This window comes from Streptomyces sp. cg36 (assembly GCF_041080675.1).
In the GTDB taxonomy this organism is placed as follows: domain Bacteria; phylum Actinomycetota; class Actinomycetes; order Streptomycetales; family Streptomycetaceae; genus Streptomyces.
Genome location: NZ_CP163520.1, coordinates 8,329,129 through 8,386,799, shown reverse-complemented (window position 1 = coordinate 8,386,799; position 57,671 = coordinate 8,329,129). Strand labels below are relative to the sequence as shown.

The window sequence follows — 57,671 nt, the reverse complement described above, 5'->3', positions numbered from 1 at the left end:
GCGGGCCGCGGTCCTGATCCCGATGCCGGGCATCGAGATCAGGACCTGGGAAAGAGGGTGGGCCTCCAGGAGTTCCTCGATCCGGGCCGCGAGGAGTTTGCGCTGTTCAAGCACCGACTGGAGCGAACTGGCGAGGCTAGGGACGATCAGCGCGGCAGCGTCGGTGCCCGGGACGACGACGGTTTGTTCGTCGAGTGCAGTGAAGATGTCCTCGACCAGCCGCTCCGCCATCCGCGGCGCTTTGGGACGTATCAGGGTCACGAGGCGACGGCGTCCGGCTTTACGGATCTGGGCCGGGGAGCCGAACTGGTCCAGCAGCCTGAGCACGGCCGGGTGCTGGATCCGCGGTCCCAGGACCCGTTCCAGGGACGGGTGGATCTGTGTGAGGAGGCCGCGGAGCCGGTTCGCGATCCGGGTGGACTCGCCCGCGAGATCGTCGTCGAACCCAACAATCATCGCGAGCTCGGCAACGGTCTCGTCCGCGAGATCGATCGTCCTCAGGGTGTGGGGCATCGCTCTGGCGGCATCCGCGATGATGAACGCGTCACGAGCGTCCGTTTTCGCCTCACCGGGGTAGAGATCGGCGATCCGTCGCATCGTGAGTCCGGGCAGATAGGCGACCTGGCAGCCCGCGTCCCGGGCGACGGCCAGCGGCAGGGCCCCGATGGAAGCCGGCTGGTCGACGACCACCAGTACCGTTCCGTGCTTGGCCTTCAGTTTGTCGAACAGCTCCTGCAGCTTTGGCTCGCTGTTGGGAAGCGGCTTGTCGAACACCTTCTTCCCCGCCTGGTTCACGGCGGCGGCGTGGTGATCGCCCTTGCCGACGTCCAGGCCCAGATAGACGTCGATGCCAGTCTCGTCCGACATGCCCTTCGCTCCCGTGCTCGCACTCTTCCCCGGCCTCACCTGCGGCATCAGCGTGCCGGCATCCACGTTACGAAGAGACTGCCCGAAGGCGCTCGTGCCTCTAATCAGCGGTCTGCCAATGCCTTCGGCACCGGCGACACCACCTTTTCGATCATCTCGACTGGGGGCTCGAGTCATACCGGGGCCGAAGGCCGGGAGCCTCATTGCGAGGCCACGAAGACGGTAACGGGGCTCCGCAGCCCGGCCCTCGGCCGGTCCCGCGGCGGACTGACCAGCAAGATTCACCTGGCCTGCGACGGTTCGGGCCATCCACTCGCGTTCGTCCTGACCAGCGGGAACATCAACGACTGCACTCAGTTCACCGCCGTGATGGACGCGATACGAGTGCCCCGGGTCGGGCCGGGGCGACCGCGCATCAGGCCCGACCACGTCATCGGCGACAAGGGCTACAGCTCGAAGGCCATCCGTACCTGGCTGCGGCGCCACGGCGTCACGCACACGATCCCCGAACGGTCGGACCAGGTCCGCAACCGGACCCGGCGAGGCAGCCGGGGAGGCCGACCGCCGGCCTTCGACAAGCAGGTCTACAAGCGCCGCAACGTGGTGGAACGGTGCTTCAACCGGCTCAAGCAGTGGCGCGGCATCGCGACCAGGTACGACAAGACCGCCCAGTCCTACCAAGCAGCCGTCACCCTCGCGTCGCTCCTGATGTGGGCGTGACACTTTGACGACAACTCCTAGGGCCATCGCTCTACGGCGAGTCTGAGCGATCCCCGTCGGCCATGGGCCGACGGGGATCGTGGTGCGAGCGACTGGCGCCAAGCCCGCAGGAACGTCTGATTGCGGTGCCGGTGGGCTCAGCCGGCTACCGCGAGGGAGCGCATGGGGTCACCGATGCGGCGCCAGTCCATGCCGCGCCATTCCCAGACCGCCATGGTCGGCTTGTCCAGCTGGTACACGCGGTCCGCGCGTGCTCCGAACCCCGCGCCGGCCTCGCCGATCCGTGCCCAGGCGCCTTCGTGGTAGCGCCACAGGCCGCCGTCGGTCTCGTTCGTGGCGTACAGATCAGCGGGACCCGCGTGAAGAGACCCGGCGGGCCCGCCGACATTGCTCCATACGCCGGGCTCGCCGCTCCAGCGGAACACCGCGTCGCGCTCGGGGTTGAGGCCGTACAGGTGTCGCCCGCTCACCGCGAAGTCGGCTCCGGCGCCGCCGGCGTACGTCCATAGGTCGCCTTGTCCCGAGTACGCGAAGATCCTGCCGTCGACGGGGTCCGTCGCGAAGAGGCCCGCGCCTCCTGCGTACAGCGCCGCGGCTGGTCCCCCGATCTTCGTCCACGTACCGAGGCCGCGGTTCCATCGGTGGACCGCACTGTGGTCCGCGGCCAGGCGGAACAATTGGGTGCCACTCGTGGCGAAGGCGGCCGCGCGTTCGCTGACGCTCGTCCAATCGCCGGGGATGCCGGAGTAGGTCCGGAGTGCACCGGTCTGGGGGTCCGTGGCGAAGACTCCGGCCGCGCCGGCGTACAGCTTCTCGGCAGGGCCGCCTATACGTACCCAGGCCGTACCCCTCCCGCTCCACTGCATGACGGCCCGGCCGTCGCGGGCAATGGCATAGACGCCGCTGCCCATCGGTGCGGGGGGCTCAGCGGGAACTCGTGTCGTTGGGGGTGCTGGGGCCGCGTGGGAACGACCTTGTGCCGGTCGGGGCGAGGAAGCGGGGTGGGCGGGAGACGACGGCGGGGAAGGGCGGAGTGCCGGTGTGCTCTCGCGCTCGCCCGGGTGGGACGGCGTGGGCGGGCCTGCTGCGTCACCCTCGTGAGGTCCTTCGGTGGGCGCTTGCGGCAGTGGACCGGGGACTCGCGGTCCTGCTTCCGCGCGGAGCGCCGGCCCCACATCCAGGCTCGTCGCCGCAGCCCCGAAGACCACGAGGGCGCACACGAGCAGAAGGACACGGCGCCTCCAGCCCATGGACAACCACGCGTGTTTCAAGGCACCTTGCCGTGTGGTGGCCGGCAGCAGGCGACCGCCGGGCCAGCTGCGCGGGCGCCGCGTGACGTACCCGGAGGCGAGCGCCACTTCTCGCGCCCGGATCTCGCTGCTGCCACTTCGCCGGGCCAGTTCGGCGCGCCGGCGGGGCAGGTAGGTGTGTGCGACGGCTACTTCGGTTTCGGGCCGACCCCGCGGTGTTCTGCCCCCGGTGTGCCGGACCGGCATAAATCTCGGGCGCACCACGATCTCGCCGCGTGACGCACCCTCCACCGCAGCATCGGCCCGTGGCCCTCGCTGCCCATGCTCCTGCGTCGCCCTCCGCACGTGGGGGAATTCGCATGCGTTCTGGGTATCAGACCGCGCCTGGGACTGTCCTTCCGGGCCTTGCCCCACCGCATCCGGTCGCTCCCTGTTCGGTGTTGCCTCCCCAGGAGTGCGTGCCGCCGGGCCCGCAGCGGCGCGCACAAGCGCGTCGTTCAACTCGCTCTGCAATCTGGCCGTCACGCCCAGGAGCGTGCGCACCATTTCTTCCGCCTCGGCCAGTTGGGCCTCGTGGCCCCGGAAGAACTCCCCTTTGGCTCTGGGTGGTTCACTCGGCGAAGGACCCTGACCAAAGGCTTCCGCCACGCTCCCCCGTCCTGCCTCCGCCTCGCAGGCGGCGTCATGCAGACGTTTGGCGCGGGAGAGGACTTCCGCACGACCCCTGGCATCGCGCAGTCGGCCGCGCACCACCCTTTCCAACAGCTCCCAGGGAATGGTCTTCGCGCCCGCCCGGTAGTCGCTCCAGCTCGATTTGCCAGCGCCGTAGCACCTTGCCAACTCCCGGACCGTGCGGCCCTTCGTCAGCTCCCGCAAGAAGACTGCCAGTGCGTTGGCCTCAATCGATTCCCCTCTTGGCTCCCCTTGCAACCGCCCTGCCCTGCCCATCGGTCGCCCCCTCCGCATCTGCGGGTACACCGCCGGTGACCCGCTACGATCACGTCGATTTCCCAGCAGACCAGTCGACGGGCATGGGCTTCCACCGATTGTCAGACAAATCGCGGATGCGTCAGAGCGGCACACCAAGAGGCATGCCGCTCAGTGCGTCGGCTGCCGCGCCGAAGCCCCCAACCGTCAGCGGGTGTCAGCCGCAGTGGGTGTGCCAGCGGTTGACGTCCTGGTCGTGGATCACACCGCCCCAGTCGATGCACGTTCCGCGACCGTCCACGTACACCGGACCGGCGTACAGGGTGTAGCGGCCGGAATCCACTTGCTGAACACCATTGTCGCGCCCGATCCATGCGGTCATCGCCATCGGCGGTCCCGACCGGTCACGCACGACGACCACACAGTTCTCCCCGGAATCGGCGTTCCAGGTCAAATATGTCGTGCCGAGGTCGCCGACCGGCGCGGAGTCCACCAGCACATGCCCTTGGCCGCACAGTCCGTATCCAGCGGCTCGGGCCGACGGCGCGGTGGCGAGGAGCAGCCCCGCCACGGCCGTCGCGGTGGCAGCCACAGCGGCGGTGCTCGGGGTCCTGCGCGGCTGCCGGGCTACCGGGCGGAAGAACCGTGAGCGCGGCATCAGCCGCAGTGTCCGTTCTTCGAGATGTATCCGTACAGGTACCTGCCTCCCCAACTCACGCAACTCCCCTTCGCATAGACAAAAACGGGCCCGGCGAAGCTCGCATAGTCTCCCGCGTCCTCGCGTCGCGAGGAGAAGTCATCAGCGTTTTCGAGCCATGCCGTCGTCCAAGCGGGAGAGCCGGGATACTGGCGTACTGTCACCACGCAGTTGTATCCCGAGGCGGAGTAGGTCAGATATACCGTCGCACCGGATTCCAGCCTCACCTCGTCGATGACTTCGTACCCGCTCCCACAGGCACCGTTGTACTCTCCGCCAGCGGGCTGGGCTGCCACCGCGGGCCGGCCGCTTCGAGAAGTCGCAGCGGCGGCTTCGGGTGCGGCCGCCAGCATGCCCGCCACGGAGGGCAGGGCCAGAGCCACCGCCATGAACCTCCTGCCGTGCTTCACAACAACTTCCTTCCGTGAGGTCGGTTGTACCGTTGCTGGATCACACACGGACGCGCGTACGCTCCAAGCGCGCCCTGTCGGCCATGCACCACGGGACGCGGCTGCGCTACCCGCAGTGCCGGTTGAACTGATATGAACCTGTGTCCGCAGGATCCACGTAGCCGCCCCAATTGAGGCACGTCGCCCGCCCGTTCACGTAGACCGGGCCCGCGTAGTGGTGGTAGAGGTTCTTGTCCTCTTCCTCATATCCATCAGCCGTGCGCTGGATCCACGCAGTCATGGTGTAGAGGTAGCCACCCTCGTTCTCACCGTATTTCTGGGTGACGACACAGTTGTAGCCGGTGGAACCGTTCCAGGTCAGAAAGGTGCGCCCATACCCACTGATGTCAAGTGAATCGACGACACGATATCCGGAGCCGCAGGCGCCATTGTACGGATCGTCGGCCTGTCTCGCCTCGGCTGCGGCCGGAATCGCCAGCACACTCACCATCGACACGAGTGCTGTGACACCTGCCTTGATGCTGATCTGCCTGGTCCTCATTGCGGGAATCCCCTGACTTGTCGTAGGAACGGGTACCCGTAGGGGTGGCGGCGGACGGAATCCGCCGCCACCCCTACGGAAAATAGCGTGGGGGGGCGAAGCGATGCGGCAGCTCAATCGCAGTGGTACGGCCCCTTGTGGAAGCGTGCGGCTCGCGAAGACGTGTCGTTGTTGTCGTCTCCGACGAACCCGTCCCAGATGATGCAGGCACCAGCCGCACTCACCGTGACCGGGCCCGCGTACTGTGAGAAGTACCCCTCGTCCCAGACCGGACGCCCTTCCCCGTCCGACCGTCGGATGCCGATGAAGACCCACTTGGTCGGATCGGCAGGAGCCACTTGCAGCACCGCACAGTTCTCACCGGTATTGGCGTTGTAGGTGAGATACCCGGTTCCGACGTACGCACCGTCCGCAGGTCGGTACATGCTGACGTGGTCTATCTCCCGGAAACCGGATCCGCATCCCCCGTCGTACGATGCGACTCCTGCCGCGGCCGGGCCGGCGGAGAAGAACATCCCTCCCCCGACAACCGCACCCGAGACGACCAGGGTTGTCAGTCGGCGCCGCATGCGGCGAGGGCGGTTTCGGGTTTTCTGCTTTCCGTGGTGAGGCGGATTCCCTACATGCAACGAAAGTGCGTTTCCCACGGGCCCTCCAGACTCGAGTTGAAGCGGCATACGCCTCAACATCGCCACAGCTGGTTTGTCCGTCAAGCAATTCCCCTCGAAGCCCCAGGTCAGCTGCGGACAATGGAACATTGTCCACGGACAACCGGTCACGCCACTCGCAAGGGCAGTCCATTTCAGTCATGCGAGGTGGTCCTACCGACTGCGAAATGGCGGGAAACCGGGCCTGGATGAACCTCACAGCTCGGGACAACGCTCCATCTGGCGGTACTTGGGCTGCGGCAGTCGTGCCTGCGCCCGTCGGTGAGCGGTGAACGGGCGGTAGTGGGCCGACTGGTTCGGCCTCGCGCCAGGGGTGCCGTGGCGCCGGGCCTCCCGGCCGATTGTTGGCGGGCTGCGGTTCAGCTCGTCGGCGATTGCCCGTACCGACTTCCTCCCCCGCCGTAGGTCGGCCGTGCACACCCGCTCCTCCTCGGACAGGAACCGGGCAGATATCGAGCGTGAGCCGTTCCGTTCCTCAGCCCGCAGATGGGGGTCAAACTCACGGAGGTCCCCGACGATCGGCTGGATAGCGGCCCGAACTGCCTTCCGGCCTGCCGTCGTGGGCTGCGCGCGTGCACCGCGCCTGCTGATCCACTCCTGGCCAGTCCGACGGTTGATGCTGACAATGCGGCTGGCCTCTCTGAGACTCAGACCTTTGCGTATCACTTCGAAGATCTGTTGCTTGACCTCGGTGGGTACCCTCTTACCGTTCGGGCGCCCCCGGCTGTGCCTATGTCTTTCATCGCCCATTTTGGGCGTTGGGCGATGCGACGTTCATTAAAACCCGCGAAGCCCGGCGGGGCTTCTCTCGAATTCAAGCAACGGTCGAACTCTGGCAATCCGAGCCCATCGCGATGGGCCCTCGCAAGAGCGCCCTCTTCGATGCCGATCTTCTCTTCGTCGACAACACGAAGGAGAGCAACCCTCATGGACTCCTCATCAACGTCCGGCGGTACATCACTGGCCCACGAGTGCCCCGTTGCATCAATCTCCCAGGAACATTCAAAACTGCGCAGCATGGCATCAACCAGGCTGCACCGGATCAAGGCCGAGGTACAGAGGCGTGGGGGCACCGTGCCGCTCGTCGACATGCTCAGGAAGCAGTGCTGCGTACCGGCTGCCTGGACGCGGGTCACCTCCGTCTCCGGCAGCAGCAACCTCTCGCCGGGGGTTACTGGCCGAACGCCTGCTGCCGGTCATCTACGCGTACGGCACGAACACCGGGATCAAGGCCGTGGCGTCCGGCGGCCACGGCCACAGCCACACCGAGGACGAACTGCGCTACGTCCGCCGCCGCTGCCTCTCCACGGAGTCGGGCGCGCGCCATCGCCGTACAGCCGGCCCTACGGTGAGGTGAACCTCAATACGGGCGCCCGCCGGGACCTCGCCGCGGCGTCCGTACCGGCCCCGGGGCCCCGCCCACCAGGCGGCGCGATCCACCGCGGAGGACGCGTGAACCTGCGCCTGTCCAGCACGAGCGGCCCCGTCGGCCCATCATGGACCATCCGGTTCCGCGAGCCGTGACTGCCTCGCTTCACCGGGGCTCGGGCCTGTTACGCCTGCACGCCCTCTGGCTGCGCCTCCGCGCCCCCGCGAGGGGAGTTGTGGATTCCGCTGGGCAGGTGCCTATTGATAGTAGGCAATGAACGGCGTCCGGGCTGGGGCTCGGTGGCACGAAGCGGTGTCTCCGTGCACAGTGTCCTGCCTTCATCGCGCACTGTGCGAGGTCCGTGAGACCGCCGCTACTCGCCAAGCCCTCCTCTCCTTATCCGCTTCCTGCGCCCAAACCGCTTCGACGTGAGACGTAACACCGCAGGCCGGTAACCGGTTCGCCGCAGGGTGCCGGACCCACCGTGCAGGTCCGGCATCCGCTGCGGCTCGGAGGCGATCGTCCATATCGGTCCGGCATGCGGGGTACGGCTTTGCGTGCTGCGTCAGAGCAGAAGCCCGGCGGTTGAGCACAGCCCGTTCTCTGTCGAACCTCCAGGTTGAGAGATGTGGTGTCAATGGCAGCAGTCGTGCCGATCGCAGTGATCGGCATTGGGTGTCGATTCGCCGGAGGGATCGATTCAGCGGAGGCCTTGTGGCGGGTCCTGACAGAAGGCCGCAGTGTGGTGAACGAGGTCCCGGCGCATCGATGGGACGTGGGAGCGGTGTTCGATCCCGAGCCAGGCATCGCCGGGAAGACGTCGTCGCGGTGGGGCGGATTTCTCGATGACGTGAGTGGCTTCGAGCCGGACTTCTTCGGGCTGACCGACCGGGAGGCGGAGCTGATCGACCCGCAGTTCCGGTTGCTGCTGGAAACCTCGTGCGAGGCCCTGGAGCACGCCGGATACGCCCCGCACAGCGTGCGGGGATCGTCGACTGCGGTGGTGGTGGGCTGTTCGTATGAGGACTACATGGACATGATGGACTTCGACCGGGGGCTGCGGAGCCCGGATGCGGCCCACGGCATCATCGGGACCACCCGCTTCACCTCCTCCAGCCGGATCTCCTACCTGCTCGACCTCCGTGGCCCGGCCATCACGCTGGACACGGCCTGTTCGTCGTCCCTGGTGGCGGTGCACCTGGCGGCTCAGGCGCTGCACACCGGCGAGGTCGACCTGGCTCTGGCCGGTGGGGTGATGCTCTCCCTGCAGGCGAAGAACACTCTGGTGTTCTCCGCGCTGGGGGTGCTGTCCCCGACGGGACGGTGCCATGCGTTCGACGCGGACGCCGATGGTTACGTGCGCGGCGAGGGCGGCGCGATGATCGCTCTCAAACGGCTGCCCGACGCGCTGGCCGCGGGTGACCGGGTGCTGGCGGTGCTGCCCGGCACCGGGATCAACAACAACGGCCGCTCCGACACCATGCTGAGCCCATCGGTCGAAGGCCAGCGGGCGCTGCAGGAGCGGGTGCTGGCCCGTGCTGGGGTCGACCCGTCTCAGGTAGCGCTCATCGAGACCCACGGTCCGGGCACGGTGGTGGGCGACCCGATCGAGTACACCGCACTGCGGGACGTCTATGGTGCCGGTGCGGTGCCCTGCGCCCTGGGGTCGGTCAAGACCAACATCGGGCACTGCGAGACCGCGTCGGGGATCGCCGGGCTGATCAAGGCGGTGCTCGCGGTTCGCCACGGACAGATCCCGGCGAACCTGCACTTCACCCGGTGGAACCCGGAGATCGATCCCAGCGGCTGCCGCCTGTTCGTCCCCACGGCAACGGCCCCGTGGCCGCAGGTGGACGGGCCGCGTCTGGCCGCCGTCTCCTCCTACGGGATGTCGGGGACCAATGCCCACGTCCTGGTCGGGCAGGCACCCGACCCGGCCCGAGCTGCCTGCGAGCCCTGCGGGCAGGAGCAGGCGAGCCGGCTGTATCCGGTGTCGGCGGGTTCCGAGCAGGCGCTGGCCGAGACGGCCGGACGGATCGCGGACTGGCTGGAGGGCGATGGCGCCGGCATCTCGCTCGCCGACATCGGCCACACGCTGGCGCACCGGCGCGAACAGCGCACCGCGCGGGCGGTGCTGGCCGCACGGGACCGCACGGAGCTGACACGGCGGCTGCGCCGGCTGGCCTCCGGGAAACCGGATCGCGATGTCTGGACCGGGACGGCGGGGCGGCACCGGCAGGGTCCTGTGTGGCTGTTCTCCGGGCAAGGATCGCAGTGGGCCGGGATGGGCCGTGCCTTACTGGCGGCGGAGCCCGCGTTCGCCGCGGCGGTGGACGCACTGGAGCCGCTGGTGCGGGCCGAGTCCGGATTCTCGGTCCGTGCGGCGATCCAGTCCGACGAGGTGGTGACGGGGTTCGCCCGGGTGCAGCCGGCGCTGTTCACCATGCAGGTCGCCCTCGCCGCGGCATGGCGTGCGCGGGGGATGCAACCGGCAGCGGTGATCGGCCACTCCATGGGCGAGGTGGCCGCCACGGTGGTCGCCGGGGGCTTGTCGCTCGCCGACGGGGTGGCGGTCATCTGCCGCCGGTCCCGGCTGTCCGCACAGCTGGCCAGTGGCGGTGCCATGGCCCAGGTCGCCTTGCCCCATGCTCAGGTTGAGGCCGACCTGGCCGCTGCCCACACCGATGTCGCCATCGCGGCCTGGAGCTCTCCCGCAGCCACGATCGTCTCGGGGAACAGCGACCGCGTCCATGCACTCGTATCGGCATGGACATCGCGTGGCATCGCAGCTGCGGTCATCGCGGTCGACGTGGCCTCACACAGCCCTGCGGTCGACCCGGTCCTGCCCGAACTCCAAGCCTGTCTGGCGGATCTCAAACCCCGTACCAGCACGGACGACGTCACCTTCTACAGCACGGTCCTCACCGACCCTCGCGCGGTGCCGGCCTTCGATGCCCGGTACTGGCGGGACAACCTCCGCCACCCCGTGCGGTTCAGCGGCGCCTGCGGTGCCGCGCTGGCCGACGGACACCGCATCTTCGTCGAGGTCGCCCCGCACCCACTACTGCTCCGGGCAGTGGCTGACACCGCCGCGCACGCCGGGCGCGAGATCGTCACGCTGCCCACCATGACCCGGGGCGGCGACGACCCGTCCGGGCTGCTGTCCCAGACCGCCATCGCCCACTGCGCCGGCGTACCGCTGGACTGGCCGGAACACATCGACGGCGACCTCGCCGAGGTGCCGCTCCCGGTCTGGGCCCGGCGGCACCTGTGGATGCCCGAGAGCATGCGGTCCCGGCCCGAGGAGCACGCATACGGGCATCCTCTGCTGGGCGTACACGTGCGGCTCCCGGATGACGGCCGGGGCGAACAGCATCTGTGGCAGGCAGACATCGGGACCGACCGCCACCCCTGGCTGGCCGATCACCGTGTCTTCGGCACCCCGGCCCTGCCCGGCGCCTGCTACGCCGAGATGGCTCTGGCCGCGGCCGGCGAGCTGTTCGGCACGGAAGCCTCCACCGACGTCGGCGACCTCGCCTTCCATGCCCTGCTGAGCCTCGGCGCACATACCTCGGTGACCACCCGGGCCACCTTCCGGGCCCCGGACCACGCCGCCGTCGAGATCACCTGCGCCGACGGCGAGCAGCCCCTCTTGTTGGCCACCGCCACGGTGCGCCGTCTGCCGCGGAACTCTCCGGTCCCCGAGCCTGCCGACCTGCCCGGTCCGCTGGCCACGGAGCAGGCGGCATCCAGCGTCGCCCCGGTCTACGCGGTCGGGCTGCGCAAAGGCATCCTGCACGGCCCCGGCTTCGCCGCTCTGACCGCTGTCCACGCCGTCGAGCCGGGCGAGCGAACCGTCACCGCCCAGATCATGCTGCCCGCCGAGCACCGTTCCTCGCCCCTTGCCTTCACGGTGCATCCGGTACTGCTGGATGTCTGCCTGCAGACCATGGGCGCCCACCGCGACATCCTCACCGCCGAGGCCACCTTCCTGCCTCTGGGCATGGGCGCCGTCCGCCGCTTCGGCGACCCCCGGCAGGCCCGCTGGTGCCAAGCTCGCCTCCACACCGTGGACCAGCACGGCGCACAGGCCGACGTCGATCTGCTGGCCGAGGACGGCACCGTCCTGGTCCGCATCACCGAGGCCCGGATCGGCAGTTCCACCGCCCACACGGACGAGAACGGCCACGACGCCGCGATCAGCGGCCGGACACTGGCGGTTGCCTGGGAGCCGTCCCCCTGCCCGGAGCGGACCAGCACCGACGGGACGTGGCTGGTCTGCGTCGAGGAGCACGGGGACCAGCTAGGTCCCAAGCTCGCCGACGTCCTGTCCTCGGCCGGCGGGCGGGCCGACGTCTCTGCCGCCGCCCTGCACGACAGCGACGCACTCCTTCACGCGATCACCGAGCATCTCGCTTCCGGAGGCGACCGCGTCGTCCTGCTGTGCCCCGCCCCGCCCGAGCACCAGACCCTCCAAGGCGTCGAAAACGCCCGCTTGCGAGTGCGGCGCCTGGCCCGCGCGGTGGGTGCCCTGGCCGACATGCCGCTGGGGAGCGAGTTCCGGCTGTACGTGATCACCCGCGGCGCCCAGCCCGCCCCCGGCACCACCGGCATCAACCTGGAGCAATCCGCACTGCGGGGCCTGTGCCGGGTCATCGGTGGCGAGCACCCCGAACTGCGCACCACCCAGGTCGACCTCGACCCCGGTATCCGCCCGCTCACCGACACCGCGAAGGAGCTGGCCGCCGAACTCATCGGTGGAGACAGCGAAGACGAGACCGCCTGGCGCAACGGCGTCCGCCACATCGCCCGCCTGCGCCAAGCCCCGCTCAGGGACGACGAACGCCACACCACGGTGGCCTCATTCGGCCGCGACGGCCTGGCACCCTCACCTCGTCACCGCGGCGATCTCGACTCGGTCGAGCTGGTCACCCGCCCCCGACGCCCACCTGGGAGCTGCGAAGTCGAGATCGGCGTGCACGCCGCGGGCCTGAACTTCAAGGACGTCCTCAACGCGCTGGGCACGCTGCCCGGCGACGACACCGCCGCCATCCCGCTGGGGCTCGACTGCGCGGGCGAAGTCACGGCCGTCGGAGCGTCGGTGACCGGGCTGCGGGTCGGTGACCGGGTCGCCGCCTTCGGCCCGGGTGCCCTGGGTACCTTCGTCACGCTGCCCGCGGACACCGTGTTCCGCATCCCCCCGGGCATGAGTTTCCCGGAGGCCGCGACCCTGCCCGCGGTGTATCTGACCGCCTGGTACGCGCTGCACCACCTGGCCCGCGTACAGCCGGGCGAGCATGTCCTGATCCACTCCGCGACCGGCGGTCTGGGCCAGGCCGCGATCGCCCTGGCCCAGACCGCCGCGCGGTCATCCACGCCACTGCGGGCACCGAGGCCAAACGGGAGATGCTGCGAGACCTCGGCGTCGCGAGCATCGGGGATTCGCGCACCCTCGATTTCGCCGAGCACGTCCGCGCTGCCACCAAGGGCCAGGGGGTCGACATCGTCGTGAATTCCCTGACAGGTCCTGCCCTCCGCACCAGTTTGGACCTGCTCCGCCCCGGCGGGCGCTTCATCGAGGTCGGCAAGAAGGACATCCACGCCCATCACCAGCTGGGACTGTTTCCCTTCCACCGCAACATCACCTTCGCCAGCGTCGATCTGACCCTGATCGCCGCGCAGTTGCCCGCCCTGGCCCGGGAGCTGACCCGGGAAGTCGGCGAGGAAGTCGCCGCGGGCCGCATCACCCCTCTCCCCCACACCGTCCACCCGCTGGAGGACCTCGCCGGTGCCCTGCGCACCATGGCAGCCGCCGCGCACACCGGCAAGCTGGTCGTCACCATCCCCCAGGACGGCAGCACACCCGCCATCGTCCCGCCCGGCCAGGTCCGCCTCACCCGTGGCGACGGGTCCTATCTCATCACCGGGGGGCTGGGAGGGCTGGGCCTGCTGCTGGCCCGCGATCTCGCCCAACACCACGCCGGCCGCATCATCCTCAACGGCCGCAGCCGGCCCGGCCCGGACGCGGCCCGGGTCCTGGACGAACTACGCCGGGGCGGGGCCGACATCGCCGTCGTACTCGGCGACATCACCGACCCGGCCACCGCAGCCCGGCTCGTGGCCGCCGCCACCGCCACCGGACTCCCGCTGCGCGGCATCGCCCACGCCGCCGCCAGCATCCACGACGCGACCGTGGCGGGCATCGACGACGAACTGCTCTCCCAGGTATGGGGAGCCAAAACGCTCGGTGCCTGGCACCTGGACCAGGCCGCCGTCGGCCAGCCGCTGGACTGGTGGCTCGGCTTCTCCTCCGCCGCCACCCTGATCGGCAACCCCGGCCAAGGGGCCTACGCCGCCGCCAACGGCTGGCTGGACGCCTTCACCCAGCACCGCCGCGCCCACGGCCTGCCCGCCCACAGCATCCAGTGGGGAGCCTGGGCCGACCACGGACGCGGCGCAGCCCTCGCCGACCGCGAGTTCACCATGATCAGCCCCAGTGAGGGGCTGGCCGCCTGCCGCACCATCCTCAGCCACACCCGGGCACACACCGGGTACCTCCCCCCACGCGACGCACGCCGGTTCATCGGGGAACGTCTGCACACCACGCCCTTCTTCACCGCCCTCGCCGGCCCCCGCCCGGCAGACGCGGCACAGGGCCAGTACGCCGAGCTCCAAACACAACTCCAGGAGGCCGACCCGGTCACCCGGCGCGCCCTGGTCGCCGACTTCCTGGCCACCGATGTGGCCGACATCCTGCGCCGCAACCGCGCCATGGTGGACCCCGACACTCCCTTGACCGATCACGGCCTGGACTCCCTGATGGCCACTCAACTCTGCGTCCACATCAGCCAAGCACTCGGCATCCGGATCCCCGCCAAGGCCATCTGGAAGCACTCCACCATCAGCGCCCTGGCCCACCACCTCGCCGACCGCCTCGAAGCCGCTGAAACACCCGCGCCGGTGCTGACATGAAGGGTCCCCGGGTGGTCGTCCTCGGCTGTGGGATAGCCGGGATGCTGGCTGCCGCGGCGATCGCCGAGTACGCCGACACCCTGACGATCCTCGAACGCGACCGGATGCCCGAGCACCCCACTGTGCGCAAGGGCGTGCCCCAGGGCCGGCACCTGCACGGCCTGCTCTCCACCGGCGCCCGCGCGATCGACACCCTGCTGCCCGGTGCCCTGACCAGCCTGCTCAACCACGGCGCCCACCACCTCGGTCTCGCCGAGCAGACCCTGATCTACGGTCCGTACGGATGGATGCGCCCCTACCCGACCGGTCACTTCATCCTCGGTGCCAGCAGGCCCCTGGTCGAGTGGACAGTCCACACCCACCTCCTGCGCCAACACCGCATCCAGCTGATAGAAGGTGCCGAGGTGGTGGGACTGACAGGTGACGCCGACCGCGTACGCGGCGTCCGCATCCGCCACCGCGACATCAGACACTCGCGACAACTGGCGGCTGATCTGGTCATCGACGCCACCGGCCGCAGCTCCAAGACGTCCCAGTGGCTGGCTGAGTTCGGGATCGGACCGGTGCCCGTCACCGTGGTGGACTCCGGCCTGGCGTACGCCAGTCGTATCGTCCAGGTCCCCGCCAAGGCACCAACGCATCGATGCGTCACCGTACAGGCCGACCCGCGCGACAGCGTCCCGGGCCGTGGCGGCTTCTGGCTCCACATCGAGGGCGGCCAGGCGGTGATCACCCTGTCCGGGACCAAGGGTGCTCATCCACCGCTGGACGAGGAAGGATTCACGCGATTCGCCCGCAGCCTGCGCCACCCTCTCATCGGCGAACTCCTCACCAGCACTCGCCCGGTCACACACATCTCCGGATTCCGCGACACCGCCAACCAACGCCGCCACTACCACCGGTTCCCGTCCCTACCGGCCGGCCTGCTGGTGATCGGCGACGCGAGCACCACCTTCAACCCGCTCTACGGACAAGGCATGACCGTCGCGGCGCTGAGCGCACTGGCGCTACGGAAAGCCTGGCCAGGCGACCACCTGGGCAGTGCGGAATGCCGCCAGATCCAGCGGGCCATCGCCCGCACCGCCGACCTGCCGTGGACGGTGTGCACCGCCGAGGACATCCGCTACCCGGGCGCCAAAGGACCACGCCCATCGCCCGGCCTGCGCCTGGCGCAACGTGGCGTCGACCGGCTCCGCGCCGCGGCTGCACACGATCCCGCCGCAGCACAGACCTTCTTTGACGTGTTGAGAAGCCGTATCTCAACCGAACATCATCGCTTGATTTCCGCTGGTCAGGCATGGTCTAGCTCGGAATGAGGGAGGCATGCGGCGTCTTGTTTCGGCTCCGTGATCGGGGGGTGCGCGATGGCGTCGGTGCTGGGAATTCTGGAGGAGCGGGAGACAGCAGCCCGGGTGCGAGTGGAGGGTCTGCGGGAGGAAGTTACGCGGCTGGCTGGGGTGTTGGAGGCCGCGGAGATCGAGCTGGACCGACGGGTGATCGCGCGGGAGGAGCTGGTCGAGGCCCTGGCAGCCTCGGCTGCCGAGACCACCGCCGTGACCGCGGCGAAGGCGGAAACCGCGCCCTCGCCGGTGCCGGGTTCGATCGTGCCGCCTTGGCGCGAAGGACTGCCGGTGACGGTGCTGGCGCCGGACTATCAGCGGATTCTGGGCGTGCTCGACGAGCGGCAGCCTGCGGGCCAGGGGCCGCTGAAGGCCAGGGAGATCACGGCTCGGCTGGGCTTGGAGACAACGTCGGCGAAGGTCGAGGGGGTGCGCTCGAAGGCCCGGCGCCTGGCCGAGCGCGGGTGGCTCCTCATGGAGGAGTCGGGGGCATTCAGTGCCGGGCGGCGGCCCGTGGCCGTGCCAGACGCCGGCTCATCCGCGTGACCATCGACCACCGGATCATCGCCTCGCTACTGGCCGGCAACGTCTCGTAGTCCCGGCCCAGCCGGCGCGAATGCATTAGCCACGCGAACGTGCGCTCTGCCACCCAGCGCCTGGGCAGCACCACGAACCCTGTCATGTCGTCGGTGCGTTTGACGATCTCCAAGGTCAGCGCGAGTCTGTCCCGGCACCAGTCGACGAGGGAGCCGGTGTAGCCGCCGTCGGCCCAGACGAGGGTGATGTCGCGGTGCAGACGGCGCAGCTGCTGCAGCAGGCCCGTAGCGGCGTCGCGGTCACCGATGTTCGCGGCGGTGACACAGACGACCAGAGCAGACCGAGTGTGTCGGTCACGATGTGCCGCTTTCGCCCGGGCACTTTCTTCCCGCCGTCGTAGCCGCGTGAGGCGGCCGGCACCGATGGGGCGGCCCGCACCGACTGCGCGTCGATGATTCCCGCCGTGGGCTCGGCCTCACGGCCCTCGTGCTCACGGACCTTCCCTCGCAGCCGGTCGTGGAACTCAGCGATCAGCCCCTGCTCGCGCCAGCGGCGGAAGAAGGCGTAAACCCGGCCCCAGCCGGGGAAGTCCGCGGGCATCGCCCGCCACGAGATCCCGCCCGCGACCAGGTAGCGGACCGCGTCCAGCAGTTGGCGGTGGCAGTAGCCCTCGGGGCGTCCGCCCCTGCCCCTCAGCCAGGGCGGCACCGGCAGCAACGGCCGGATGGCCGCCCACTCCGCGTCCGTCATGTCCGACGGATATCGGCGTTCCCGGTCGGGATGGTCGGCCGCATTGCCGTACACGTGCGCGAGGCAATCACACGATCGTGCAGCCGAGTTGAACTGGACGGGCTCCAACGCGTACAACAACGACATCAGGGCCTCCCGGCACTGCTCGGTCAGATTCGCATCCCCGAGCTACCGAGAGGCCCTGTCTTCATGCGCGCACAACGGGAAGATCACCCCAGCGGGAAACCTGTTCGACCCGCACGTTCCATGATCGGTTGAGATACAGCTTCTGAGCCTGTCGAGTCCGCTGGCTCGGGTGGCCAGGCCAGCCGCGATCTGGGCGGCCCTGCACGGCCCGCGCCAGCCGCCATCGCACAGCCCGCCGCCGCTGGGTCCGGTGAACCACCTCCACCCACACCACACGGCCCCAGCCCGCAACGACCCACCAGACAACCGCAGCGGGTGACACATGAGGTGAACACATGACACGACACGAGGTGACATCCGCGGCCAGCCGACGAGCACGGCCCAGACCAGCGACGATCTGGGCTGCGCTGGGAAGCATGTTTCTCGCGGTCCAGGCATGGGTCCTGGGCCGATGGGCGGCTGACGGAAACCTCCGCGTGACCTTCAATCCCGATGTCGACATCCCCCGTGTCCGTGCGGCCCTGGCCTGGATGGGCGCAGCGCTCGACATCACTCTGCTCGTCGTCATCACCGTTGTCGTCGTGAGAGGGTGCCGCCGAGCCGGCCTCATCACGTTCGACGCCGCCCTCTTCGCCGGCTACACCCTGAGCGCTTGGCAAGATCCGCTCTACGACTACTCCGGACCGTTCGCCCTGCACAGTCAATACGCACTCCACCTGCCTTCCTGGGGCCCCTACATCCCCGGCTGGCAGGGCCATTCCGACTCACACTTGAACATCGAGACGGCCATCGGCCTCGCCGGGGTCGGGGGCTTCGCGGCAATGATCGCGTGTGTATGGACCCAATGGTGGCTGATCGACCAGGTCGCACGACGACGACCGCGCTGGCGACGAGCCCGCATGCTGCCCCTCGGACTCCTGGCCGGGCTGGTCACGGTCTGCTTCTTCGAGGCGCTGGCCATCAGCACGGGAGCCTACGCATGGGCAGGCGCTGTCCGATCACTCTCGTTGTGGGGTGGCCACTGGTACCAATACCCGCTCTACGAATGCTTCGCGTGGACCGTGTTCCTCACCGTGGCTGCCATGACGCGGCACAACTGGCGCGCCCACGCCACAATCCCCCACATGTTCCGAGGGACGGAACCAGCGGTCAGCCGGGGCGACAACTGGACGCGGCTGCTGGCCGGCGTCGGCTTCGCGAACGTCGCCACCCTCGGCTACATGGCGGTCAACGCCACAGCCACACTCTTCGCGAACCCCGCGCCCGCCGACACGCCGGACTTCCTTTGGCCCCGGTGACAGCCGACGCTGAGACACCACCCTCGCCAGCCCAGCCCACCGCATACCGCTGCCCCGGGATCTACGGGTGAGCGGCCGCGCTTCTCCGGCCACAGGCGCGGGCCCCGGCCGGGGAAGCACGGCCTGAACCGCTCAGGGCCTGAGTACTCCGTCGAACTTCACCCAGTCGGACCAGCCGCGGCCGGGCGAGGTCTGCCAGCGGTGGAAGACGCCTCCGTCACCGTCGACGCCGAACAGTTCCACCCGCCCATCGTTATTGGTCTCGGCGGCAACCTCGCCCAACCGGCCATCGAGCGGCAGCCACCCGCCCCAGCTGGTGCCACTGGGGGAGTTCTGCGTGCGGTGGTAGACGTTCCCGTTGTTGGTGCCGAACAGTTCCATTCGACCGTCCGCGTTACGAGCCGCAGCAATCGAGGTGAGTGCGCCGTCGAGCTTGTCCCAGCTCGTCCAAAGGCTGCTGCTGGGCTCGATCTGCCAACGGTGGAATACGCCCTTGGTACGGTCGACGCCGAACAGCTCCATACGTCCGTCAGCATTGGTCTCGGCGGCGACGGAGACCAGACCACCGTCAAACTTTTCCCAGCTCGACCAGTTGCTGCCACCGGGAGAGGTCTGCCAGCGGTGCCACACACCCCCGCTGCTGTCGGTGCCGAACAGGTGCATGGTGCCCGCGTTACGAGTCGCGGCAACTGACGTCAGTGCGCCGTCGAGCTTGTCCCAACTCGACCAGACACCGCTGTTGGCGTAGGTCTGCGAGCGGTGCCACACGCCCCCGGTGCGATCGACGCCGAACAGCTCCATACGTCCGTCGGCATTGGTCTCGGCGGCGACGGAGACCAGACCACCGTCAAACTTTTCCCAGCTCGACCAGCCACCACCGGCATAAGTCTGCCAGCGGTGCCACACACCTCCGCTGCTGTCAGTGCCAAACAGCTCCAGCCGTCCGTCCGCGTTGCGAGCCGCGGCAATCGAGGAGCCCAGGAAGTCGGCACTGCGCTGAGGCTCGGCCGTGGCGACGCCCGGCACCGCGACCAGTAACGCGCTAACCACCGCCGAGGCCAACAGACTTGCTCTGAGAGTCCTGATCAGCTGACCAAGACGCCTGGTCTCTTTTCCTGATTTATTCCACATGTGAATTTCCCTCCCCTATGAGGCGTGGGTGACCGATGAGAATCGTGGCTCGGGCGGGAGCAAGTCGTCCAGCGGCGCTCCCGCTCAGCAGGCCAGGACAGCTCCCGGAGGGTCTTTCCCAGCCACACAGCAGCCTGCATGTTCTGCCTGGTCACGGACCGCAAGAGGAGCATGACGACAGGCGTGGCGACTCCGCGAACGCTCCGGCACTGCCAGCCAGACGATCACCTGACCTGCAGGCGTTCACGTGCACACCGCATCGATAGGCGTCGGCACCTCACCGCCCGCCTCGCCTGCTGGCACAGCCACACTCCGCCGGAATACGGCAAGTTTCACATCCCTCCCCGTCAGCGCTCGTCGCGGTAGTCCGTGCTGCGCAGCGGCTTGTACACGACGCGCTTGCACTCGTGCACGAAGGCGCGGACCGCGGCGAGATCGTTGGTGAGCAGGGTCGGCGGCACGTCGAACCCGCATCCCGCAGCAGCCGCCAGCTGCGCCGGCTTGTACTCGGCATCGCGGTTGCGCCAGGGGGGGTTGACGTAGTGTGCGCCGGGCAGTGACGCCAGGATGCCGCCCAGTCCATAGCGGGCTTCCTCGGCACACCAGCGTGCCTGCGGTTCCGGAACGCCTTCGGACACGGCATAGGCCTGGGGTCTCCGCCAGTACACCCGCCCGGATCTGGTCCAGGGCGGCGGTTCGGGTTGCCGTCTGCAGGACCCCGGCCAGGCCCAGACTGTCCAGGCGGGCGCGGACGTTCACGGTGTCGGGGAAGTCGGCCGAATCGAGCCGGATCACCGGCACCCGGCGCCAGGTTGAGCTCGTCGATCACCAAGTCCGCGGTCGCGTCATCCACCCGGGAGACCACCGCGACGGGCCGCGCCGCGGTCAATCGGCGTCGCCTTCCTGGTCACTGCCCTGGTCCGGGGTGCCGTCCAGGCTCGTCTTGGTGGTCGTCTCCTTCGAGGTCTCCGAGCACTTGTGCCGGTCCACCACCGGCACCTCGCTCCCGTCCGGGCCCAGCCACCGGCCTGTCTGCCGCTCTGGATCAAGAAGCACCTCGGCTGCCGGCAGCGTCACGACATCCGGGAACGGCCTCATCCTCGACAACCCCCACGGCGCCATCCGCCCGCGCATCCCTACCCCCTGCTGTTCGCCTCGGCGCTCAGAGTGACGCTCCCGCGATCCTCTCGGAAGACAGCGTCCGTACCGGGCACCCCAGCGGGGTCGCGATCGCGCCTTCGAAGGGCCTCGAACGCCACACTGGACTGGAGACTGGAACCTCCGCGCGGTCCGAAGTGCGCGTCCCGCCCAGTCCCCCACTGGCTCAACTCAGGCCAGGAGCGTAGGGCGTCGCGCCGCGCACCGTGCCACGTACGCTGCGAGGTGGTCCGATCTGAAGGCACTCGCGTCTGTCAATGGCCATCTCATGCTCCCCGTCGGCGGCCGTTTGGTTTCCCCGTCTGTGGCCGTCGAGTGCTCCCCGCTGGCGGTCATTTAAACTCCCCGCCCGAGGGTTGGTTGAGCTCAGCTGAAGGGCCTCACCCCCTGCCCGCTGGTGGCTTGGGTGAGCCGATAACTGTCACCCTGGGTGACGACGATGTGGGCGTGGTGCATGAGACGGTCGACGGTGGCCGTGGCGAGTGTCTTGGGCATGATCTCGTCGAAGCCAGAGGGGTGCAGGTTGCTGGAGACCGCAATGGAGAGGGCAACCGCCGCGGAGCACGGTTGCCCGTCGCCGAAGTGCCGAGGCGTCAGCTCACGGTCTCACAGGCGCCCTGGCGGGAGGTGTAGGTGAAGGACGTGGCGCAGTAGTACCCGCGCGCCACGTTGTAGTCGAAGTTCACGACAAAGCTGTACCAGCCGCCGCTCTCGTAGAAGTTGCCCGTCTGAGCGATCACGCCCGAGGGACCGTTGATCTGCATGTTCACCGTGCCGGCGCTGGGGAAGTGCGTCTTGTTCTCGATGTAGTAGACGAACGTCCCGCTCCCGTTGATGTTGATGCAGACCTCGAAGCTGCCACCCGCGCAGCCGGACGCGGAGAAGGGCTGGACCTCCGCAGCGGAGTGCCGGTAGATGTCGACCGTACCCTGCGCCGTCTTGACCTCCTTGACCAGCACCGCACCCGCGGGAGCAGCCGCGGAGTGAGCCGGCGTCACGCTGCTGACTCTCGCCGCGTCGGCAGCCGCGGCCCCCGTCGCACCGACCGTCCCCACCAGGGCCATGGCGGCCGCCGTCGCCGTCACCGCGGTCAACGCCCACGTCTTCGGCATGAACCTCTTCGTCATCTGATCCCCGTTTCTTTTCGTTGTGTGGGAACAGCTCGATACCGCACGGTGACGCTATGGACATGCGTCCTTGAGTCGTCCTAGATTCGCACTACTGCACGGTCAGTCGGGGTGGCGTCACGTTTCACGTACCGGGGGGGGTACATGAGATTCGGGGTGCTGGGGCCGTTACACGCCCAGATCACCGGGCGCGAGGTCCGGCTCGACGGGCCGCGGCAGGCCAAGATGCTGGCAGCCCTTCTGATCGACGCCAACACGAGCGTTGCCGTGGAACGGCTCGTCGCCGTGATGTGGGACCAGAAAGCGCCCGCCACCGCTGTCCGTCAGGTCCAGGACGCCCTCTCCGGGCTGCGGCGCAACCTCAGCGCCTGCGGAGCGCCCGGCTCCCTGATCAGCACCCGGCGCGCCGGCTACGAGATCCACCTGGCCCCGGATCAGCTCGACCTGCTGGAGTTCGACCACGAGCGGCGCCTCGCCGAACGGCACACGGCCCCGTTCGAGACGGCTGCCGCGCTGCGGCGGGCGCTGGCCTGCTGGCGCGGGAACGCCCTGGCCGACATCTCCAGCCGGGTCCTGGAGGCCGACGCAACACGACTCAACGTGCAACGCGCGGCCACGCACAAGCAGTGCCTGGCCGTCGAACTCGGCCTGGGGCGGCATCGCGAGGTCATCGAGGAGCTCACCGCTCTGCTGGGCGAGCACCCCTATGACGAGCAGGTCGCCGAACACCTGATCGTCGCTCTCTACCGGTGCCGGAGACAGGGCGAGGCGCTGCAGGTGTACGAACGGCTGCGCCGGACACTGGCCGACGAACTCGGCGTCGACCCCACCCCGCCGCTGCAGGCACTGCACCAGCGCATCCTCACCGCGGATCCCGCCCTGGCGGCTCCGGTCCCGGTCAACGCACTCCCAGACACCCCACCGCAAAGCCCTGACGTGGCAGCCGCCGGGCCTGCCATGGCGATGCCCGTGCGTCAGCTGCCGCTCGATGTCGCCGACTTCGTGGGCCGGGCCGAGGCGCTGGCCGAGCTCGCCCGGTTGCTCGACGGGTCGGCGTCGGACCGGGCCCGGGTGGCCGTTGTCGTGGGCGGCCCCGGTGTCGGCAAGTCCTGCCTGGTGACGCACGCCGCGCGGCTGGCGAGCGCCCACTTCCCCGACGGCCAGCTCTACCTCAACCTCGCGGCAACATCGCACGAGCCACGGGACCCGGGGCTGATGCTGGCCGAGGCACTGCGCGCGCTCTCGATCACCGGCAGCGCGATCCCGAAGGGCCTGGCCGAGCGGTCTGCGCTCTACCGGTCGCTGCTGGCGGACCGTCGCATGCTGGTGGTGCTGGACGATGCCGGTCACGCCGATCAGGTCCTGCCCCTGCTGCCCGCCGCCCACGGCTGTGCCGTGTTGATCACCAGCCGCACTCTGCTGACGCAGCTTCCCGGCGCTCAGCACATCGACCTGGACGTACTGAGCCCGGCAGAGGCACGGGAGTTGTTCACGGGAATCGTCGGGCGGCGGGCCGAGCGGGAACCGGCGGAGGCCGACGCAATCCTCAACTGCTGCGGCAACCTGCCGCTGGCCATCCGGATCGCCAGCGGCAAACTCACGGGCCGCCCTGCTTGGTCACTGCGCGTACTGCGGGAACGGATCGAAGACGAGTCCCGCAGGCTGGCCGAGCTGAGGATAGGGGACCTCAGCGTACGCGCCAGCGTCGAACTGAGCCTACGGCTGCTGCCCGCCGACGCGGTGCGCGCGCTGAGCCTGCTGGGTCTGCTCGGCGCCCACACCCTGCCCGGCTGGGTGGTCGGCCCGCTGCTGGACCGCTCGGACGGCGACGAAGTACTGGACACCCTCGTCGACGCCAGCCTGGTCCGGCTGACCGCCACCGACGCCATCGGCCAGCCGCGCTACCGGCTGCACGACCTGATCAGGACCTGTGCCGTAGAGAGCGCCGCCCCGCTGCCCACGGCGGACAAGCGGGACGCGATCATCCGAGTCCTGTCCGTCTGGCTCGACCTGGTCGAGCGCGGCACCGACCGGCTGCCGACAGCCGGACTGCTGGCAGCCGCGCCCGGTCCGGCACCGCGCCGGTCGCTGCCCGGGGCGGTCGTGGACCGGCTGATGGCCGATGCGTTCGGCTGGTTCGACGCGGAACGCAACAACCTGCTCGGCGCGGTGAAACTGGCCGTGGACTGGGGTCTGGACGAACTGGCCTGGGAACTGGCAGCCGGCACGGCAACCTACTACGACCACCGGTGCCTGTATCAGGACTGGCAGCACGGGCACCAGCTCGCGTTGGAGGCGACCGAGTCCGCCGGCAACGCGCGCGGCTCATCGGTGCTGCTTCGCGGTCTTGGCCAGCTGCACATCTACCAGGACGAGTTCGACCGGGCCACCCGGGCTCTGGAATCCTCCCTCGGGCTGTGCCAGAGCGGCGGCGACAAACGTGGCGAGGCGCTGTCGGTGGCGATGCTCGGTACGGTCAGCCGGGTGCAGGGCCGTGACGACGAAGCACTCGAACGTGTAGAGCACGCGCTGGACATCGCGATCGCTGAGGGCGACCGGCACACCGAAGCGCAGCTGTCCTGCTCCCTGGCCGTACTGAAGCTCATGCAGGGCAAAACCGACGAAGCGGAGTCCTGGTTCCGCAGGGCCCTGAGCCAGGCCAGCGCCCTGGGCGACAGGCATCGCGTGGCAGTCGTGCTGCGGCGGTTCAGCCGGCTGCACGACCGGCGCGGTGATCCGGACGAGGCACTGCGCTGCCTGTGGCAAGCGGCGGCCACCTTCGAGGAACTGGCCGACGAGCGGTGCGTTGCCTACACGCTGCTGGAAGTCGGCCGCGTGTACGCAGGCCAAAACGACCGGCACCGGGCAAGCCCGGCACTGGAACGCGCGGCGGGCCTCTTCCACCGGCACGGCGACCGCCAAGACGAGGCCACGTGCTGGCAACTGATCGGCGACCTGGACGCCGCCGCCGGAATCCACCACATGGCCCGCCAACACCGAGAGCGGGCACTGCAGCTGTGGCGGACAATCGGCGACATCAACCAGACGAGCGCTCCAGCGCGACCGTCATCGCCTTGAGGTGAGACCCCCAAGAATGCGGAAAAGGCAGTCACTTGACCCGTCTCTCTGGGGGCGGATTCCGCCGCGCACGCATGCGCGATACATCCGCCCGGTTCACGGACCATCTCGTCAGCTCGACCGGCGGTAGCGGCAGAGGCGGAACTCGCCCCTCTCCCACCCCGTGCGCATACATGCCGTAACCCGGACTCATTCGAACGGACCAGTGTCCGCGGCCGGTCGAGACCGACACGCGAGCCTGCCCTGGCTTGATGCTGTCGGGGACCTTGGCGATGACGGCCGGCCATGCCCTCGCATCTCAGTCTCCAAGATCCCCGACCTCGTCACCCGCGATCAGCTCTGCGCCTCCTGGCGGCGTCCGATGGCGGCCGCATCGGGTATGACGAGCAGCTTGCCCGTGGTACGCCGTGCCTCCAGATCACTGTGGGCCCGGGCGGCCTCGGACAGTGCGTAGCGGCCCGTTATGGCGACCTCAAGCGCCTCGGAGCGCACCCACGCGAACACATCGGCGGCCCGTCGCAGGAGTTCGGACCGGTCGGCGATGAAGTCCCCGAGGCTGGGGCGGATCAGGGTCAGCGAACCGCCGTGGGCGAGCCGCATCGGATCAAACGGCGGGACGGCGCCACTTGCCGCGCCGAAGAGTACGAGATGGCCGCGAGGTCGCAGGCTGGCGAGGCTCGCGTCGAAAGTGTGCGCGCCGACGCCGTCGAAGACAACCGGCAGTCCCTGGCCGCCGTTGAGCCGCCTCACCTCGGCTGCGAGGTCGTCGACCGCGGAGGAAAGGATCACCTCGGCGGCCCCGGCGCGCTTCGCCAGCTGGGCCTTCGCCGTGGTCGACGTGGTGCCGATCACCCTGCCGCCGAGATGGGTGATGAGCTGGGTCAAAAGCAGCCCCATGCCGCCGGCAGCCGCATGCACGAGCACCGTGTCGCCCCGCTGAACCGGGTAGGCGTCCTTGACGAGATAGTGCGCGGTCATACCTTGCAGGAGTACGGCGGCGGCGGTCTCGAAGCCGATGTCGTCGGGCAGCGGCACCAGCCGGGAGGAGTCCACGACGGCCCGCTCGGCATACGTGCCGGGAATCTCCACCCAGCCGACCCGGTCCCCCACGGCGACGTCAGTGACGCCGGGACCGACTTCGACGACCGTGCCGGCGCCCTCAGCGCCCGGGGTGAAGGGCAGCGGGAGGCTGTAGCGGCCTTCGCGGTGGTAGACGTCGAGGAAGTTGACCCCGGATGCGGCGACCTCCACGACCGCCTCGCCCGGACCCGGCCGCGGCTGGTCCACCTCGGCCTCCTGCAGCACCCCGGGACCGCCCACTTCGTACACCTGAATCGCTCGCATGACTCTCCGATAACGGCTCATCCCCCACCAACCCCGTTGATGGCGATTAACAACTCATCCCCCACCAACTCCGTTGACGGCGATCCGATTCCCGGCAAGCAGACCAGCCCGGCGCCCCCGCCGAGAGCTGAGACGCCTGCTCTGCACCCGGGTCTGAGACAGGAGACCGAGGCCGTCAAGGGGCGATGCATGCACCGCCCGCCGCTTCCACACCGCCGTACAGCCACCCACCCGGACCGCCGCAGCCTCCGGCAGTTCCACTGCGCGGCGCACGAAATCGACCACCGCCTCCGGATCCCCCTCTGGCCTCGGGAACCAGCCCATCCACTGGTACGACTTCAACGCCAGCAGCTGACCACCAGCCCACACCCGGCCTGTCTCCCGATTCGGCGCACCCAGGTTGACGAGCTGTACACCAGTCCCTTGCGTCCCTTTGTCGCCCGGCCGATCCCTCCCCGCGACCGGATCCCAGGCCGTCATACCGGCGGGTGACGGTGCGTCCACACCGCGCACCCGTCGGCATTGATCTCAGCAGCGACTGAGGTCAGGGCTCCGTCGAACTTGTACCAGTCAGTCCAGCCGCTGTCCGAGAAAGTCCACTGCCGGCGATGCCACACGCCGCCGGTTCTGTCGGTGCCGAACACTGTCAGTTGACCGTCCCCGTTGCGGGCTGCGGCAATCGAGGAACCGGAGGCGGCGGCAATGTGCTGGGGCGCGGCCGTGGCCGCACCCGGTGCCGCGCCCACAAGTGCTCCAACCGCCGTAACAGTCAACAGACTTGCCCGCAGAACCGACCAGCCGGCCAATCAGCCTGTACCCATTTCTTGATCTTCCGCGCATGCGAATGCCCTTTCACCGTCAGGGTGCGTGAACGATCCAGGCATGGCCGTCCGGGCCGAGACGTAGCGTCCAGCAGCTGGTCCGCTGAGTGGAACGGATCGGCTCAATTCAGACCTGGCTATATCGGTGTCGTAGGTAGGCTTCCGCGCCCCGTGCCTACCGATCGCCGGACCGGCGGGACGCGCACCCCGCTCGCCATCACTCCTCCAGCCCCATGGCGCAGCACTGGACCGAGGCCACCTGGCCGTCGCCCGCACGTGAGGGTTCGGACCACCACCCTGTCGTGGATACCGAGGACGGTGTGGTGTGCCCTCCTGGCACGAAGGAAAGAAATCATCGCGAATGGCCGCATGCCTGCACTCTTGGACGGTTTAGCGGGGTGAGACCATGGCGTACCTCTTGGGACAAAGCCGCTGGCCAGGGGGGCTGCTCCTGTGGCAGTGTCCCGGTCGTGAACGAGATAGACAGCATTGTGATCACCACCCTCGATGAGCGTCCGTCGTTGCTTTCCCGTATTTACGAGATCGCTGAGACGTGGCCGGCCTTCATACCGCACGATCAGGTAGGGGAAGCCTTGCTGGGCCGGGTGGCGCAGGAGTTCCCTCGGTACTGCGTGGTGGCAACGGATGGTGACCGTGTCGTGGCCCGCGGGCTGAGCGTGCCGTTCAACGCAGAGCTCGACGGCCGTGAGGAGATGCCGGACAAGGGCTGGGACCAGGTACTCGTCTGGGCGTTCCGCGACCAGCGCCATGGGCACTCACCGACAACAGCCAGTGCTCTGGAGATCACGGTGGACACCGACTATCTCGGCCGCGGCCTGTCCTACCGCATGCTGGCCGCGCTGCGGGACGCCGTCGGGCGACAGGGCCACAACGTGCTGTTGGCCCCGGTCCGTCCCACAGCCAAGTACCGCGAACCGCGCGTCACCATGACCGACTACATCCGGCGACAGGGCGACGACGGATTTCCGACCGACCCCTGGCTCCGAGTGCACGTCAAGGCCGGTGGCAGCATCCAGAAGATCGCCCCGGCATCGATGACGGTCAGCGGCTCACTGTCCCAGTGGCGCCAGTGGACCGGCCTGCCCTTCACCAGCAGCGGCGACATCGACGTGCCAGGCGCTCTCGTCCCGGTGCACTGCGACACCGCACATGACCAAGCCGTCTATGTCGAGCCCAATGTATGGATCCGGCACGACGTGAAGCCGCCCACCAGCTGACCACACCGTTCGCCGAGACAAAGCATCATCTCAGCGGTTGACTTCGAGGTTCGTCAGGACGAGCAGGGCCCGCAGGAACTGGGGAGCGCGGGCCGAATCGGCGCGGAGCTTGGTGAGGATCCCGCGCCCCAACCCATCGGCGATCACCGGCACCCGCAGCCCAGACCAGCTCAACTACACCATCCGGGCCCGGACCGCCGGACCACGTGGAGCCCTCCGCGCCCCGACCAGCCGATTCACCCTCTTTCGCTCTGCCTCGTCGTGGCTGGGCCGCGCCCACAACACCATCGTCCAGCGCCCACCCCGAGCACCTGCGCCGCCCTGCTACCAGCACTCTTACCCACTCAAACAGGAACGCAGCATGAGGGCGTGTCCGACGGGTTCAGCGGGCCGTCAATGCTCCTCGCGGCGCCGTCGTGCGCGGGCGAGCATGGTCAGGGTGGTGCCGAGGGCGACCGCCGCACCCGCCGCGACGGGCCAGGGGCCGGTGCCGCCGCCGGTGTCGGCCAGCCTGCCGTCCGCCGCGGGCTCCGGCGAGGCGGTCCCCGCCGGGTCGGTGGCCGGATCGGGGGTCGGGTCCGCGCCTCCGGGACCCGGGGCCGGCTTCCCGCCAAGGCCGGGAGTGGGGTCGGGCTTCGGCTCCGGGTCCGGCGTCGGCGTCGGGGTGGGATTCGGGTCCGCGGTGGGCTTCGGGTCCGGCGTCGGTTCGGGGTCCGGCGTCGGCTCCGGGCCGGCCGAGCGGTAGATCTCGGACGGGGTCCACCCGGCGCCCTCAGCGTCGCCGTACTCCTCGTTCACCCCCGCGCCGAAGGAGTAGAACTGCGACGGAGTGTCCGCCGTAAACTTCATGCGCAGCGGGAAGTCGTTCCTCCCGGGGCGGATCGGATGCCCGCGCAGGGCCGGATCCGAGTTGACGAGCTGCGGCGGTTGTGGCGGGCTGAACGTCTGCTCCCGCCACACCCCGTCGACCTTCATCTCGATCCTCACCTGGTCCAGTTGCAGGCCGGGGTACTCATCGTCGAACTGCCACCACAGCATGAGGATCAGGTCCCGCAGCACCTCCTTCCCGGTGTTGTCCAGGGTGAGCGTGAACTCCTGCCACTCGCCGCCCGCGAGGAACCGTTTCGGTAGTCCGCTCACGCTGGGGACCACCAGCACGCGCTGTGCCTTGCGCTCCTCCGTCGCGTCGGGAGCGGACACGGCGGGCGGACGGGATTCGTCCGCCGCCGCGGGGGCGGACGGCCAGGTGGCCGGGGACAGGACCGAGACGACCGCGAGGGCCGCGATACGCGTGGATTTCAAGAGAATCGTCGCTTCACTGAATGGGCGGACGGGACGATTCCACCTTGGCGCGACAGATCGTTACCGGGTACCCGGTAACGACTGATCACCCCATCAACAGCGTTTATGACCCACAAGCAGCCGAGAAACCCCGGCCGGTGTCGTTCTTGCCGGCCGCGCGCCGCAGGTAGCGCAACGCCCCTTCGTCGCCTTCGACAGCGGGCGGACACGTGCATTCACTCCAAAGCGGGCTCGTCACCGAACTGCAAGGCACCAGCCTGCGCCTGCGCCATGTGCGCCCGGTTACTTGGGAGCCCTCGGGACGGTCCGTTCGTAGATGGTCCCGCCAGGTATGTACCAGCCAGCCTTCTTACGGACGGCCGGACTCGAATCCCGCGTGTGGGACGCCTCCAGGGCGGCGACGGCGCGGACGTCGGTGTGGGCGAACTTGCCGACGAGTTCGGCGGCCATGCTCCGCACATGCGGATCCGGATCAGAGTCCAGATGACGCAGTGCAGGATCGAGGACCCGGTCCGCGCCGGGCGCGCACGTGTCGCCCTTGCACCGGTCGCAGGCCAGGGCATGGAAGGCGGAGATCCTGACCCGGGCGTCGGGGTCATCAGCCATGACGATGAGCTCGTCCATGGAATCCGTGTCGACCAGGTGATCGAGAAGTCGGCAGCAGCCCTCCCGGACTGCCGGATGCTCGTGGTGCAGGCCGGCACGGATGGCATTCAACGCGTTCTCGCCGCGCCGCAACAAAGCGTGGTACGCCGCGACCGCACGCTGGCGGTCACCTAAACAGGAGACGAGGGTCTCGTTGTCGGTCTGAGCGAATCCGAGCATGGTCCTCAGTCTCGCGGCACGCCGGAAAGCCCGGCAAAGGGTTTTCCCATCTTCCTGGGAGGCGCCCCGCACTCGCCGCCCCGCGTGCAGATCCTGCAAGCCGCTTGCCGTCACGCTGTGTTGCTGGTCGTCTGGGGGTGCGAGGGCGCGCATCAGGGTGTGCGCCGAGCCGACGATCTGATCTGATCTGATCATGGGAGGGTGTCATGGGCGGCAGTCGTGGAGACAGCGACGGGCAGGTGGGCGGGGACTCGTCGAGTCCGGGCGACCCGGGCAATCCGATGCCGCCGCAGGGGCCGGACCCGGAGCCAGAAGATGACTGACACCGCGGCGATCAACCTCGCGGCGTTCGCCGCCGAGCTGCGCGCGCAGTGCGCCGCCGAGATCGACGCCCGTACAGAGGGGCACTTCAACGGGCGGCCGTGGCTGCGCGAGGCATTCCTGACGGTGCCCCGTGAACACTTCGTTCCCGACCAGTACTGGTGGCCCAACCCCCGCGACGACGGCCTTCACTATGTGATCGACCGTCGGGAGCGGCCCCGGGCCTGGCTGCGGGGGGTCTACCGGCCGCGCACTTCGCTGATCACGCAGGTCGCCGACGGGGCGGTGCGCCCGCAGGACGGGCCCACCGACGCACCGTTCACCAGCGCGGTGTCCTGCTCCGCCGCCGTCGTGGACATGCTCCACCACCTCGACCCCCACCCCGCCGACCAGGTGCTGGAGATCGGCACCGGCTCCGGCTACAGCACCGCCCTCCTGGCCCAGCGCGTCCCCGCCGAGAACATCGTCACCATGGAGATCGACACAGAGCTCGCTGATCGGGCGCGCGCCTCACTCGCCGGCCTCGGGCTGCGGCCGGCCGTAGTGGCGGGCGACGGAGAACTGGGTTACCCGCATCGTGCTCCCTACACACGGATCATCTGCACGGCCGCCGTCCGCGAGGTCCCCCGCGCATGGCTCGACCAGGCCGCACCCGGCGCGGTCGTCATCACCCCGCTGTACGGGCCCTTCGGCCACGACGCCCTGCTCCGCCTGATCGCGGACGGACAGGGCGGCGGCGACGGCCGTCTCGTCACCGGCGTCGCTTTCATGAAGGTCCGCGGCCAGCGCGCCGAGCGGTCGTTCGAGGAGCTGGGCTGGCCCACCGTCACCGGGCCTTGGCCGCGGTACGTGGACGCCGACTACCACGTCACGGTGCGGAACGGGCGACAGAAGATTCAGATCGTGTGAGCTGTGGTCCCCTCCTCCGGGTAGACGCCCTGTTCGGGGCGGGACAGCTCGCGGTGGCCGTGCCCGGTGGACGGTGCCGCAGGAGTGCAGGTTGCAGTCGATCAGCGGGGCCGGTTCGACCGGTGTCTGCAGGCGCTCGTCAAGGTTCAGACCGAGTTCGTCGAGGAAGGTCAGGTCGGGGCGGAAGCCGGTGAGCGCGATGACCTCGTCGACCGTATCGAGGCGGGGGGCACTCCTCGGCGACCAGGACCAGGCGGCCGTCTGTGTCCCGCTCACGCCTGTACGGGGTGGGTCGCAGTCCAACGCCGCGTCAGCTGTGGCAGTCGGACTTGTCCTGCGCCAGCGGCAGTGCCGCACCCCGCGTGGCGTCGGGACCGTCGCTGCCTTGCGTCGGCGACGGATGCCCCCGCATGTCATGGCGTCCTGATTCCGCCGGGGCCGTGGGGTGAATACGGACGGACCCGGGACTCGCAGACTGCGGTCGCTTACCTCGCTCCGGCGCATGCCTGCGCCTCTGCCAGGTATCGCGCCACTGGGCCCAGGGTCAGCATTCCGCTCGTGGCCCCCGCATGTTCTGCATCTGCTTCCCGCAGAGCAGCCGCAGCATGCGCGGCGATTCCGCGCTCGCCGAGGAGTACGGCGGCGCGGGCGGTCAGGCACCACATGGCTTCCTGCATGTGGTCATGGGGTGGTTCGGGCACCTCAGCGAGGGCTGTGCGGGCCTGCTCACCCCGCCCCTGGGCGAGCAGCACGAGGGGACGTGTCCAGAATCCGTAGGGGCCCCAGTCGAGGTGAGGGTCGGTGGGCGCGGGCCGGTCGTGCAGCAGGCGCAGTCCCAGCAGGGCGAGCGGGAACAGGCCGCGGTGCAGCCCTGGCATTCCGGCCGTCCGGAGGCTGTCCTCGGCTGTGCGGTAGTGGGCTGCTGCCGTGGCCGCGCTCGGTCCGCCCGGTTCGGTGCTGCGGGCGGCTGTGGCGCGGGCCCTGAACCATCGGGTGAGGACGGGGACGAGGGGCGCCTCGGTGGTGGCGGCGAGCTGATCGGCGGCATCGGCGTGCGAGCTTGCGTCGTGGAGGTCTCCGAGGGCCGAGGCGGATTGCAGGCGGATCAGTCGGCCGAGTACGGCGAAGTTCGGCAGGTCGTGCCGAGTGGCCAGGTCGAGGATCTCGGTGCCGGTCCTGTCCCGTGCCGCAGCGAGGCCGGGGCTGCCGAAGGACTGCAGGAACACCCCGTTGAGGGCGTAGGCCAGCAGGGCGGGATCGGGGAGGTTCCGTGCGAGCTCCTCGGCCTGACGTGCGGCCTGCCGCGCGTGCTCCAGTTCGGTTGTGGACAGATCGGCGCTTCGGCTTTCGATGGCGACCGTGGCCAGGAGGCGAGCGCGCAGGTCGGCGGGGCCGTCCGGGCCGAGTCCGGTGAGCGTGCGCTCCGCGGCAGCCACGACCGCGCGGGACTGCTCGGGGTCGTCGGCCCGGCTCCAGATGGCCGGCACGTCGTAGGCTCCGATGACCCGGGCGGTCAGGGAGAGGTCTCCGGTGCGTTGTGCCGCCTGGATGGCGGCGAGGCGGTCGCGCCGTGAGCGCAGGAGGGCATCGCCACCCGCCAGTGCGAGGGTGCGGGCCAGCTCCACGGTGGTGCGCGGGCCGAGCCTGACACCAGGGCCGGTCCATCCGGTACGTGCTCCTTCAGGGGGTGCGGCCCCGGTGAGGATCTCGGTTTCCAGGTGTTGGAGGCTGGCACTGGGGTCGAGCCCGAGCTGGTCGACGAGCATCGTGCGGGCGCGGCGGAGGCTGGCAAGCGCGTCGGCCTGGCGGCCCGCACGCAACAGCGCGCGGGCGAGCAGCTCCCAGGCCGGCTCGCGCCACGGGTGCTCGGTGACATGGGCACCCAGTTCGGCGACGAGATCCGTCCCTTCTCCGGAGTCGAGGAGGATGCGGGCGCGCAGTTCCGCCGCCTCCAGTCTCAATTCCTCCAGCCGGGTCCGCTCGCGCTGCGCCCAGGTGGAGCCGGTCACATCGGCGTAGGCCGGTCCGCGCCACGCCGTGAGTGCCGCACCGAGGTCGGTCACCGCCGCGGGGTTGCTCCGGGCTCGGGCGAGCGTGTCCTGGAAGTGATGGACATCCACGTTCTCGCGCTGAAGGCGCAGCACGTAGCCGGGGCCTTCGGTGACGATGACGGTCGGCGCAGTGCGGGGCGGCCGGTCGGGTTCGAGGGCGCGGCGCAGCGCGGCCACGAAGGTACGCAGAGCGCCGACGGCGCGGGCCGGCGGATCGGCCCACAGGTCGTTCACAAGAGTGTCGGTGGTGACCATCCGTCCCTCGGCCGCGACGAGCCGGGCGAGCACCTCACGATGGCGCGGTCCGCCCAGATCAACCGGGCTGCCATCGTCGTGGAGGGCCCGCACCACACCGAGCACGTCGATTCGCATGCACCCATCCTCCGTGCCAGGGGCCATCCGTGGCCAACCGTACTGATCGGTTGCTGATCGCTCTCGGCCACGCTGATCCGGTCAAGTTCCCGACCAGAAGAGGTGGTCCCGTATGACGCTCACGATTCCCGGCTTCGAGCAGGTTCGGCTGCCCGGTGCGGACGGTGTGGAGCTCGCCGCGGCCGTCGGCGGCAGCGGCAGCCCGGTGGTGCTGCTGCACGGTTTTCCCCAGACCCACCTGATGTGGCGACATGTCGCCGAGCGGCTCGCCGACAGGCACACGGTGATCTGTCCCGACCTGCGGGGCTACGGTGCCAGCGACAAGCCGGCGGCCACCGACCCCGATGTGTACGCCAAGCGCACCATGGCCGCCGACATCGTCACGCTGGCGGCGTCGCTCGGTCACGAGCGCTTTGCCCTCGTCGGCCACGATCGCGGGGCCCTGGTCGCCTTCCGCGCGGGGCTGGACCACCCGGAGACCATCACGCACCTGGGCATCCTCGACATCGTGCCGACGCTCGACATGTGGAACGTACTGCACGGCACCTCGGCGGCGGTCGGCTACCACCTCTATCTGATGGCGCAGCCGCCGGGCCTGCCGGAGGCGATGATCGCCGCCAGTGCGGACGCGTTCTTCGGCTCGTTCCTCGACGCCTGGGCCAACGATCCGACCACCGCGCCCGCAGATGTGCGTGCCGCATACCTGCGCGCGAGCGCCGCGGCAGTGACGTCGATCGTCGCGGACTACCGGGCCTCGGCGGACATCGACGTCACGCATGACCAGGCGGACCTGGAAGCCGGGTCGCAGCTGGCCATGCCCGTCACCGTCATACAGCAGGACTGGGGCGCGCAGCTCGGCTTCGACGCTGCCGGAGTGTGGAAGGCGTGGGCGCCGGATCTGGACCACCGGCTGACCCGCGCCGGGCATTTCATGGCCGAAGAGGCACCCGACGAGATCGCTGCCGCGATCCGTGACCTGCTGGCCCGCTGAGCCTCCCGCTCCCGCCTCGTCGGCTGAACCACGGTCGGTCGGCGAGGGCCAGGTCTTGGGACGCGCGGCATTCCTGCCTTGCGCTCGGTGCCCAGGCCGTGCCGCCCGACCTGCACGGGGCGCAACGAACGGCGCAACCATTTGGGTCCCGTACGTATCACACGCACTTGACCTCGTGAGGATGGCCAGTTCGCCATGACGGAATAGGTCCTTGCCCACGAACTTAGTTCGTGCTGAACTTCGGCAGTCGACATACCGGCTGATGACCGACAACACCGAGCAGAACTTCATGCCCAGCGCGCCGGGGCCGCGCGACGTCGTGACGTCGCAGAAAGCCCATTACGGTCGCCCGGTAGCCGACGCCACTTCGCCGCGCCGAGGCTCGAAGTTGCTGCTCCACACCATTCGGGAGTGGTTTTGAGATCGATGGCCCACACCTTCGGGGTCTTATGCACCAGCGCGTTGCTGCTCGCCAGTGTGCTGGCCGGATTCCCCGCATCAGCCGCATCCGCCGCGCCGGCCACGACGGTCCAGTGGTCGGCCTGCCCCGAGGACGCGACCGTGGAATGCGGGAGCCTGCGTCTGCCGGTCGACTACGAGAACCCCGCGGAGGGGACGTTCGATCTCGCGGTGGCCCGCCGCAAGGCGACGGATCCGGTCAAGCGGATCGGGGTCCTACTGATCAACCCCGGCGGACCGGGCGGTTCCGGGGTGGACTACGCACTGCGCACGAACCTGTTCAGCCCCGACATCTATGCCCGCTTCGATGTGGTCGGCTGGGATCCCCGCGGGGTGTCCCGCAGCCGGCCGGTGATGTGCTCCACCGAACTGCTGGACCACCCGGCGTCGATCTTCCCGGTCAACCAGGCCGAGTTCGACGCCCTGGGAGCGTACAACCGCACCCTGCTCGACGACTGCCGCCGGCGCACCGGACCGCTCGCCGAGCACGTCGACACCGCTTCGACGGCCCAGGACATGGACCGGATCCGGCGCGCGCTCGGCGAACAGCAGATCAACTACTTCGCCGCTTCCTACGGCACCTTGATGGGCCAGCAGTACGCGGAACGCTACGGCGACAAGATCCGCACCATGGTGCTGGACAGCAACATGGACCACAGCCTGGGCATCTGGGACTACGCCGGCACCGAGTCTGCCGCCGTGGAGGCCACCTTCACCGAATGGGTGCGCTGGTGCGGCAGAACCCCTTCTTGCGCCTTGTACGGCAGGGACGTCATCCAGCTGTGGCACGACGTGCTGGCCAAGGCTGACCGCGGCGAACTCACTGATCCTGACCATCCCGGCGCGCCCCTGCGAGCGCAGGACGTCATCAACACCGTGTCGTACTCCCTGTACCGACCGGTCGAGTACGCATCGCTGGCCACCTATGTGCGTCGACTGGATGAGCCGCCCAAGAGCGGTTCCGCCCGGCCCCGGACGACGGCCGGCGCGGAGGGGAACAGTGTCTACCAGGCGGCGGTCTGTTCGGACTGGAACTTCCCGATCCGCACCTTCGCCGAGTACCAGGCGCTGGAGGCCAGGGAGCGCGCGCTGGCTCCCCTCATGCGCGGCGGAACAGTCGGCCACACCGACATCACAGCGTGCGTCGGGGTGCACGATCCGGTCAACAACCCTCAGCACCCGCTGAAAATCCGCAACGCGCCGCAGATCCTGATGCTCGACGCGCTCTATGACCCGTCAACGCCGTACGCCTGGACGGTCAACGCCCATCAGCAGGCCAAGGACACCACCACGCTGCTGACCTACGACGGCTGGGGCCATTCCTCCTACGACCGCAGCGGCAGCCCGTGCGTCCGCGCAGCGGTCGACAACTACCTGACGACGGGCAATGCCCCAGCAGCGGACAGTCATTGCGCGGCCGTCGACCCGCCCGGCGCCGCCACGGCAGCAGCGGTCCAACGCGAGAGAGGCGCCGCGCCGCTCCATGCCCGGTGAGCGAAGGCGATCCGGATCCGTGTACGTAGTGCCGGGCAGGTGATGACATGGTGTTCGAAGCCCTCCACGGCACGGCTGGGCACGTCGGCGGGCGCGCGGGATCGGCCACGGACCTCGCCGAAGACCGAGCCCAGCTTCGCTGGGAACAGGTCACCGCGCTGCCTGCGCCGAACCTTGCGGGTCACTCTCGCGCGCCTTCACGGCATGGCTCCAGAGCAAGAACCTCGATCTCGCGCGAGAGGGGTCGCTCGGTCCGTTCGAGTGGAGGATATGTGGGCGACGCCTCAACTGAGCGTTTGAGTTGGCGGGTGAGCGCTGTGGTTGGCGAGGTGAGCACTTGCTGACCAGGACGGCAGGTGCGCCGGTCCAAGCCCTCTCCCGAGGCGATCTCCGAGCTGACGAGCCCGCTCGCCCCGACGACAGCAGACGATGAGGCACACATGGTTCGTCGGCAGGGAAATGCCGCCGTCAGTTCGCCTCCGGCCCGAACCGGCGCCTGTATGCCGACGGTGTGATGCCGGTCTCGCGGCGCATCAGCGTGCGCAGATTGGCAGCGGTGCCAAGCCCGCTGCGTCGCGCGACCACCTCGACCCGGGACTCACCTCGCTCGATCAACCGGCACGCCAGAGCGACCCGTTCCCCCGTCAGCCACGCCAGCGGCGTGGTGCCCAGTTGTGCTTGGAAACGGCGATGCAGCGTCGCCGGACTGACCGCCGCACGCGCCGCAAGACCGGACACGCTGAGTGGCGAATCCAGCCGTTCCTGGGCCCAGGCCAGGACAGGCGCCAAGGACTCGTCCGGCAGATCGGGCATGGGACGCTCCACGAACTGCTTCTGCCCACCGTCCCGGTGCGCCGCGAAGACCAGCCGTCGGCTCACAGAGTTGGCGATCTCCGCGCCGTAGTCGCGACGGACCACATGCAGCCCAAGATCGAGCGCAGCCGCACTGCCTGCTGCGGTGAGAATGTCCCCGTCATCCACGAACAGCACGTCTGCTTCGAACTGGACAGAAGGAAAGCGGGCCCGGAAGGAATCCGCCCATTGCCAGTGCGCGGTGGCCCGGCGCCCGTCGAGGACTCCGGCCTCGGCCAGTGTGAAGGCGCCGCTGCAGAAGCCGACCAGGCGCGCACCGCGGGCGTGTGCCCGGCGGACGGCATCGAGTACGGCGGGACGGCGGGGCACTTCGGTGTCCGGGCGGTTGGGGACGATCACTGTGTCCGCCGCGTCAGCCGCTTCCAGGCCGGCGACTCCCGTGAGCGTGAAGAACCCGTCTCGCATCAGGGTGCTGGGCTCGGGGGAACAGAGCCTGAAGTCGTAGAGATCACGGCCGATCTCCGGTCTGCGCAGACCGAAGACCTCGGTCGCGCAGCCGAGCTCGAAGGGGTTCGAGTTCTCGTCCACGATCACGACGACACGGTGTACGGCCGCCGCGCGAACCGCGTGCGAGGATTCTTTCGTCATGTGCAATTCCTAGCACTCACGGCAGTCCGGCGAAACGGCTCAGGATGGAGCACATGAGCAACGAACCCATCCCCCTCAGCAAGGCTCTGGCTTCCTTCGATGCCCTGTGGAGCCCCCGCATCGTCACGCGCGTCAACGACTACGAGGTCCGCATCGCCAAGGTCCAGGGCGACCACATCTGGCACGCACACGCCGACACCGACGAGTTCTTCCTGGTACTCGACGGCGAGCTGCGCATCTCCCTGCGCGAGCCCGACGGGGAGCGCACGGTCCTGCTCCCGCAGGGAGCGGTCTTCACCGTACCCCGAGGCACAGAGCACAAGCCGTCCGCTCCGTCCGGCGCCTCAATCCTCCTGTTCGAGCCCACCGGGACACTGTCCGTGGGCGATCGCCACGACGAGATCCCAGATCACGTCGATGCAACAACGGGACATGCCCTCAACACCTGAGCCCACAGGCTTCGGACACGCCGCCGCCCATGGCGTCAGCCTGCCGCAGGGGCGGCCTCGCTCGCCGAATCGGGGACAACGCGTCCCTCTGCGGCAGGTCGAGCTCGGTGAGCGTGGTGTCGGGGGCGATGCGCAGGGGGCGCATGATTCCTCCTCCGTCCGGCCGTGGCTTTATGGCGTGTCCGGGGCGAGGGTGGGGGGGTGAGGGTGTGCCAGCGGCGTTCGAAGTCCTCGCCCTGCCCGGCGACGAGCTCAGGGGTGACTGGGCAGGGCTCACTGAGCGTAGGTTCTTCCGGTACTACGCCGCCAAGCGTGAGGTTCTGTTCGCGGATTCCCCGGCGCTGGAGAGCTTCTTCAGCGGCGCCCTTGCCGGTCTTCCCACGGCCGTGCTCCCGATGGCCTCGTGGCGACGATCCTGGAGGCCGTCGCCGTCGGTTTCGCAAGCGGCACGCCTTCGCGCGGCAGCACCAGGGTTTCGTCTCCGGAAACAACGCGCTCCGGGAACGCGAGCTGTCCACGCTCGCATCCTTCTCCACGGCCGTCGCCGACGAGCCGCGCCGTGGTGTGAAGGAACCGGGCGTGAGCCTCGCCCGCCGAGGCAGGAACTCGGTCTTCAAAGTCGCCTTCGACCGCTGGACCGCCTCGTCTGGCCGCATGGATCTGCCCGCCCACGTCAAAGAGACGCCCGTCGTACTCAACGAGCTGACACCCAGCATTGACCGCACGCGCCCGGAATCTGCCCCGGCGTAAACCATGCACAACCCGCACGGATTGCGTCCGGTGCCAGGCGGCCGACCGCGGCGTCCGCCAGGTGGGAGCGCCACAGGATTTGCCGAAGCGGCAACAGCCTTGGCCGCGGTCGTGGTGTGTGCGGCATCCTCGATCCGCGCCGATGTACGACCGTCCGGCGCCGGCCCTGATACCGGCCCATCAACAACCTTGGAGGACTCATGTCGAAGTCGGCCACGCAGTGCACGCATCGTCTGGTCACCTCGCCAGCAGGCCGGCTCCACCTGGTGGAACAGGGTTCGGGACCGCTGGTGTTGCTGGTGCACGGGTTCCCGGAGTCCTGGTATTCCTGGCGCCACCAGTTGCCCGCGCTGGCCGCCGCCGGGTACCGCGCGGTCGCCATCGACGTCCGCGGGTACGGCCGCTCCTCCCGCCCCGACAGTGTGGCCGCGTACCGCATGCTCGACCTGGTGGCGGACAACCTCGCGGTGGTGCACGCCCTGGGCGAGCAGTCCGCGGTGATCGTCGGGCACGACTGGGGCTCGGTCATCGCCGCGAACTCGGCCCTGCTCCAGCCGGACGTCTTCCGGGCGGTGGGGTTGCTCAGCGTGCCCTACGCCCCGCGCGGTGGCCCGCGGCCCAGTGAAGTCTTCGCGCGCCTGGGCGGGGACGAGGAGTTCTACGTCTCCTACTTCCAGGAGCCCGGCCGGGCCGAGGCCGAGATCGAGCCCGATGTGCGCGGCTGGCTCGCGGGGTTCTACGCGGCGATGTCGGGCGACACCATGCCCGCTTCCACCGCCCCGGACCCCCACTTCGTCAGCAAGAGCGGCACACTGCGCGACCGCTTCCCCAAGGACCGACACCCCTCCTGGCTCGGCCAGGGCGAACTCGACGCATACGCCGAGGAGTTCGAGCGGACCGGTCTGATCGGGGCGCTGAACCGCTACCGGAACATGGACCGGGACTGGGAGGACCTCGCCGACTTCGACGGCGCCCCGATCACGCAGCCGTCCCTGTTCGTCGGCGGCAGCCGGGACGCCGCCACCACATGGCTCGCCGACGCCATCGACGCCTACCCCACCACCCTGCCCGGCCTGGTCTCCTCACATCTCCTCGACGGCTGCGGCCACTGGATCCAGCAGGAGCGCCCCGACGACGTCAACCGGCTCCTGAGCGGCTGGCTCGCCTCACTGCCCTCGTGAACACCCCTGCCGCACACGGCTCTTACCCCGCAGCCGCGAAGAGCCAAGCAGCCCGGCACCCGTTCAGCCCCGGCAGGTTCCCGCGCGTCTTCGAGCACCCCGAACGCCCCGAGGGCCGGGCCACCGCTCTCACGGAACGCCTGCTCCGCTCCCCGACCACCTGACGTACGACGGTACAAACACCGGAGGATTCCCCAACGGCCGCAGCCTCACCGACGACGCCGTCAACCTGGGGATCGCCCAGCTGGGCAACGGCGCCATTCCCCTCTACCGCGTGGATAATCCGAAGGACTCCGGAGAGATCAGCGGAAGGTTTTACCCGGGACGAGTTCACCGCTCGCCTGCAACCTCCAGTATCGCGCGCAGACGCGAGAGGCATTCGTCGACGAAGGCGGGATAGGCGGACCAGTAGTACGACACTCCGCTGACTCCGACGGCGATGGCCCACGCCCGGGCACGCAGCCAGGTCTCGTCGTCGAGGCCCATGGCGTTCCAGTACGCCTGTCGGGCCCCAGGGGGAAGGTCCCACAGAGGCGAGTGTTCAGCGTCGGGAAAGCCGACGGAGAGGGCGCCGAAGTCGATGACCGCGTGCAGCTTGCCCTGCCGCACCAGGAGGTTGCTGGGTTTGAGATCCCCATGGAGCCATACCTGGCGACCGGATGGCTCAGGCAAGGCGAGCGCGGCCTGCCACAGGTGTCGCAGGTGCGCGACGTCGAGGTCGAGGCCCTCGATCATGCGGCAGTTGTCGAAGCACTCGCTGATCCACCGGTCACAGGCTTGCAGGCCACCTCCGCGGTACCAGCTGAGCTCACCCTGGCGAGTGGCTCCCATGAGAGGGGCGGAGTGCAGGCTACGCACGATCGCCGCCAGATCAGTCCCGAAGGCGGGCCAATCGGTGACTGATCCAGGGCTGGCTTCGACGCCGTCGATCCAGCGGTACACCGACCAGGCGAGCGGAAACACGGAACCCGGGCTGCCCGCGTACACCGGCTCCGGGATCTGACAGGGGAGGCGTGGCGCCAGCCGCGGCAGCCACGTCTGCTCCTTGCGTACGGCCTTCGCGTTGTCCGGGGTGCGCGGCAACCGCAAGAGCAGCTGGTCGCCGAGCCGGTACATCCTGTTGTCGGTGCCCTCACCGGCCGGTGAGAGGGGAAGGGCGGCCCACTCGGGCCGCTGCTCCCGCAGCAGCGACCGGACGACCGCCTCATCCACACGGATCTCGTTCACATGAAGTGTCACGCGAAGAGCCTTCTGCCCAGGCTTCGACGCCGCCACTCATTTTCAAAGCGGTCGCCGCTCAGCGGGCGATCCGCCATGTCAGGTGGGACCGAGTGGGAGCATCAGCGCGACAGGACACTCGGCGGCAGAGTCCGCAAGCACCGCCCCGCCCCTGGGTGACATCAGCGTGGGGAACTCTGACGTCTCCTGCTGCCCCCAGGGGCCATGGCGAGCGGGCACGCCCGACACTTGAAGCCGACAGCTCGATGGGGGGCAGACCGTGTCGGAGGTCTGCCGGGAAGCCGTGACTCTGACCAATGCCGGCCATATGACAAGACGGTGCGAATCGGTGATCGGTAAGATCGGCAGGACAAGGGGGATGTGATGTTGCAGGTTCTGCACAGCGGGAAAACCGACGAGCTTGAGCTCTCCGGGACACGCCGAGGGCTGTTGGCTCTCGGGCAGCTACTGCGCGGGAAAGCGGGAAACGTCCACCTCTCGGAGAACCGGCACCCCTTTCCCTACGAGAGGGCGCTGTCCGAAATCGCGTTCCGGGAACATCCGGAGCGCAATACCGCTTCGATCGTCACGGAGGGCAGCACCCTCATGATCGAGGGAGGGCGGGAAGCTCTCAACCTCCTGGCCGACAGGATCGAAGGCTTCGCCTCCGAAGCGGATGCCAACCATCATGGTCACGTCGACTTCCCGACATACGACTACATCGCGCCAGAGTCGGATGCGCTGGTCATCGCGTTCACAGGGTGAGGGGACTCTCGGCCGCACGGTGTTCACATGGCCGAACATGAGAGAACGGTCTTGGGGCCTGGTCGGGTTGCGTGCCGCATCAGACACTTGGCCCCCTCCCCGCAGAGTGTGCTCGTGGTGGACATACGTGGGCTGGCGCGAAGCAGTCCATCACGAGCTTTCTGCTGGGACTGCGAACCAGGGGCTGCCGCAACCGGCGGTGTGCTCTGCGCGACGCACTGCGGGAACTGGTCGTCCCAGTCGAGGAAGGCCGTACCTGAGCCATTCGCCAGCTCGTCCTTGGGCCCCGGCGCCCGTAGTTCCCCATGGCACTCGGCTACCACGACAAGAGCACGACGCGCATCGCCAACGAAGCCGGAGCCCGTGGGAGAGCTACGCGCCCGGTGACGACACGCCTCGATTGGCCCCTCAAACTACGCGCCGGGCGAACGAGTGCACCGCTCGGCGGTCTTCACCCCACAGTGGTGACCATGCTGAAACGAGTAGCCGTCCTGTCCGACATCCACGGAGTCCTGCCAGCCCTGGAGGCAGTACTCGCCGAACCCGACGTCAGCACTGCCGATCACATCGTGCTGACCGGCGACATCACCGCCGGTCCGCAACCGGCCCAGGTCCTCGACCTGCTGACCAGCCTCGGCGAGCGCGTCATCTGGATCAGCGGCAACGCCGACCGGGAACTCCTCGAATACCGCCGGGGGCAACGCGACACGATCCCCGATCCGATCGCCCCCTGGGCAGCCGAACAGCTCCGCGAGGACCACCTCGACCTGCTCGGCTCCCTTCCCCGTTCACTTTCCCTGTCCGTGAACGGGCTGGGAAAGGTGCTGTTCTGTCATGCCACCCCTCGCGACGACGAGGAGGTCGTCCTGGTCGACTCCCGCCTCGACCGCTGGAAGGAAGTCTTCAACGGACTCGATGCCGACATCCGCACCGTGGTCTGCGGCCACACCCACATGCCGTTCGTCCGCCTCGCCCACGGCCGACTCGTGATCAACCCCGGCAGCATCGGCATGCCCTACGGACGAACCGGAGCACACTGGGCCCTCCTGGGCCCGGGCGTCGAACTCCGCACCACGCACTTCGACCTCCAAGCCGCAGCCACCCAGCTCAGCCAGGACTCGTCCTACCCCGAAATCACCGAATGGGCCGACTACTTCCTGCACGCCCGCGCGAGCGACACCGACGCCCTCACAGCCTTCGCCCCACGGGAAGGGCGCGACCACAGCCCGTGACACCCTGCTCCCCATCCACCACAGCGGGCAGCCGGACACCGGCTGTACGATCAGAGACGCCTGCCAGGCCCAGGCACGTGAGGCCCGTGAGGCCCGTGAGGCCCCGCTTCCGACAGTGAGACGTTGCGTGACGCAAAGGTGACCTGACGTGGATGCCGGCCATTTGACAGGCCCCGACGCCATGACAGACACGACCACCCCGGACCGGCGGCAGACCGGCCGGGTGCCCATCCGCCACCGCGGCGAGCTCAATGGGCGGACCGGGAACGTCACCGACCCCGCCGACGGTGCAGATCACCGACGGCTTCCCAGTCCGCCCTACGAACTCCTCGGCATCGAAGTCACACGAACCCTCCGGCCGCAGACCTCAATCGGTGACCACGTACGGGGCTAGGACGCCGTCGCCCTGAGCTGCAACGTCACGAACCCGAGGGTTCCCCGGTACCCGCGCAGCCACTCATCCCGATGGGTGCGGGCGATCTCCAACACCTCGGCCGCGTCGGGGTGTTCGGGGTGGTCGAGTGCCCAGCGCGAGAGCGAGCCGGTCCATGACCACTCGTACGCGTCCCACTCCTCCAGCGTGCTGACATGCCCGTACACCGGCGTCCATCCTGCCGCTGATACCCGCTCGACGGTCGTGGCGAGGTCGGTGTACTCGTCCGCCTCGAACCCGGCGGCCAGCGTCTGCGGCCCCGGCTCGCGTTCCCAGAAATCGTCGCCCACCAGCACACTGCCGCCGGGCGCGAGATGGCTGCGCGCTGCTTCCAGGGTCGGCAGCAGCCCGCCGAACGCGTGCGTGGCACCGACGCACAGCACCAAGTCGTACGGGTGTGGCGCCTCGAACGCCGTCGCGTCTCCGGTGTGCAGCGTCAGCCGGTCGCCAAGGGCCGCCGCGTCGGCCGCCGCGCGCCCCTTGGCGAGGGCGGACTCGCTGAGGTCGACGCCGTCCGCCCGCAGGCCGGGGCGCCCGGCCAGCGCACGCACCAGCCAGGCCGCCTCGGCACACCCCAGATCCAGTACCCGCTCCTCCCCCCCGGGGCAGCGCCCGGTCGAGCAACGTACGCACGGAATCGTCGGACAGCGGCGCCGCGATGGGATGGTCGACGTGGGCGAGGGTACTGATCAGGGAGCGTTCCATGCCGAAGCATCCTGCCCGTACGAAGCCGTCCGGGGCACGCGAATTTCCCTCGGCTGCTCCCGGCCCTCGCCTGTCCCGCAGCGCCGACCGGCACCGGCCCGTCACGGTGAAGGTGCGAGAGCATACCGGCAGTGCCGTTCCGGCCGGTCGGGCCGCGAGATGTCCGCGGAGAGGTTCACCAACAGGGCTCCGTCATGAACAGCTCGGCCGCAAGAGGCTGGTGCTGAAGCGGTACGCGCACGTCGGTGATCACTGCGGTGCATGCCTTTCGCGAAGTCGTGGGGCCGTGTGGGGCACCCGGGGGTGGGTCAGGTGGGCTGGGGGCGGCCGAACAGGAGGTCCCAGTAGGCGGGGAGCTGGAGCAGGATGTCCCCCAGGAGGTCGTCGGCGGTGTCGGCAGCGGTGGACAGTACGGCGCTGACGTCCCAGGTCGCGGTCTGCTTGGTGGCGCCCTCGATCCAGGCTGCGGCCGCCCTCGGGTCGCCACCCCGGGGCGGACAGGCGATGGCCGTGGCCGGGTACGACTGGGCGCGCGGGGCGGGCCCGGGGTCAGTCGGCGGGGAGCAGGGTGGGGTCCGCCATGATCCGGCGGACCGTCGTCTGCGCCGCGCCCAGCAGGGGGCCGCGACGGCCCAGTGCCGAGGGGCGCAGTGCCTGCGGGGTCCAGGGCCGCACGGTGACGCGGGCGGCCAGTTCGGCGCGTACGGAGGGCAGGAGCCAGTCGGCGAGTTCGGTGTAGGCGCCGCCGAGGACGAGGCTGTCGGGGTCGATGAGTTCGACGGCGGACGCGAGGGCGAGGCCCAGAGCGCGTCCCGCGTGGTCCAGGGCTCGCAGGGTGGGCGCGTGCCCGGCGCCTGCCCGCTCGGCCAGCAGGGCCACCGGGTCACCGGCCTGGGCGAGGTCGTGCTGGGCGAGGCCGGCCTGCCGCAGCACGGCTGCCTTCCCCGCGAACTGTTCCAGGCAGCCGCGGGCGCCGCAGGCGCAGCCGGGGCCGTCCGGCTGGACGGGGATGTGGCCGAGTTCTCCGGCGAAGCCGCGGGCTCCCCGGAAGAGGCGGCCGTCGATGATGAGGGCGGCGCCGATGCCGGTCTCCGCGGAGACGTGTACGACGGTCTCCGCGGGTTGTCCGGCGTTCCAGTACTCGGCCAGCGCCCCGAGGTTGGCCTCGTTCTCCGGTTCGGGCAGGGTGTCCGGGTCGGGCCAGTGGTCGGCGAGGCGGACGCCGTGCCAGCCGAGGTTGGGTACGCGCTCGACGAGTCCGCCGGGTGCGTTCGGCACCACTCCGGGCACGGCGAGGATACGCCCCTTGACGTACAGGCCCAGGGCGGTGGCCTCGGTCTCGACCTCGGCGGACAGTGCGGCTGCCTCCGCGAGGACCTGCCCGGCCGGGCGGTCCGCGTTTACCTGTTCGACCCTGCGCCACAGGCGCGGCTCGCCCCGCAGGTCCACGACGCACGCGCCGAGGTGGGTGGCGCCGATCTCCAGGCCGAGGCCCGCGGGGCCGTGGTCGTTGAGGGCCAGCGCCCGTCCGGGGCGGCCCACCCGTCCGCTGGCGGTGGCCGGTGCCTCGGTCAGCGCGCCGCGTTCGATGAGTTCGTCGACCAGGGAGGAGACGGCCGGTCTGGTCAGTCCGACGCGTGCGGCGACGTCCGCGCGGGAGAGCGGGCTGTGCGCGCGGACCGTGCCGAGGACGAGTGCGAGGTTCTGCCGCCGCACGTCCTGTTGCGATGCCGGCCCGTTCTCCACGCCCCTGTCCGTCCTGCCCGCCACCGCCACACGTTGCCCCTTCGACCGGTCTCAGGCCGGGGCGCCTTGCAAGGCCCTGGCCCGACGCAGCGTATCCCCGATCCGTTCGAGCGCGTCGTCGTCCTTCTGTACCGCCTCCAGGACCGGCCCTTCGGCCGTCCGCCAGCGGCGTGCCACGGCGTCGGCGGACTCACCGGTGAGCAGCGCGGCGGCCTGGGCGGCCGCGCCGAGCGCGACGAGTTCCTTGGCGCGGGGCACCTGGACCGCCCGGCCGGACAGGCGTAGGACGGTCTGCTGCCAGGCCGGTCCGCGAGCGCCGCCGCCGATCAGCAGCAGCGGTTCCTCACCCGCCGGGTCCGCGCCTGCCGCGCGCAGCACCTCGTCCAGGGCGGCGAGCAGGGCATGGGCGGCGCCGTCGTAGGCGGCCTGGAGCAGTTGTCCCGGGGTGGTGTCGTGGCGCAGCCCGTGGACCAGGCCGGAGGCGGCCGGGAGGTTGGGGGTGCGCTCGCCGTCCAGGTAGGGCAGGACTACGGCGGTGCCGCCGTCCTCGACGTCGTCACGGCCGCGCCCCAGGAGGGCGGCGAAGCGATCGACGGCGAGGGTGCAGTTGAGCGTGCAGGCCAGCGGCAGCCAGCCGCCGAGGGCGTCGGCGAACCCGGCGACGGTGCCGCCCGGGTCGGCGGGCCGGGACCGGCCGACGGCGTACACGGTTCCGGAGGTGCCGAGGCTGAGCACCGGCCGGCCGGGCAGCAGGCCGAGGCCGAGAGCGGCGGCCATGTTGTCGCCCGTGCCGGTGGCGACCGGCACCCCCTGGCGCAGCGGCAGCCCGGCACGGACCGTGCCCGCCCGCGCGCCGGGCGCGAGGACTCGCGGCAGCAGTGCCGGGTCCAGGCCGATGCGGGCGAGGATGTCCTCGTCGTAGCCGTCGCCTCCCCACCAGCCGGTTCCGGAGGCGTCGCCGCGGTCGGTGACCGCCTGGCCGGTCAGCCGCTCCGTCAGGAAGTCGTGGGGCAGCCGGACCGCGGCGGCCCGGTCCGCGGCGGCGGGTTCGTGGGCGCGCAGCCAGGCCCACTTGGCGGCGGTGAAGGCGGCGGTCGGGACGCTCCCGGTGCGGCGGGCGAGCTCCGCGGTGCCGATCGCGGCCCTCAACTCGGCCGCCTGGGGCGCGGATCGGACGTCGTTCCAGAGCAGCGCCGGGCGGACCGGCCGGCCGTCCGCGCCAAGGGTGACCAGGCCGTGCTGCTGAGCCGCGATCGAGACGGCGGCTGTGCGGTCCGCCCAGCCGGTGCGCGCTACGGCCGCACCCAGCGCGTCCCACCACTGCTCGGGGTCGCTCTCGCGGGCGCCGCCCCCGCTGACGGTGTGCGGGGCGCTGCCCTGGCCCACGACGGCGCCCGTGTCGATGTCGACGGCGAGGGCCTTGGTGGACTGCGTCGAACTGTCGATGCCGATCACGACACGTTGTTCAGCCATGCGTTCCTCCGGTGGGGGTTCCTTCTGACGCTTCGGCATACTAATTTGTTGTGCGCCATTACAAACTATCTCGGCACGGATCCGGAGCCGCTCCATGTCCAGCGACCCGCTCGCTCCCCGCCCCGCGCACAAGTTCACCTTCGGCCTGTGGACCGTCGGCTGGCAGGGGCGCGACCCCTTCGGCGACGCGACCCGCGCCGCCCTCGACCCGGTCGAGACCGTCCAGCGACTGGCCGAACTCGGCGCCTACGGCGTCACCTTCCACGACGACGACCTGATCCCCTACGGCACCAGCGAGGCCGGGCGCGAGCAGGCCGTCAAGCGCTTCCGCACCGCGCTGGACACCGCCGGTCTCAAGGTCCCGATGGCGACCACCAACCTCTTCACCCACCCGGTCTTCAAGGACGGCGCCTTCACCGCCAACGACCGCGACGTGCGGCGCTACGCGCTGCGCAAGACGATCCGCAACATCGACCTGGCCGTGGAGCTCGGAGCCTCCGTGTACGTCGCCTGGGGCGGCCGCGAGGGCGCCGAGTCCGGCGCCGCCAAGGACGTGCGCAGCGCGCTCGACCGCCTCAAGGAAGCCTTCGACATCCTGGGCGAGTACGTCGAGCAGCAGGGCTACGACCTGCGCTTCGCCATCGAGCCCAAGCCCAACGAGCCGCGCGGCGACATCCTGCTGCCCACCGTCGGCCACGCCCTGGCCTTCATCAACGCACTGGAGCGGCCCGACCGGGTCGGCGTCAACCCGGAGGTCGGACACGAGCAGATGGCCGGGCTCAACTTCCCGCACGGCATCGCCCAGGCCCTGTGGCACGGCAAGCTGTTCCACATCGACCTCAACGGCCAGTCCGGCATCAAGTACGACCAGGACCTGCGCTTCGGCGCGGGCGACCTCCGCCAGGCGTTCTGGCTGGTCGACCTGCTGGAGTCGGCCGGCTACGACGGCCCGCGGCACTTCGACTTCAAGCCGCCGCGCACCGAGGACTTCGACGGCGTGTGGGCCTCCGCGGCCGGCTGCATGCGCAACTATCTGCTGCTGGCCGAGCGTTCCCGCGCCTTCCGCGCCGACCCCGCGGTCAAGAACGCGCTCGATGCCTCCCGGCTGCCCGAACTCGGCCTCCCCACCGCCCCGGACGGCCTGACCGGGCTGCTCACGGACCGGTCGGCCTTCGAGGAGTTCGACGTCGAGGCCGCCGCCCGCCGCGGCATGGCCTTCGAGCAACTGGACCAGCTGGCCCTCGAACACCTCCTCGGCGCCCGCTGACCGCACCCGCGAGGTGGGACGCACGACCGGCACCTCCCGGATCCGCGCGCCCACCTGCCCCAGCGCCCGCCACCGGGACACCCACAGAACTCCTCCTCCTGCCGACCGCAGCCCGGTCAGCTCATCGATGTGGTGGGCCACGTCGGCCAAGCCGCCAAGCGGGAGACCCTTCACCGCGCCGCATCGTCGGCAGACAAAGTCATGGGAACGCCTTGCCGGGCACCACGTCGCGGCTGAGGACCAGCCCGTGTGCTCAGGCGGGCTGGTGGAGTGCGGTGACCAGTGTGCGCGGGTCGTCGGCGTGGAAGCGGATGGTGTGGGCCTCTTGTGTTGCGCCGAGCGGGCGGGTGAAGGGGAGCGGCCGGTTCAGCTCCAGGGTCACCGAGGTCTGGCTGCCCACGATCAGGTCGAGGACCCCGTCCTCGGAGAGGGTGATCAGGCGGCCCTCGGGGTAGCGCCGGTCGACCCGGACCGAGGCGACCGCGTCCGGCGGTACGGCGAGGTCGAAGAGGGCTCCGTAGCGGATCCGCAGCGAGCCGTCGGGGCTCACGACGTGCGGTCGGGTGACGCAGGCGGCGTGCAGGGCCAGCACGAGGACGACGCCGTAGAGGTCGAATACGAGGATCAGCCGGTGGACTGCCTGCCAGGGGATGAGGTAGGCGAGGCCCACCGTCTCGATCACCATCACGAAGAGCAGCCCGTACATCATCGTGGTCTGGGGCCCGGTGTACGCGGCAGCGAGGTCACCCGGGCCCACGCCGTGCGTGCGGCGCAGGGCCCACCGCCCCAGGGAGGCGAGGGCGCGCAGCTCGTGGAGGATCAGGCGGCGGACCGTCACCGGCACCGCCTCATGTAGGGCAACCCGCCCCGCCGCGCGGCGGTCCGCGCCACGGGCGCGCACGGCAGCGTACAGCGAGCGCAGCACCCAGGCATCCAGCAGCAACACCGCGCCCGCCAGCGCTTCGGCGCCCGCCAGCGCCCACCCGGGCAGCCGGACCCCGACCAGCAGGCAGGCCACCAGGGCCAATTCCCCCGCCAGCACGGCGGCTACCGCTCCCCGTGCCGCGCGTACGCTTGCTGGCCGGTCGCTCATCCCCGGCCCCTTTGCCGGAACGCGTCGATGAGACGGCTGACGACTTGCGCCTGCGCGGGGCTGTACTCGGCGAGCAGCGCCTCCCTGAACCCGCTCACGACAACCCCGCCCTCGGGCAGTGCGGCGAACAGCTCCTCGGGGACCGCTGCCATCAGGTCGGCTGCCAGGGGTGCGATGCGCGGATCGTCGGCGGGGGCTTCGGCGAGGGCGTCGAGACGCTCGTAGAGGTCGGCAACCGCGGGATCGCCGGCCAGCGTCCCGAGCAGCGCGAGCATCTCCTGGCTGCCGGTACGGGTGGCGTCCAGCAGCGTGAGGTACTCGCGGTCCTTGGCCGCGCTCGGCGAGTCCGTCTGGGGAGCTTGTGTCAGCAGCGCGGCGAGGGCGGGTGAGACGGGCCCGGTTGCGCCCGGCGGCTCTGCGAGCAGGGCGCCGAGCCGACGACGGCGCTCCCTGACGTCGGCTTCCTGGCGGGCCAGGTCGGCGTCGAGTTCTTCCAGGATCTCGGTCAGTTCGCGTCCGGCATCCTCGGCGAGGGCGTCGCGCACTTCATCGAGGCTGAGGCCGAGTTCGGTGAGGCGGCGCATCCGGGTGAGCAGGACCGCGTCGCGAACGCTGTAGTTCCGGTAGCCGTTGGGGCGCCGCTCCGGTTCCGGAAGCAGGCCGACATGGTGGTAGTGCCGGATCGCCCGGGTGGTGAGCCCCACGAGCGCGGCGACCTCTCCGATTCGCATGACGCCAGTAGAAACCCTGCCGTTACGTCAAGGTCAAGCGTCGAAAGCGCCGTCGGGCACACGACGATTCACGCGTGTCCGCTCCAGCCTCCCACCCGCCCGACAACAAGGCAGACCTGATGGGCGAGTTGCGGGCCCGCGTTTTGATCGCCCGCAGGCTCGCCTGCGCCGAGGCTGCGACGAAAACCTGGGTCCGCAGCGACGGCACACCCGAGCTGCAATGGGTCATCTACGAAGCCGTCACCGCGGTACGCGGCCGAGCAACTGCGCCGAAGTCAGCCGCTGAGGCATTCCCTGTGGGCCGCCTCGCCCATCCTCGACACGGTCACTACGCACCTCGGCATCACCGCCGAGCACGGACAACCTGATACAGCCATCCTCCCAGTGGTGCATTGCCAGTGTCGCAGAGCATGCGCAAGCCTGGACCGAACATCCACCGTGGCGATCTTTGGAGACAGCGATGCGGACATACACCCGCGGTATGGGCAGATGGGCAGTCCTCGCCCTGGTGTCCCTGGCAGCCCTGACGGTGTCGCCGACAGCACACGCCGAGGAGAAGGTGACCACCAACGGCTTCGAAGGCTACGACATCGACCGATGGGACCGCCTGACGGGCGGTGACGGCATGGCCGCATTCGAGACCAACGCAGGAACTGCCCGATCCGGCCGGGTCAACGGCTGGCTGTCCACCACCCGGGGCTGGGCCCGTGAGGGCACTTGGGCATCCTTCGGGGCGAACATCTGGCCGAGAACGGTGTGCACGGCTGAGATCTACGTCAAGCCCGTCCAAGACCTCCAGTTCGAACTCAGGGTCTGGAACCCCCAGGGCACCAAGCTCGCCAGCAACGCGCCCTGGCTCGTGGCCAACGGCAACTATCAGACGGTGCAGGTCACGTGGATCGCCGAGCAGCAGAACAACGCCTTTGTCGAGGCGATCCTCGGCTCCGACGGCACACCCAGGGCCGTACGCCTTGACGACCTGGTGGTCCGCTGCAACAACTGAGCTCGCCCCCGGTGGCGCAATACGTCCACCGCTGCATCGCCGCTCGGCCGGGGCGAGGGGAAGAGTTCAGCCCTGCCCAAGGAGTGGGCGGTGCTGCAGCCCTCCGGGTTCACGCAGAACTTCACCGGCGCCACGGCCCATACGCGCGGCAGCCGTGAGGCCAGCGCCATTCTGACGGCTTCCGGATACGGTCGTATCGGGTTCGTCGACGCGGCGGACATCGCCGCTGTCGCCGTGCGTAGAGTCACCGGCGAACCGACACCGACACCGACACCGACCGGATACTGACCGAGCCGCAGACGCTGAGCGACGCCGACGCCGCCGCGATCATCACCGAGGTCACCGGACGTCCCGTGGTGCACCGGCGGCTGACCTTCGAGGAACTGCGGGACGGATGGGCGGCCGTGAACCTGGCCGTCCGCGACACAGCGAACGGCGAGTACGTCGCCAAGGGCAGAACCGAGACGACGGGCAACCACGAGGTGCACCGGCTCAAGCAGGAGGCAGTCACGTCGGCGGGCATCAGACCGGGAGCTGGGGCGCGGCACCGCCAGGGGTCTTCACCACATCGGCTGCCCGTCATGAGCACCCCGCTCCCCCGGCCCAAGACGACCGGCTACAGTGCGCGCGACGGCAGCCTGGTTGATCGAGGAGGGAAAACGTGGCCGATACCAGCGAAACCCGTTCCGCCGACAGCGCGGCCCACGGGGCTCAGCGGAGCCGACTGCGCCGCCTGATGCGCTACCTCCCCCTGGTCGCCCCCGTCCTGCTGTGGACCGTGCCCTGCTGGCTGCTGCTGTACGCCGGTCAGCACTGGCCGCTCCCTGTCACGTCGGCCGGTACCACCCTGTTCGTCCTTGGCCTCGTCGGTATGCCGCTCGCGATGGTGCGCGGCCACGGCCGACGGCAGAAGGACGGGGCGGCGATCGTCGGGGACACCCTGCTGGGCACCATCTGGGTCCTGTTCACCTGGTCCGTTCTGCTCGGCGTCCTGCTGCGGCTCGCCCTGACCGTGACCGGCGTCGGCGACGGCCAGGACCGGGCCCGGATCGTCTCCTGGGCCAGTCTCGGCACGGCCGCCGTACTGCTCGTCTGGGGGTACGTCGAGGCTCGCCGGGTCCCCCGGGTACGCCGCCTCGACGTACAACTCCCCCGTCTGGGAGCCGGGTTGGACGGCACACGCGTCGCCCTGATCACCGACACGCACTACGGCCCGCTCGACCGCGCCCGCTGGTCGGCACGGGTCTGCGAGACGGTCAACACCCTGCAGGCCGACCTCGTCTGCCACACCGGAGACATCGCGGACGGCACCGCAGAACGACGGCGCGCCCAGGCCGCGCCACTCGCCACCGTGCGGGCCAGCCGGGCCCGCGTCTACGTCACGGGCAACCACGAGTACTACAGCGAGGCCCAGGGCTGGGTCGACCTGATGGACGAGCTGGGCTGGGAGCCGCTGCGCAACCGCCACCTGCTGCTTGAACGCGGTGGCGACACCCTCGTGGTCGCCGGCGTGGACGACGTCACCGCCCACTCCTCCGGCCTCACCGGCCACCGCGCCCACCTCGCCGGAGCCCTGCACGGCACCGACCCCGACCACCCCGTCCTGCTCCTGGCCCACCAGCCCAAGTTCGTCGACCGGGCGGCGGCCGTCGGCGTCGACCTCCAACTCTCCGGCCACACCCACGGCGGCCAGATCTGGCCCTTCCACCACCTGGTCCGCCTCGACCAGCCCGCCGTCGCCGGCCTCAGCCGCCACGGCACCCGCACCCTCCTCTACACCAGCCGGGGCACCGGCTTCTGGGGACCGCCGTTCCGCGTCTTCGCCCCCAGCGAGATCACCCTGCTCGTACTCCGCTCGCCGCAGAGACTCCCCTCGCCGTAGCGGCAACGCCGGGCGGGTCGGCGGTTGCGCCTGGACTCACTGCCCCTCGACAGCTCCGAGCCACTCACACGACGGAGATCGTGGCGGACCCGCAGACGAGTGAACACGATCCGATGGAGCGGAATTTGCCTGACGATCGCCACCCCGGTTGAGGCCGGCGGACCTACCAACGTCCCAGAGACCGGCCTGCGAACCGGCACGGTCCCAGGAGGTACGCGTCGACGCGGCGGTGAGCCATGTAGGCGTTCTGGCTGCCGCCGATGAACAGGGACGGCTGTGCGATCGGGGCGCCGTAGAAGTCGGCGAGGTCTTCCCAGTCCCGGTCCCTACTCCGGTAGCGGTTCATCCGCGGGGATGCCGAGCAGTCCTGCACCCGTTCGGCCTCGACAAGTTCCGCACGTCTTCGAGCACACCGACCATCCCGAGAACCTGGTTCGCCCGACTCTCAGCTCTCGGGGCCTCCCGCGGGCAGCGGCCCGGGCGGTGACGTAACTCTGGTACACGCCCCCATCACCGGCTACGGCACCGACCCCGAGGGCCGCCTGCTCGCCGGCCCCATGAACGTCTACCAGCCCCACCGCTGGTACGACCTGACCTCCCCCGAACACGCCGCCCGCACCCGGCTCACCGTCCACGCCCCACACGACAGCCTCAGCCACGGCATCCGCACACTCAAGGGAGACGCGGGCGGTCTTTCCTCTCGGGCGTTCAGCCCAGCGAGGTGAGGAGCGTGTTGAGGGCGTCGGCTTCGGCTGCCTTGTCGGGGTGCGGGGCCCGCACTGCCTTGAGTACCTGGTCGATTTCGCCGTCGAGGAAGCCCCATGCCTTCTCGCTCTTGGGCTCAAGAGCGGACTGGTCGTCGTCCCACGCGGTCTCCAGGTCGCTCACGCGGCTGGTCGCGGCCTGCTGATCACCGGAGTTGACCTTCGCCAGGGTGTCGGCCGTGATGGTGCGGAACTTCGCGATCTCGGCCGGAGGGAACGGCGCTGTCGCCTCCTGCGAGCTCAAGTGGCTGCTCACCGGCGCAGGGGTGTCCTCCTCTCCGGCCGCGGCGGCGTGCGGCCGGTGGTGTGCCCAGACGAGAAGCACCACGGCTGCCACCGCTACGGCGGCGTAGTAGGCGAGCATGCCCCGCTCGCGGGCCGGGCTCAGCGTCCGTGGCGTCATCGTCAGGCCCTGGTCCTCGATGACATCGCTCCGGCTGAGCGTGAGGTACACGACCGTGGCGAGGATGGCGGCCAGGAAGACCGCGCTAGTCAGTGCGGTGCCCAGGCCCAGGCCACCGTCTCCGCTGGGCGATCCGAACCAGTCACCGAGGTTGGCACCGAGCGGGCGCGTGAGGATGTAGGCCAGCCAGAAGGAGAGCACGGCGTTGGCACCGAGGCGCCAGCCGACGGTGATCGCGGCGATCAGGCCGAGCGGCAGGAGCACGGAGACGCCCGCGGTCCAGCCGGTCAGCTCCAGGGTCCAGTCCCCGGTGGCCGTGCCGAGCGCGAAGGTGACCAGGACCGCGAGCCAGTAGAACAGTTCCCGGGGCCGGGTGGTGATGCTGTGGACCGACAGGGTCCGCTCGCGCACGTACCAGATGCCGAAGACCACGGCGAGCGCGCCGGCGAAGACGCTGCTGCTCAGGGCGAGGGGCACTCCCTGGCTGTCGGTGAGGATGTCGGTGTAGAGGGTGCCGGTCACACTCACCACGACGACGGTGAGCCAGTACACGAACGGGACATAGCGTTCGGCCCTGAGTTGCCAGGCCAGGACGGCTGCCAGAGCGCCGGTGAAGATCAAAGCGGTGTTGCCCAGGCCGACACCGAGGTTCATGTTGATCCAGTCGGCGAAGCTCTCACCGACCGTGGTGCACAGGATCTTGATGATCCAGAACCAGATCGTGACCTCGGGAACCTTGTTCCACATCTGTCCGGAGGGTGTGCGAACGCCCTCGCCGACTCGCGGCTGGTCTCCTGGAGGGGCCCCTGCCCCTGGAGCCGTGGGACTCTCCGACGTTTCGTAGGTCATGCGGCCCGACGGTGCCATGGGAAACCTGAACGCATCCTGACTGCCTCACCGGGCATGACGGGAGCAACGCCTCTGTCGCCGTACTCGGTGGTGCAGGCGGTCGAGTACGGCGACAGGGCCGGGGCGTCAGGACAGGGACGGTGCCGCGCGGCGGTCGGCGGCACTCAGCCACAGGACCACGGCGGCGATCAGCACGGCGAGGACCAGACTGACCGGCCCGGTGCCCAGCCCGAGGCCGCCGCGCCCGGCGCCGACACCGGCCCAGTCCGCGAAGGAGGCGCCGAGCGGCCGGGTGAGCACGTAGGCCCACCAGAAGCCGAGCACGGGCGGGAGGGCGAACAGCCGGTGAGCCAGCGCGGGCAGGGCGATCAAGGCGGCGAACAGCAGCCCGGAGGCCAGGTATCCCCAGCCCAGGGTCGCGGCGGTGAGGTCGCCGGCGGCCGTGCCGAGGGCGAAGGTGGCCATGACCACGCTCCAGTAGAAGACCTCGCGGCGACCGCCGGCCACCGTCTGCACCGCGAGGGTGCCCTCGGACCGCCGCCAGGCCGCGAAGACCAGGGCCAGGGCCAGGGCGAACACGACAGCGGACACGGTGTAGGGCACGCCGAGGGCGACGTGTGCGACGTCGGCGGCCATGGTCCCGAAGACGCTGACCATGACCACCGCGGACCAGTACACGGCTGGGACGCAGCGGCGTGTGCGCGCCTGCGCTATCAGGGCGGCGACCAGCAGCAGACCGGCCGCGGCGACCGCCGGGACGGGCCCGAGGGCGCGGGCGAGGTAGTCGGAGGTGGTCTCGCCCATGCCGGTGGTGAGGATCTTGACGATCCAGAACACCGCGGTCACCTCGGGGACCTTGCTGACCGCGGGCCGAACGGCCCGGTCATGGGCGCGGCGGTGCGCCCCAGGGGTTGTCGTGACGCCCAAGACGGCGGCACTCCTTTCTGCGTCGCGCGGCCGGGAGGCCGCGCTGCGATATCGGCGATGCGGAGCCGCTTCCTCGAAAGCCGCTCAGAGCAGGGGCACGGTCGGGTCGTGGACAGGGTGGGCGAGGCTGCCGACCTCGACGTCTGCCTCACCCGGGGACCGTGCCGTGTGGGTGCAGGCGGAGAAGTTGCAGTGCGGCCTGCCGTCTCCGAGGTCGGCGACGGGCGCGACGGTTGCGATGGGGGC

The 57,671-nt window shown here is 69.7% G+C and carries 47 protein-coding genes and 5 pseudogenes (2 of these 52 only partly in view); 21 read left to right on the top strand and 31 right to left on the bottom strand.

Features of this window, described 5'->3' with window-relative positions:
* A protein-coding gene (locus AB5J87_RS36905) for an IS110 family transposase (RefSeq protein ID WP_369383125.1) crosses the window boundary here: on the bottom strand, positions 1-867 show its 5' portion. The gene continues 339 nt to the left of window position 1, outside the view; 867 of the gene's 1,206 nt are visible here — the first part of the coding sequence; its start codon is at positions 865-867; its stop codon lies off the left edge, out of view.
* On the opposite strand from AB5J87_RS36905, the gene AB5J87_RS36900 reads away from it, so the two are divergent.
* Complete coding sequence (locus tag AB5J87_RS36900) at positions 805-1,587, top strand: IS5 family transposase (RefSeq protein WP_369383124.1); 783 nt, start codon at positions 805-807, stop codon at positions 1,585-1,587. The two genes, AB5J87_RS36905 and AB5J87_RS36900, sit on opposite strands and share 63 nt — an antisense overlap.
* A 137-nt stretch (positions 1,588-1,724) precedes the next feature.
* Here AB5J87_RS36900 and AB5J87_RS36895 read toward each other — a convergent pair whose 3' ends face one another.
* The 6 genes from AB5J87_RS36895 to AB5J87_RS36870 all read right to left on the bottom strand — a co-directional run bounded on the left by AB5J87_RS36895 (position 1,725) and on the right by AB5J87_RS36870 (position 6,830).
* Positions 1,725-2,498, bottom strand: coding sequence for a hypothetical protein (locus AB5J87_RS36895; protein WP_369383123.1), 774 nt, complete (start codon positions 2,496-2,498; stop codon positions 1,725-1,727).
* Between the two features lie 1,483 nt (positions 2,499-3,981).
* Positions 3,982-4,356, bottom strand: a complete 375-nt coding sequence (locus AB5J87_RS36890) for a spore-associated protein A (protein WP_369383122.1) — start codon at positions 4,354-4,356, stop codon at positions 3,982-3,984.
* Positions 4,357-4,421: 65 nt separating this feature from the next.
* Positions 4,422-4,871, bottom strand: coding sequence for a spore-associated protein A (locus AB5J87_RS36885; RefSeq protein ID WP_369383121.1), 450 nt, complete (start codon positions 4,869-4,871; stop codon positions 4,422-4,424).
* Positions 4,872-4,977: 106 nt separating this feature from the next.
* A complete protein-coding gene (locus AB5J87_RS36880; RefSeq protein ID WP_369383120.1) occupies positions 4,978-5,412 on the bottom strand; it encodes a spore-associated protein A in 435 nt (144 codons plus the stop codon).
* A 113-nt stretch (positions 5,413-5,525) separates the two neighbouring features.
* On the bottom strand, positions 5,526-5,927 hold the full coding sequence (locus tag AB5J87_RS36875) for a spore-associated protein A (protein ID WP_369383119.1): 402 nt from the start codon (positions 5,925-5,927) through the stop codon (positions 5,526-5,528).
* A gap of 348 nt (positions 5,928-6,275) precedes the next feature.
* Positions 6,276-6,830, bottom strand: a complete 555-nt coding sequence (locus tag AB5J87_RS36870; RefSeq protein ID WP_369383118.1) for a helix-turn-helix domain-containing protein — start codon at positions 6,828-6,830, stop codon at positions 6,276-6,278.
* A 1,256-nt stretch (positions 6,831-8,086) separates the two neighbouring features.
* Here AB5J87_RS36870 and AB5J87_RS36865 point away from each other — a divergent pair.
* Genes AB5J87_RS36865 through AB5J87_RS36850 form a run of 4 tightly spaced genes read left to right on the top strand, consistent with a single transcriptional unit; the run spans position 8,087 to position 16,307 of the window.
* Entirely contained in the window at positions 8,087-12,961 is a 4,875-nt protein-coding gene (locus tag AB5J87_RS36865; RefSeq protein ID WP_369383117.1) for an acyltransferase domain-containing protein, read from the top strand.
* Positions 12,856-14,421 (top strand): SDR family NAD(P)-dependent oxidoreductase, encoded by a 1,566-nt coding sequence (locus AB5J87_RS36860; RefSeq protein ID WP_369383116.1) that lies wholly within the window; start codon positions 12,856-12,858, stop codon positions 14,419-14,421. Before AB5J87_RS36865 ends, AB5J87_RS36860 begins: the two co-directional genes overlap by 106 nt.
* A 41-nt stretch (positions 14,422-14,462) precedes the next feature.
* Positions 14,463-15,737: an NAD(P)/FAD-dependent oxidoreductase gene (locus AB5J87_RS36855; RefSeq protein WP_369383115.1), complete on the top strand. Its 1,275-nt coding sequence runs from the start codon at positions 14,463-14,465 to the stop codon at positions 15,735-15,737.
* Between the two features lie 48 nt (positions 15,738-15,785).
* Positions 15,786-16,307, top strand: coding sequence for a hypothetical protein (locus AB5J87_RS36850; RefSeq protein WP_369383114.1), 522 nt, complete (start codon positions 15,786-15,788; stop codon positions 16,305-16,307).
* On the opposite strand, the gene AB5J87_RS36845 is transcribed toward AB5J87_RS36850, so the two are convergent.
* Positions 16,255-17,048 (bottom strand): IS5 family transposase gene (locus AB5J87_RS36845; RefSeq protein ID WP_369383113.1). Its coding sequence is split into 2 segments (ribosomal slippage): positions 16,255-16,634 and positions 16,634-17,048, totalling 795 coding nucleotides; the frame shifts between segments, so codons are not numbered across the junction. The genes AB5J87_RS36850 and AB5J87_RS36845 overlap by 53 nt on opposite strands.
* Before the next feature lie 602 nt (positions 17,049-17,650).
* On the opposite strand from AB5J87_RS36845, the gene AB5J87_RS36840 reads away from it, so the two are divergent.
* Positions 17,651-18,472: a spirocyclase AveC family protein gene (locus AB5J87_RS36840; protein ID WP_369383112.1), complete on the top strand. Its 822-nt coding sequence runs from the start codon at positions 17,651-17,653 to the stop codon at positions 18,470-18,472.
* A gap of 132 nt (positions 18,473-18,604) precedes the next feature.
* Here AB5J87_RS36840 and AB5J87_RS36835 read toward each other — a convergent pair whose 3' ends face one another.
* The 5 genes and pseudogenes from AB5J87_RS36835 to AB5J87_RS36815 all read right to left on the bottom strand — a co-directional run bounded on the left by AB5J87_RS36835 (position 18,605) and on the right by AB5J87_RS36815 (position 21,888).
* Complete coding sequence (locus AB5J87_RS36835; RefSeq protein WP_369383111.1) at positions 18,605-19,534, bottom strand: tectonin domain-containing protein; 930 nt, start codon at positions 19,532-19,534, stop codon at positions 18,605-18,607.
* A 416-nt stretch (positions 19,535-19,950) separates the two neighbouring features.
* Positions 19,951-20,241, bottom strand: coding sequence for a hypothetical protein (locus AB5J87_RS36830; RefSeq protein WP_369383110.1), 291 nt, complete (start codon positions 20,239-20,241; stop codon positions 19,951-19,953).
* Positions 20,242-20,488: 247 nt separating this feature from the next.
* Positions 20,489-20,701 carry a putative ATP-grasp-modified RiPP gene (locus tag AB5J87_RS36825; protein ID WP_369383109.1) on the bottom strand — a complete coding sequence of 71 codons (213 nt, stop codon included), beginning with the start codon at positions 20,699-20,701 and terminating at the stop codon, positions 20,489-20,491.
* A gap of 426 nt (positions 20,702-21,127) precedes the next feature.
* Positions 21,128-21,304, bottom strand: a pseudogene (locus AB5J87_RS36820) (ATP-binding protein); the annotation flags it as partial.
* 50 nt (positions 21,305-21,354) lie between these two features.
* Entirely contained in the window at positions 21,355-21,888 is a 534-nt protein-coding gene (locus AB5J87_RS36815; RefSeq protein ID WP_369383108.1) for a hypothetical protein, read from the bottom strand.
* A 156-nt stretch (positions 21,889-22,044) separates the two neighbouring features.
* Here AB5J87_RS36815 and AB5J87_RS36810 point away from each other — a divergent pair, with 156 nt between their 5' ends.
* The gene (locus AB5J87_RS36810) at positions 22,045-24,966 is read left to right on the top strand and encodes a BTAD domain-containing putative transcriptional regulator (protein ID WP_369383107.1); all 2,922 of its coding nucleotides are present in this window, start codon (positions 22,045-22,047) and stop codon (positions 24,964-24,966) included.
* Between the two features lie 333 nt (positions 24,967-25,299).
* Here AB5J87_RS36810 and AB5J87_RS36805 read toward each other — a convergent pair whose 3' ends face one another.
* Positions 25,300-26,331: a quinone oxidoreductase gene (locus AB5J87_RS36805; RefSeq protein WP_369383106.1), complete on the bottom strand. Its 1,032-nt coding sequence runs from the start codon at positions 26,329-26,331 to the stop codon at positions 25,300-25,302.
* A 1,270-nt stretch (positions 26,332-27,601) separates the two neighbouring features.
* Here AB5J87_RS36805 and AB5J87_RS36800 point away from each other — a divergent pair.
* Complete coding sequence (locus AB5J87_RS36800; RefSeq protein WP_369383105.1) at positions 27,602-28,369, top strand: N-acetyltransferase; 768 nt, start codon at positions 27,602-27,604, stop codon at positions 28,367-28,369.
* A gap of 30 nt (positions 28,370-28,399) precedes the next feature.
* Here AB5J87_RS36800 and AB5J87_RS36795 read toward each other — a convergent pair whose 3' ends face one another.
* From AB5J87_RS36795 to AB5J87_RS36785, 3 genes are all read right to left on the bottom strand, one after another.
* Positions 28,400-28,543 carry a hypothetical protein gene (locus AB5J87_RS36795; RefSeq protein ID WP_369383104.1) on the bottom strand — a complete coding sequence of 48 codons (144 nt, stop codon included), beginning with the start codon at positions 28,541-28,543 and terminating at the stop codon, positions 28,400-28,402.
* Positions 28,544-28,762: 219 nt separating this feature from the next.
* Positions 28,763-29,671 carry a hypothetical protein gene (locus AB5J87_RS36790; RefSeq protein WP_369383103.1) on the bottom strand — a complete coding sequence of 303 codons (909 nt, stop codon included), beginning with the start codon at positions 29,669-29,671 and terminating at the stop codon, positions 28,763-28,765.
* A gap of 282 nt (positions 29,672-29,953) precedes the next feature.
* Positions 29,954-30,691: a HEAT repeat domain-containing protein gene (locus AB5J87_RS36785; protein WP_369383102.1), complete on the bottom strand. Its 738-nt coding sequence runs from the start codon at positions 30,689-30,691 to the stop codon at positions 29,954-29,956.
* Positions 30,692-30,811: 120 nt separating this feature from the next.
* Here AB5J87_RS36785 and AB5J87_RS36780 point away from each other — a divergent pair, with 120 nt between their 5' ends.
* Positions 30,812-31,726, top strand: a complete 915-nt coding sequence (locus tag AB5J87_RS36780; RefSeq protein WP_369383101.1) for a methyltransferase domain-containing protein — start codon at positions 30,812-30,814, stop codon at positions 31,724-31,726.
* Positions 31,727-31,746: 20 nt separating this feature from the next.
* Here AB5J87_RS36780 and AB5J87_RS36775 read toward each other — a convergent pair.
* Both AB5J87_RS36775 and AB5J87_RS36770 read right to left on the bottom strand, forming a co-directional pair.
* A pseudogene (locus AB5J87_RS36775) lies at positions 31,747-32,000 on the bottom strand (flavoprotein); the annotation flags it as partial.
* Between the two features lie 211 nt (positions 32,001-32,211).
* A complete protein-coding gene (locus AB5J87_RS36770) occupies positions 32,212-34,149 on the bottom strand; it encodes a BTAD domain-containing putative transcriptional regulator (RefSeq protein WP_369383100.1) in 1,938 nt (645 codons plus the stop codon).
* Between the two features lie 112 nt (positions 34,150-34,261).
* On the opposite strand from AB5J87_RS36770, the gene AB5J87_RS36765 reads away from it, so the two are divergent.
* The 3 genes from AB5J87_RS36765 (at position 34,262) to AB5J87_RS36755 (ending at position 37,093) form a co-directional block, all read left to right on the top strand.
* A complete protein-coding gene (locus AB5J87_RS36765; RefSeq protein WP_369383099.1) occupies positions 34,262-35,140 on the top strand; it encodes an alpha/beta fold hydrolase in 879 nt (292 codons plus the stop codon).
* A gap of 262 nt (positions 35,141-35,402) precedes the next feature.
* A complete protein-coding gene (locus tag AB5J87_RS36760; RefSeq protein WP_369383098.1) occupies positions 35,403-35,561 on the top strand; it encodes a hypothetical protein in 159 nt (52 codons plus the stop codon).
* Positions 35,562-35,566: 5 nt separating this feature from the next.
* On the top strand, positions 35,567-37,093 hold the full coding sequence (locus AB5J87_RS36755; RefSeq protein WP_369383097.1) for an alpha/beta hydrolase: 1,527 nt from the start codon (positions 35,567-35,569) through the stop codon (positions 37,091-37,093).
* A 468-nt stretch (positions 37,094-37,561) separates the two neighbouring features.
* On the opposite strand, the gene AB5J87_RS36750 is transcribed toward AB5J87_RS36755, so the two are convergent.
* Positions 37,562-38,554, bottom strand: coding sequence for a GlxA family transcriptional regulator (locus AB5J87_RS36750; protein ID WP_369383096.1), 993 nt, complete (start codon positions 38,552-38,554; stop codon positions 37,562-37,564).
* Positions 38,555-38,607: 53 nt separating this feature from the next.
* On the opposite strand from AB5J87_RS36750, the gene AB5J87_RS36745 reads away from it, so the two are divergent.
* The 3 genes from AB5J87_RS36745 to AB5J87_RS36735 all read left to right on the top strand — a co-directional run bounded on the left by AB5J87_RS36745 (position 38,608) and on the right by AB5J87_RS36735 (position 40,934).
* Positions 38,608-39,003: a cupin domain-containing protein gene (locus AB5J87_RS36745; protein ID WP_369383095.1), complete on the top strand. Its 396-nt coding sequence runs from the start codon at positions 38,608-38,610 to the stop codon at positions 39,001-39,003.
* 579 nt (positions 39,004-39,582) lie between these two features.
* Positions 39,583-39,753, top strand: coding sequence for a hypothetical protein (locus AB5J87_RS36740; RefSeq protein WP_369383094.1), 171 nt, complete (start codon positions 39,583-39,585; stop codon positions 39,751-39,753).
* A gap of 200 nt (positions 39,754-39,953) precedes the next feature.
* Positions 39,954-40,934, top strand: coding sequence for an alpha/beta fold hydrolase (locus tag AB5J87_RS36735; protein ID WP_369383093.1), 981 nt, complete (start codon positions 39,954-39,956; stop codon positions 40,932-40,934).
* Between the two features lie 330 nt (positions 40,935-41,264).
* Here AB5J87_RS36735 and AB5J87_RS36730 read toward each other — a convergent pair whose 3' ends face one another.
* Positions 41,265-42,173: an aminoglycoside phosphotransferase family protein gene (locus AB5J87_RS36730; protein WP_369383092.1), complete on the bottom strand. Its 909-nt coding sequence runs from the start codon at positions 42,171-42,173 to the stop codon at positions 41,265-41,267.
* Between the two features lie 363 nt (positions 42,174-42,536).
* Here AB5J87_RS36730 and AB5J87_RS36725 point away from each other — a divergent pair, with 363 nt between their 5' ends.
* Together AB5J87_RS36725 and AB5J87_RS36720 are read left to right on the top strand one after the other, a co-directional pair.
* Positions 42,537-42,917 carry a hypothetical protein gene (locus tag AB5J87_RS36725; RefSeq protein WP_369383091.1) on the top strand — a complete coding sequence of 127 codons (381 nt, stop codon included), beginning with the start codon at positions 42,537-42,539 and terminating at the stop codon, positions 42,915-42,917.
* Between the two features lie 470 nt (positions 42,918-43,387).
* Positions 43,388-44,149 (top strand): metallophosphoesterase, encoded by a 762-nt coding sequence (locus tag AB5J87_RS36720; protein WP_369383090.1) that lies wholly within the window; start codon positions 43,388-43,390, stop codon positions 44,147-44,149.
* A 390-nt stretch (positions 44,150-44,539) separates the two neighbouring features.
* Here AB5J87_RS36720 and AB5J87_RS36715 read toward each other — a convergent pair.
* The 4 genes and pseudogenes from AB5J87_RS36715 to xylB form a co-directional block, all read right to left on the bottom strand.
* Positions 44,540-45,287: pseudogene (locus AB5J87_RS36715) on the bottom strand (cyclopropane-fatty-acyl-phospholipid synthase family protein).
* Positions 45,288-45,595: 308 nt separating this feature from the next.
* A pseudogene (locus AB5J87_RS36710) lies at positions 45,596-45,763 on the bottom strand (DUF2267 domain-containing protein); the annotation flags it as partial.
* A gap of 73 nt (positions 45,764-45,836) precedes the next feature.
* Positions 45,837-47,033 carry an ROK family protein gene (locus tag AB5J87_RS36705; RefSeq protein ID WP_369383089.1) on the bottom strand — a complete coding sequence of 399 codons (1,197 nt, stop codon included), beginning with the start codon at positions 47,031-47,033 and terminating at the stop codon, positions 45,837-45,839.
* A 51-nt stretch (positions 47,034-47,084) separates the two neighbouring features.
* Positions 47,085-48,506, bottom strand: a complete 1,422-nt coding sequence (gene xylB / locus AB5J87_RS36700; protein ID WP_369383088.1) for a xylulokinase — start codon at positions 48,504-48,506, stop codon at positions 47,085-47,087.
* 94 nt (positions 48,507-48,600) lie between these two features.
* Between xylB and xylA the strand changes: the two genes are divergently transcribed.
* On the top strand, positions 48,601-49,773 hold the full coding sequence (xylA, locus tag AB5J87_RS36695; protein ID WP_369383087.1) for a xylose isomerase: 1,173 nt from the start codon (positions 48,601-48,603) through the stop codon (positions 49,771-49,773).
* A 253-nt stretch (positions 49,774-50,026) separates the two neighbouring features.
* Here xylA and AB5J87_RS36690 read toward each other — a convergent pair whose 3' ends face one another.
* Positions 50,027-50,866, bottom strand: a complete 840-nt coding sequence (locus AB5J87_RS36690) for a hypothetical protein (protein ID WP_369383086.1) — start codon at positions 50,864-50,866, stop codon at positions 50,027-50,029.
* Complete coding sequence (locus tag AB5J87_RS36685; protein WP_369383085.1) at positions 50,863-51,597, bottom strand: MerR family transcriptional regulator; 735 nt, start codon at positions 51,595-51,597, stop codon at positions 50,863-50,865. Before AB5J87_RS36685 ends, AB5J87_RS36690 begins: the two co-directional genes overlap by 4 nt.
* A gap of 481 nt (positions 51,598-52,078) precedes the next feature.
* On the opposite strand from AB5J87_RS36685, the gene AB5J87_RS36680 reads away from it, so the two are divergent.
* From AB5J87_RS36680 to AB5J87_RS36670, 3 genes are all read left to right on the top strand, one after another.
* Entirely contained in the window at positions 52,079-52,600 is a 522-nt protein-coding gene (locus tag AB5J87_RS36680; protein ID WP_369383084.1) for a hypothetical protein, read from the top strand.
* A gap of 90 nt (positions 52,601-52,690) precedes the next feature.
* Positions 52,691-52,888: a hypothetical protein gene (locus AB5J87_RS36675; protein ID WP_369383083.1), complete on the top strand. Its 198-nt coding sequence runs from the start codon at positions 52,691-52,693 to the stop codon at positions 52,886-52,888.
* 373 nt (positions 52,889-53,261) lie between these two features.
* Entirely contained in the window at positions 53,262-54,482 is a 1,221-nt protein-coding gene (locus AB5J87_RS36670; RefSeq protein ID WP_369383082.1) for a metallophosphoesterase, read from the top strand.
* A 241-nt stretch (positions 54,483-54,723) separates the two neighbouring features.
* Here AB5J87_RS36670 and AB5J87_RS36665 read toward each other — a convergent pair.
* From AB5J87_RS36665 to AB5J87_RS36650, 4 genes and pseudogenes are all read right to left on the bottom strand, one after another.
* Positions 54,724-54,828, bottom strand: a pseudogene (locus AB5J87_RS36665) (alpha/beta hydrolase); the annotation flags it as partial.
* Positions 54,829-55,190: 362 nt separating this feature from the next.
* Entirely contained in the window at positions 55,191-56,396 is a 1,206-nt protein-coding gene (locus AB5J87_RS36660; RefSeq protein WP_369383081.1) for a hypothetical protein, read from the bottom strand.
* Positions 56,397-56,624: 228 nt separating this feature from the next.
* A complete protein-coding gene (locus tag AB5J87_RS36655; protein ID WP_369383080.1) occupies positions 56,625-57,425 on the bottom strand; it encodes a hypothetical protein in 801 nt (266 codons plus the stop codon).
* 84 nt (positions 57,426-57,509) lie between these two features.
* On the bottom strand, positions 57,510-57,671 hold the 3' portion of the coding sequence (locus tag AB5J87_RS36650) for a hypothetical protein (RefSeq protein WP_369383079.1). It continues 30 nt past the right edge of the window; the window shows 162 of its 192 coding nt (coding positions 31-192); its start codon lies beyond the right edge, outside the window; it ends in the stop codon at positions 57,510-57,512.

Bases quoted from the DNA above. Each gene is read 5' to 3' on its own strand.
- AB5J87_RS36895 (WP_369383123.1), bottom strand. From the start codon at position 2,498: ATGGGCAGCGGCGTCTATGCCATTGCCCGCGACGGCCGGGCCGTCATG.
- AB5J87_RS36745 (WP_369383095.1), top strand. From the start codon at position 38,608: ATGAGCAACGAACCCATCCCCCTCAGCAAGGCTCTGGCTTCCTTCGAT.
- AB5J87_RS36735 (WP_369383093.1), top strand. From the start codon at position 39,954: ATGTCGAAGTCGGCCACGCAGTGCACGCATCGTCTGGTCACCTCGCCA.
- AB5J87_RS36855 (WP_369383115.1), top strand. From the start codon at position 14,463: ATGCTGGCTGCCGCGGCGATCGCCGAGTACGCCGACACCCTGACGATC.
- AB5J87_RS36660 (WP_369383081.1), bottom strand. From the start codon at position 56,396: ATGTGGAACAAGGTTCCCGAGGTCACGATCTGGTTCTGGATCATCAAG.
- AB5J87_RS36755 (WP_369383097.1), top strand. From the start codon at position 35,567: ATGGCCCACACCTTCGGGGTCTTATGCACCAGCGCGTTGCTGCTCGCC.
- AB5J87_RS36780 (WP_369383101.1), top strand. From the start codon at position 30,812: ATGACTGACACCGCGGCGATCAACCTCGCGGCGTTCGCCGCCGAGCTG.
- AB5J87_RS36865 (WP_369383117.1), top strand. From the start codon at position 8,087: ATGGCAGCAGTCGTGCCGATCGCAGTGATCGGCATTGGGTGTCGATTC.
- AB5J87_RS36875 (WP_369383119.1), bottom strand. From the start codon at position 5,927: ATGTTCTTCTCCGCCGGCCCGGCCGCGGCAGGAGTCGCATCGTACGAC.
- AB5J87_RS36680 (WP_369383084.1), top strand. From the start codon at position 52,079: ATGGGCAGATGGGCAGTCCTCGCCCTGGTGTCCCTGGCAGCCCTGACG.
- AB5J87_RS36815 (WP_369383108.1), bottom strand. From the start codon at position 21,888: ATGACGAAGAGGTTCATGCCGAAGACGTGGGCGTTGACCGCGGTGACG.
- AB5J87_RS36760 (WP_369383098.1), top strand. From the start codon at position 35,403: ATGACCGACAACACCGAGCAGAACTTCATGCCCAGCGCGCCGGGGCCG.
- AB5J87_RS36805 (WP_369383106.1), bottom strand. From the start codon at position 26,331: ATGAGCCGTTATCGGAGAGTCATGCGAGCGATTCAGGTGTACGAAGTG.
- AB5J87_RS36825 (WP_369383109.1), bottom strand. From the start codon at position 20,701: ATGAGGCCGTTCCCGGATGTCGTGACGCTGCCGGCAGCCGAGGTGCTT.
- AB5J87_RS36685 (WP_369383085.1), bottom strand. From the start codon at position 51,597: ATGCGAATCGGAGAGGTCGCCGCGCTCGTGGGGCTCACCACCCGGGCG.
- AB5J87_RS36765 (WP_369383099.1), top strand. From the start codon at position 34,262: ATGACGCTCACGATTCCCGGCTTCGAGCAGGTTCGGCTGCCCGGTGCG.
- xylA (WP_369383087.1), top strand. From the start codon at position 48,601: ATGTCCAGCGACCCGCTCGCTCCCCGCCCCGCGCACAAGTTCACCTTC.
- AB5J87_RS36785 (WP_369383102.1), bottom strand. From the start codon at position 30,691: ATGATCAGATCAGATCAGATCGTCGGCTCGGCGCACACCCTGATGCGC.
- AB5J87_RS36870 (WP_369383118.1), bottom strand. From the start codon at position 6,830: ATGGGCGATGAAAGACATAGGCACAGCCGGGGGCGCCCGAACGGTAAG.
- AB5J87_RS36750 (WP_369383096.1), bottom strand. From the start codon at position 38,554: ATGACGAAAGAATCCTCGCACGCGGTTCGCGCGGCGGCCGTACACCGT.
- AB5J87_RS36880 (WP_369383120.1), bottom strand. From the start codon at position 5,412: ATGAGGACCAGGCAGATCAGCATCAAGGCAGGTGTCACAGCACTCGTG.
- AB5J87_RS36860 (WP_369383116.1), top strand. From the start codon at position 12,856: ATGCTGCGAGACCTCGGCGTCGCGAGCATCGGGGATTCGCGCACCCTC.
- AB5J87_RS36770 (WP_369383100.1), bottom strand. From the start codon at position 34,149: ATGCGAATCGACGTGCTCGGTGTGGTGCGGGCCCTCCACGACGATGGC.
- AB5J87_RS36850 (WP_369383114.1), top strand. From the start codon at position 15,786: ATGGCGTCGGTGCTGGGAATTCTGGAGGAGCGGGAGACAGCAGCCCGG.
- xylB (WP_369383088.1), bottom strand. From the start codon at position 48,506: ATGGCTGAACAACGTGTCGTGATCGGCATCGACAGTTCGACGCAGTCC.
- AB5J87_RS36690 (WP_369383086.1), bottom strand. From the start codon at position 50,866: ATGAGCGACCGGCCAGCAAGCGTACGCGCGGCACGGGGAGCGGTAGCC.
- AB5J87_RS36725 (WP_369383091.1), top strand. From the start codon at position 42,537: ATGTTGCAGGTTCTGCACAGCGGGAAAACCGACGAGCTTGAGCTCTCC.
- AB5J87_RS36720 (WP_369383090.1), top strand. From the start codon at position 43,388: ATGCTGAAACGAGTAGCCGTCCTGTCCGACATCCACGGAGTCCTGCCA.